General features: G+C 70.2%; 56 protein-coding genes and 1 tRNA gene (1 of these 57 running past the window's edge). 17 read left to right on the top strand and 40 right to left on the bottom strand.

All coding sequences use genetic code 11. The features are described 5' to 3' along the window. Both B7438_RS17515 and B7438_RS17510 read right to left on the bottom strand, forming a co-directional pair. Nucleotides 1-421: the start of an aldo/keto reductase gene (locus B7438_RS17515; RefSeq protein ID WP_085370966.1), read on the bottom strand. Its footprint begins 599 nt before the window's first position; the window shows 421 of its 1,020 coding nt (coding positions 1-421); the start codon lies at nt 419-421; its stop codon lies beyond the left edge, outside the window. Nucleotides 422-471: 50 nt separating this feature from the next. Beyond that, complete coding sequence (locus B7438_RS17510) at nt 472-1,608, bottom strand: zinc-binding dehydrogenase (protein WP_085370965.1); 1,137 nt, start codon at nt 1,606-1,608, stop codon at nt 472-474. 112 nt (nt 1,609-1,720) lie between these two features. Between B7438_RS17510 and B7438_RS17505 the strand changes: the two genes are divergently transcribed. Continuing rightward, nucleotides 1,721-3,151, top strand: a complete 1,431-nt coding sequence (locus tag B7438_RS17505; RefSeq protein WP_085370964.1) for an amidohydrolase — start codon at nt 1,721-1,723, stop codon at nt 3,149-3,151. 633 nt (nt 3,152-3,784) lie between these two features. On the opposite strand, the gene B7438_RS17500 is transcribed toward B7438_RS17505, so the two are convergent. Further along, nucleotides 3,785-4,525: an SDR family NAD(P)-dependent oxidoreductase gene (locus B7438_RS17500; protein ID WP_085370963.1), complete on the bottom strand. Its 741-nt coding sequence runs from the start codon at nt 4,523-4,525 to the stop codon at nt 3,785-3,787. Between the two features lie 101 nt (nt 4,526-4,626). On the opposite strand from B7438_RS17500, the gene B7438_RS17495 reads away from it, so the two are divergent. Then, complete coding sequence (locus B7438_RS17495; RefSeq protein ID WP_218775185.1) at nt 4,627-5,607, top strand: aldo/keto reductase; 981 nt, start codon at nt 4,627-4,629, stop codon at nt 5,605-5,607. Nucleotides 5,608-5,681: 74 nt separating this feature from the next. Here the strand turns inward: B7438_RS17495 and B7438_RS17490 are convergent, their stop codons facing one another. After that, on the bottom strand, nt 5,682-6,506 hold the full coding sequence (locus B7438_RS17490; RefSeq protein WP_085370961.1) for an alpha/beta fold hydrolase: 825 nt from the start codon (nt 6,504-6,506) through the stop codon (nt 5,682-5,684). A gap of 155 nt (nt 6,507-6,661) precedes the next feature. Between B7438_RS17490 and B7438_RS17485 the strand changes: the two genes are divergently transcribed. Together B7438_RS17485 and B7438_RS17480 are read left to right on the top strand one after the other, a co-directional pair. After that, the gene (locus tag B7438_RS17485; RefSeq protein ID WP_256922108.1) at nt 6,662-7,651 is read left to right on the top strand and encodes a methyltransferase dimerization domain-containing protein; all 990 of its coding nucleotides are present in this window, start codon (nt 6,662-6,664) and stop codon (nt 7,649-7,651) included. 94 nt (nt 7,652-7,745) lie between these two features. Further along, nucleotides 7,746-8,732, top strand: coding sequence for an MBL fold metallo-hydrolase (locus B7438_RS17480; protein WP_256922107.1), 987 nt, complete (start codon nt 7,746-7,748; stop codon nt 8,730-8,732). Here B7438_RS17480 and B7438_RS17475 read toward each other — a convergent pair. From B7438_RS17475 to B7438_RS17460, 4 genes are all read right to left on the bottom strand, one after another. Continuing rightward, nucleotides 8,719-9,312 (bottom strand): TetR/AcrR family transcriptional regulator, encoded by a 594-nt coding sequence (locus B7438_RS17475; RefSeq protein WP_085370959.1) that lies wholly within the window; start codon nt 9,310-9,312, stop codon nt 8,719-8,721. The two genes, B7438_RS17480 and B7438_RS17475, sit on opposite strands and share 14 nt — an antisense overlap. A gap of 111 nt (nt 9,313-9,423) precedes the next feature. After that, nucleotides 9,424-11,091: an amidohydrolase gene (locus tag B7438_RS17470; protein WP_085370958.1), complete on the bottom strand. Its 1,668-nt coding sequence runs from the start codon at nt 11,089-11,091 to the stop codon at nt 9,424-9,426. Then, nucleotides 11,088-11,966, bottom strand: coding sequence for a molybdenum cofactor biosynthesis F family protein (locus tag B7438_RS17465; protein ID WP_085370957.1), 879 nt, complete (start codon nt 11,964-11,966; stop codon nt 11,088-11,090). The genes B7438_RS17470 and B7438_RS17465 overlap by 4 nt, the downstream gene beginning before the upstream one ends. Nucleotides 11,967-12,016: 50 nt before the next feature. Continuing rightward, complete coding sequence (locus tag B7438_RS17460; RefSeq protein WP_085370956.1) at nt 12,017-14,020, bottom strand: primary-amine oxidase; 2,004 nt, start codon at nt 14,018-14,020, stop codon at nt 12,017-12,019. A 187-nt stretch (nt 14,021-14,207) separates the two neighbouring features. On the opposite strand from B7438_RS17460, the gene B7438_RS17455 reads away from it, so the two are divergent. Genes B7438_RS17455 through B7438_RS17445 form a run of 3 tightly spaced genes read left to right on the top strand, consistent with a single transcriptional unit; the run spans nt 14,208 to nt 17,376 of the window. Beyond that, nucleotides 14,208-15,743 (top strand): APC family permease, encoded by a 1,536-nt coding sequence (locus B7438_RS17455; RefSeq protein WP_256922105.1) that lies wholly within the window; start codon nt 14,208-14,210, stop codon nt 15,741-15,743. After that, complete coding sequence (locus B7438_RS17450; protein ID WP_085370955.1) at nt 15,743-16,537, top strand: SDR family NAD(P)-dependent oxidoreductase; 795 nt, start codon at nt 15,743-15,745, stop codon at nt 16,535-16,537. The genes B7438_RS17455 and B7438_RS17450 overlap by 1 nt, the downstream gene beginning before the upstream one ends. Nucleotides 16,538-16,572: 35 nt before the next feature. After that, complete coding sequence (locus B7438_RS17445) at nt 16,573-17,376, top strand: SDR family NAD(P)-dependent oxidoreductase (protein ID WP_256922104.1); 804 nt, start codon at nt 16,573-16,575, stop codon at nt 17,374-17,376. Between the two features lie 98 nt (nt 17,377-17,474). Here B7438_RS17445 and B7438_RS17440 read toward each other — a convergent pair whose 3' ends face one another. From B7438_RS17440 to B7438_RS17400, 9 genes are all read right to left on the bottom strand, one after another. Then, nucleotides 17,475-18,176: an ABC transporter ATP-binding protein gene (locus tag B7438_RS17440; RefSeq protein ID WP_085370954.1), complete on the bottom strand. Its 702-nt coding sequence runs from the start codon at nt 18,174-18,176 to the stop codon at nt 17,475-17,477. Further along, nucleotides 18,173-19,936: an ATP-binding cassette domain-containing protein gene (locus tag B7438_RS17435; RefSeq protein WP_085370953.1), complete on the bottom strand. Its 1,764-nt coding sequence runs from the start codon at nt 19,934-19,936 to the stop codon at nt 18,173-18,175. The genes B7438_RS17440 and B7438_RS17435 overlap by 4 nt, the downstream gene beginning before the upstream one ends. Then, nucleotides 19,923-20,783 carry a branched-chain amino acid ABC transporter permease gene (locus B7438_RS17430; RefSeq protein WP_085370952.1) on the bottom strand — a complete coding sequence of 287 codons (861 nt, stop codon included), beginning with the start codon at nt 20,781-20,783 and terminating at the stop codon, nt 19,923-19,925. The genes B7438_RS17435 and B7438_RS17430 overlap by 14 nt, the downstream gene beginning before the upstream one ends. A gap of 68 nt (nt 20,784-20,851) precedes the next feature. Continuing rightward, entirely contained in the window at nt 20,852-22,039 is a 1,188-nt protein-coding gene (locus B7438_RS17425) for an ABC transporter substrate-binding protein (RefSeq protein ID WP_085370951.1), read from the bottom strand. Between the two features lie 130 nt (nt 22,040-22,169). Continuing rightward, the gene (locus B7438_RS17420; protein ID WP_085370950.1) at nt 22,170-22,559 is read right to left on the bottom strand and encodes a nuclear transport factor 2 family protein; all 390 of its coding nucleotides are present in this window, start codon (nt 22,557-22,559) and stop codon (nt 22,170-22,172) included. 61 nt (nt 22,560-22,620) lie between these two features. Next, entirely contained in the window at nt 22,621-23,433 is an 813-nt protein-coding gene (locus B7438_RS17415; protein ID WP_085370949.1) for a MoaF C-terminal domain-containing protein, read from the bottom strand. Nucleotides 23,434-23,457: 24 nt separating this feature from the next. Beyond that, nucleotides 23,458-24,201, bottom strand: a complete 744-nt coding sequence (locus B7438_RS17410) for an SDR family NAD(P)-dependent oxidoreductase (protein ID WP_085370948.1) — start codon at nt 24,199-24,201, stop codon at nt 23,458-23,460. After that, nucleotides 24,198-25,331, bottom strand: coding sequence for a zinc-binding dehydrogenase (locus B7438_RS17405; protein ID WP_085370947.1), 1,134 nt, complete (start codon nt 25,329-25,331; stop codon nt 24,198-24,200). The genes B7438_RS17410 and B7438_RS17405 overlap by 4 nt, the downstream gene beginning before the upstream one ends. A gap of 194 nt (nt 25,332-25,525) precedes the next feature. Beyond that, nucleotides 25,526-26,509, bottom strand: coding sequence for a helix-turn-helix domain-containing protein (locus B7438_RS17400; protein ID WP_085370971.1), 984 nt, complete (start codon nt 26,507-26,509; stop codon nt 25,526-25,528). A 230-nt stretch (nt 26,510-26,739) separates the two neighbouring features. Between B7438_RS17400 and B7438_RS17395 the strand changes: the two genes are divergently transcribed. Further along, entirely contained in the window at nt 26,740-27,261 is a 522-nt protein-coding gene (locus B7438_RS17395) for a hypothetical protein (RefSeq protein WP_085370946.1), read from the top strand. A gap of 17 nt (nt 27,262-27,278) precedes the next feature. Here B7438_RS17395 and B7438_RS17390 read toward each other — a convergent pair whose 3' ends face one another. Continuing rightward, nucleotides 27,279-27,581, bottom strand: a complete 303-nt coding sequence (locus tag B7438_RS17390) for a DUF1905 domain-containing protein (RefSeq protein WP_085370945.1) — start codon at nt 27,579-27,581, stop codon at nt 27,279-27,281. Nucleotides 27,582-27,676: 95 nt separating this feature from the next. Between B7438_RS17390 and B7438_RS17385 the strand changes: the two genes are divergently transcribed. Further along, nucleotides 27,677-28,300, top strand: a complete 624-nt coding sequence (locus B7438_RS17385) for a hypothetical protein (RefSeq protein ID WP_085370944.1) — start codon at nt 27,677-27,679, stop codon at nt 28,298-28,300. Nucleotides 28,301-28,333: 33 nt separating this feature from the next. On the opposite strand, the gene B7438_RS17380 is transcribed toward B7438_RS17385, so the two are convergent. Further along, entirely contained in the window at nt 28,334-29,773 is a 1,440-nt protein-coding gene (locus B7438_RS17380) for a lipase maturation factor family protein (RefSeq protein ID WP_143466030.1), read from the bottom strand. A gap of 66 nt (nt 29,774-29,839) precedes the next feature. Next, nucleotides 29,840-30,511 carry an endonuclease/exonuclease/phosphatase family protein gene (locus B7438_RS17375; protein ID WP_085370970.1) on the bottom strand — a complete coding sequence of 224 codons (672 nt, stop codon included), beginning with the start codon at nt 30,509-30,511 and terminating at the stop codon, nt 29,840-29,842. A gap of 148 nt (nt 30,512-30,659) precedes the next feature. Between B7438_RS17375 and ligD the strand changes: the two genes are divergently transcribed. Then, nucleotides 30,660-31,679 (top strand): non-homologous end-joining DNA ligase, encoded by a 1,020-nt coding sequence (gene ligD, locus B7438_RS17370; RefSeq protein ID WP_179150861.1) that lies wholly within the window; start codon nt 30,660-30,662, stop codon nt 31,677-31,679. 15 nt (nt 31,680-31,694) lie between these two features. Here ligD and B7438_RS17365 read toward each other — a convergent pair whose 3' ends face one another. After that, nucleotides 31,695-32,786: an ATP-dependent DNA ligase gene (locus B7438_RS17365; protein WP_256922101.1), complete on the bottom strand. Its 1,092-nt coding sequence runs from the start codon at nt 32,784-32,786 to the stop codon at nt 31,695-31,697. Between the two features lie 140 nt (nt 32,787-32,926). Between B7438_RS17365 and B7438_RS17360 the strand changes: the two genes are divergently transcribed. Further along, complete coding sequence (locus B7438_RS17360) at nt 32,927-33,373, top strand: SIP domain-containing protein (protein WP_085370942.1); 447 nt, start codon at nt 32,927-32,929, stop codon at nt 33,371-33,373. Nucleotides 33,374-33,428: 55 nt separating this feature from the next. On the opposite strand, the gene B7438_RS17355 is transcribed toward B7438_RS17360, so the two are convergent. The 7 genes from B7438_RS17355 to B7438_RS17325 are packed head-to-tail and all read right to left on the bottom strand — an operon-like array spanning nt 33,429 to nt 40,835. Further along, nucleotides 33,429-34,295, bottom strand: a complete 867-nt coding sequence (locus tag B7438_RS17355; protein ID WP_085370941.1) for an SDR family NAD(P)-dependent oxidoreductase — start codon at nt 34,293-34,295, stop codon at nt 33,429-33,431. Then, the gene (locus B7438_RS17350) at nt 34,292-34,657 is read right to left on the bottom strand and encodes a Fe-S oxidoreductase (protein ID WP_085370940.1); all 366 of its coding nucleotides are present in this window, start codon (nt 34,655-34,657) and stop codon (nt 34,292-34,294) included. The genes B7438_RS17355 and B7438_RS17350 overlap by 4 nt, the downstream gene beginning before the upstream one ends. A 4-nt stretch (nt 34,658-34,661) precedes the next feature. Further along, nucleotides 34,662-36,110 (bottom strand): NAD(P)/FAD-dependent oxidoreductase, encoded by a 1,449-nt coding sequence (locus B7438_RS17345; protein ID WP_085370939.1) that lies wholly within the window; start codon nt 36,108-36,110, stop codon nt 34,662-34,664. A gap of 53 nt (nt 36,111-36,163) precedes the next feature. Beyond that, nucleotides 36,164-36,949, bottom strand: a complete 786-nt coding sequence (locus B7438_RS17340; protein WP_085370938.1) for a crotonase/enoyl-CoA hydratase family protein — start codon at nt 36,947-36,949, stop codon at nt 36,164-36,166. Between the two features lie 22 nt (nt 36,950-36,971). Continuing rightward, complete coding sequence (locus B7438_RS17335) at nt 36,972-37,919, bottom strand: arginase family protein (RefSeq protein WP_085370937.1); 948 nt, start codon at nt 37,917-37,919, stop codon at nt 36,972-36,974. Between the two features lie 26 nt (nt 37,920-37,945). After that, nucleotides 37,946-38,722, bottom strand: coding sequence for a PspA/IM30 family protein (locus tag B7438_RS17330; RefSeq protein ID WP_085370936.1), 777 nt, complete (start codon nt 38,720-38,722; stop codon nt 37,946-37,948). 37 nt (nt 38,723-38,759) lie between these two features. Beyond that, on the bottom strand, nt 38,760-40,835 hold the full coding sequence (locus tag B7438_RS17325) for a TPM domain-containing protein (protein WP_085370935.1): 2,076 nt from the start codon (nt 40,833-40,835) through the stop codon (nt 38,760-38,762). 168 nt (nt 40,836-41,003) lie between these two features. On the opposite strand from B7438_RS17325, the gene B7438_RS17320 reads away from it, so the two are divergent. Next, entirely contained in the window at nt 41,004-41,753 is a 750-nt protein-coding gene (locus tag B7438_RS17320; RefSeq protein ID WP_085370934.1) for a gamma-glutamyl-gamma-aminobutyrate hydrolase family protein, read from the top strand. A 42-nt stretch (nt 41,754-41,795) separates the two neighbouring features. Here B7438_RS17320 and B7438_RS17315 read toward each other — a convergent pair whose 3' ends face one another. The 7 genes from B7438_RS17315 to B7438_RS17285 are packed head-to-tail and all read right to left on the bottom strand — an operon-like array spanning nt 41,796 to nt 49,208. Then, a complete protein-coding gene (locus B7438_RS17315) occupies nt 41,796-42,491 on the bottom strand; it encodes a protein-L-isoaspartate(D-aspartate) O-methyltransferase (RefSeq protein ID WP_256922109.1) in 696 nt (231 codons plus the stop codon). Then, a complete protein-coding gene (locus tag B7438_RS17310; protein ID WP_247597336.1) occupies nt 42,460-43,482 on the bottom strand; it encodes an N-acetylglucosamine kinase in 1,023 nt (340 codons plus the stop codon). The genes B7438_RS17315 and B7438_RS17310 overlap by 32 nt, the downstream gene beginning before the upstream one ends. Further along, nucleotides 43,479-44,750, bottom strand: coding sequence for a 6-phospho-beta-glucosidase (locus B7438_RS17305; protein WP_085370931.1), 1,272 nt, complete (start codon nt 44,748-44,750; stop codon nt 43,479-43,481). The genes B7438_RS17310 and B7438_RS17305 overlap by 4 nt, the downstream gene beginning before the upstream one ends. 2 nt (nt 44,751-44,752) lie before the next feature. Beyond that, nucleotides 44,753-45,655: a carbohydrate ABC transporter permease gene (locus B7438_RS17300; protein WP_085370930.1), complete on the bottom strand. Its 903-nt coding sequence runs from the start codon at nt 45,653-45,655 to the stop codon at nt 44,753-44,755. After that, complete coding sequence (locus B7438_RS17295; RefSeq protein WP_085370929.1) at nt 45,652-46,629, bottom strand: carbohydrate ABC transporter permease; 978 nt, start codon at nt 46,627-46,629, stop codon at nt 45,652-45,654. The genes B7438_RS17300 and B7438_RS17295 overlap by 4 nt, the downstream gene beginning before the upstream one ends. Before the next feature lie 2 nt (nt 46,630-46,631). Next, nucleotides 46,632-47,969 (bottom strand): ABC transporter substrate-binding protein, encoded by a 1,338-nt coding sequence (locus B7438_RS17290; RefSeq protein WP_085370928.1) that lies wholly within the window; start codon nt 47,967-47,969, stop codon nt 46,632-46,634. A gap of 57 nt (nt 47,970-48,026) precedes the next feature. Next, complete coding sequence (locus B7438_RS17285; protein WP_085370927.1) at nt 48,027-49,208, bottom strand: ROK family transcriptional regulator; 1,182 nt, start codon at nt 49,206-49,208, stop codon at nt 48,027-48,029. A 135-nt stretch (nt 49,209-49,343) separates the two neighbouring features. Between B7438_RS17285 and B7438_RS17280 the strand changes: the two genes are divergently transcribed. After that, nucleotides 49,344-49,733, top strand: coding sequence for a RidA family protein (locus tag B7438_RS17280; protein WP_085370926.1), 390 nt, complete (start codon nt 49,344-49,346; stop codon nt 49,731-49,733). Nucleotides 49,734-49,740: 7 nt separating this feature from the next. Here the strand turns inward: B7438_RS17280 and B7438_RS17275 are convergent, their stop codons facing one another. Then, on the bottom strand, nt 49,741-50,736 hold the full coding sequence (locus B7438_RS17275) for an SDR family oxidoreductase (RefSeq protein ID WP_085370925.1): 996 nt from the start codon (nt 50,734-50,736) through the stop codon (nt 49,741-49,743). A gap of 91 nt (nt 50,737-50,827) precedes the next feature. Between B7438_RS17275 and B7438_RS17270 the strand changes: the two genes are divergently transcribed. Then, the gene (locus tag B7438_RS17270; RefSeq protein WP_085370924.1) at nt 50,828-52,030 is read left to right on the top strand and encodes a mechanosensitive ion channel family protein; all 1,203 of its coding nucleotides are present in this window, start codon (nt 50,828-50,830) and stop codon (nt 52,028-52,030) included. 30 nt (nt 52,031-52,060) lie between these two features. Here the strand turns inward: B7438_RS17270 and B7438_RS17265 are convergent, their stop codons facing one another. Together B7438_RS17265 and B7438_RS17260 are read right to left on the bottom strand one after the other, a co-directional pair. Then, nucleotides 52,061-52,789 (bottom strand): alpha/beta fold hydrolase, encoded by a 729-nt coding sequence (locus tag B7438_RS17265; RefSeq protein WP_085370923.1) that lies wholly within the window; start codon nt 52,787-52,789, stop codon nt 52,061-52,063. Nucleotides 52,790-52,914: 125 nt separating this feature from the next. After that, on the bottom strand, nt 52,915-53,418 hold the full coding sequence (locus B7438_RS17260; protein WP_085370922.1) for a MarR family winged helix-turn-helix transcriptional regulator: 504 nt from the start codon (nt 53,416-53,418) through the stop codon (nt 52,915-52,917). Nucleotides 53,419-53,480: 62 nt separating this feature from the next. Here B7438_RS17260 and B7438_RS17255 point away from each other — a divergent pair, with 62 nt between their 5' ends. The 3 genes from B7438_RS17255 to msrA all read left to right on the top strand — a co-directional run bounded on the left by B7438_RS17255 (nt 53,481) and on the right by msrA (nt 54,968). Then, on the top strand, nt 53,481-53,849 hold the full coding sequence (locus B7438_RS17255; protein ID WP_085370921.1) for a VOC family protein: 369 nt from the start codon (nt 53,481-53,483) through the stop codon (nt 53,847-53,849). 115 nt (nt 53,850-53,964) lie between these two features. Beyond that, nucleotides 53,965-54,426 (top strand): peptide-methionine (R)-S-oxide reductase MsrB, encoded by a 462-nt coding sequence (gene msrB / locus B7438_RS17250; protein ID WP_085370920.1) that lies wholly within the window; start codon nt 53,965-53,967, stop codon nt 54,424-54,426. Continuing rightward, nucleotides 54,423-54,968, top strand: a complete 546-nt coding sequence (msrA, locus tag B7438_RS17245; RefSeq protein WP_085370919.1) for a peptide-methionine (S)-S-oxide reductase MsrA — start codon at nt 54,423-54,425, stop codon at nt 54,966-54,968. The genes msrB and msrA overlap by 4 nt, the downstream gene beginning before the upstream one ends. Before the next feature lie 61 nt (nt 54,969-55,029). Here msrA and B7438_RS17240 read toward each other — a convergent pair. After that, a tRNA-Arg gene (locus B7438_RS17240) sits at nt 55,030-55,105 on the bottom strand. A gap of 57 nt (nt 55,106-55,162) precedes the next feature. After that, nucleotides 55,163-55,592: iron ABC transporter ATP-binding protein (locus B7438_RS17235; RefSeq protein ID WP_085370918.1), on the bottom strand; the 430-nt coding region annotated here is incomplete at its 5' end.

Raw genomic sequence — 55,592 nt, 5'->3', positions numbered from 1 at the left:
GGATCACCAGATCGGCGTACTCGCTGCCCACCCGGAACAGCGCGTGCTCCAGCTGCGGCCGGAAGCCGTCGTCGCCGAACCCCTCCAGCCACAGCTTCTCCGACAGCAGGTAGTCCTCGCGCGGGATGCGCGCCGCGCGGACGATCGCGGAGAACAGCACGTCCGTGAACACGGGCGGCTGCATCCCGCGGAACCCGTACACGCCCACGTCGAACAGGGTGATGCCGTGCTCGACGGCGAATGCCACCATGTCGACGGCGTCGGCGAAATCCATCCTGTCGTAGGTGTGCCACGAGCCGAGCGAGAGAACGGACGCCTCGATGCCGGAGGTGCCGATCGGGCGGCGCGGGAGGGCGGTGGATGTGATGGTGGGCGTGGTGCCGGGGGCTGCGGCGGGTGCCCGTGTCGGTGTCGTGGTCATGGCGTCTCCTTCGTCGTCGTGCTCGGGGTGCTGCTGCGCGCATCCATCGGTCAGCCGATGCGCGGGTCGATGACGGCCTTGATCTCGCCGAGCCCGGCCATCGCGGCCACCTTCTCCGACGCCTCGGCCAGGCCGACCGGTGCGCTGAACAGGTCGTCCCAGGGCAGGCGGTCGGCGAAGCTGCGGAAGAACTCGATCGCGCGGTAGTAGTCGGAGATGTCGCCGTTGAGTGAGCCGACCACCGTCAGCTCCTTGCCCATGATCGTGCTGAGCGCGACGGGGTCTCCCGCCGGTCCAGTGCTGCCGACCACGACGAACGTGCCGCGCTGCGCCGCCATCGCGAGCGCCTCCGGCCCGACGCTCGGTGCTCCGGCGACGTCGACGATCAGGTCGGCGCCCTGCCCGTCGGTGAGGTCGAGCACCCGCTGCACGGTGGCGTCGGAGCCGTCCGCGATGTCGACCACGTGATCGGCGCCGAACCTCCGGGCGACGGCCAGCCGCTCGGCGGGCGCGCCGACGGTGATGACCGTCCCCGCTCCGGACAGCTTCGCGACGGCGGTGGCGAAGATGCCGAGAGCGCCAGACCCCTGCACCACCACGCGCGAACCGGGACGCACCCCGCCCGCCCGGTGGAACGCGCGCATCACGGTCTTCGCCGCGCATCCGGCCATCGCCGCCCAGGTGTCCGTGACCTCGTCCGGGATCAGCAGCTTGGCCGCGCCCGGCGTGACATACGCGTAGTCCGCGAGCCCGGCCGTCGCGTACGGAGGAACGTCGGAGCGCTGCAGGAAGCCGTAGCCGCGCTTCGAGCAGGCGACGGGCTCGCGCAGCACCGTGCAGCCGAAGCACTCGCCGCAGGTGGACTCCGACCAGCCGATCCTGTCGCCGACGCTCAGCGCGCGACCGAGCGCATCCCGGGTGTCGGGGCCGAGCGCGACGACCTCGCCCACCATCTCGTGCCCGAGAACCATCGGCAGCATCCCGGGGAAGCTCATCTTCCCCAACCAGATCTCGATGTCGGTGCCGCAGAGAGTCGCACAGTGGATGCGCACGAGCGCCGCGCCGGGCTCGAGGGTCTCGGGGAGGGGGATGTGCTGCAGGGTGAGCGTCTCGCCGTGCGCCGTGAGGACGGCGGCGCGGGTGGAGGTGGGGGTGCCTGTGTCGGTGCTGGTGCCTGGGTTCGCCATCGAAGTCTCCGTTCCGTTCGACGGATTCCGGTGGCTCCGCTGCGCATCCGGTCGTCGATGTGGGTTATTCTACATACGTTGACCAAAATAGCGAGCCTCTCGAGGAGGAGAAGTGCAGCGACGCGACACCCCAGACCCCAGCGCAGATCTCGTACTGCGCGGCGGGACCGTGCACACCCTCGACCAGGACGACACGACGGGCACGGCCATCGCCATCCGCCACGGCCGCATCCTGCGGGTCGGCGGTGACGCCGAGGTCACCGCATCCATCGGCCGCCGCACCCGCGTGATCGACCTCGACGGCCGCACGGTCATCCCGGGCATCAACGACTCCCACCTGCACGCCACCTGGCTGGGGGCGATGTGGCCGAACACGGTGTTCGGGGCGATGGATGCGGGGGCCGCCGCGCCGCCGCCCGTCGACGGCGACCCGCACGACACCTCCCACTCCGCGCCGCTCCTCACCACCCGCGCCGAGCGGCGCGCCGCCATCCTGCGTGCGGGAGAGCTGATCGCCTCCCTCGGGATCACCAGCTACACCGAGCCGGGCATCGGCCCCGGCGAGGACGGCGGCGCGACCGGCTGCTTCGGCCAGGACGTCTTCGATGCGTACGTCGAACTCGAAGCCGAGCGCCGCCTCACCGCCCGCGTGAACGTGCTCGCCCTGTTCGGCGTGCTCGACGGGCCGAGCACCCTCCGCGACGTGACGACCGGCCTCCGGTCCCTCGAACGCGAGACCACCCGTCCCACCTGGCTGCGCGTCGCCGGGGTCAAACTGTTCGCGGACGGCATCCCGCCCATGCACCAGGCCTGGACACGTCACCGCTACCCGGACGGGACCTCCGGCGGCCTCCTCGTCGCCGGCCTCGACGAGGAGGAGCGGGCGGAGAACCTGCGCAGGATGATCGTCGAAGCCAACCGTCTCGGCTACCAGGTGGGCATCCACGCGACAGGCGACCGCACCATCGACACCGCCATCGCCGCCGTCGAGGACGCCCTCCGCGACAGCAGGGCGGAACTGCGCCACTACATCATCCACGGCGACCTCGTCGGCCCGGGCGAGCTCGCCCGCATGGCCACACTCGGGATGGGCCTCAACGTGCAGCCGGGCATCGCCGTGAAGACCGCATCCTGGCTGGCGGCGGTCCTCGGCGACGACGTCGCCGCCTCCGCATGGCCCATCGGCGAGGCGGCACGCGCCGGGGTGTCCGTCTCGCTCAGCTCCGACGCCCCCATCCTCGCCCCCGACTGGCGTCAGGGCATCGCCGACGCCGACGCCTGGCTCGGCGCCCCGCTGAGCGGACCCACCGCGACCGCCGACCGGATGCGCGCCCTCCTCCGCGGATACACCGTCGCCCCCGCCCGCCAAGACGGCGCAGAGCCCTGGAAGGGCACCCTCGAACCCCGCAAGGTCGCCGACCTCTGCGTGCTCGAAACCGACCCGCTGAACGTGGCGGCATCGGAGCTGCCCACGGTGGGGGTGGAGCTGACCGTGGTGGACGGGGAGCTCGTGTACGAGCGGGAGCCGGTGTATATGCGGTGAGGCGGGCTCGGGGGATCGGGTGCGGTGTGCGCGGTCGCCGCGCCGTGCGCGTTTCCGCTCTAGCCGTGTGTGTCCGCCGCGCCGTGTGCGGTTCCGCTTTAGCGGTGTTCGTGTCCGCCGCGCCGCGCGTAGCTCCGCTCGAACGGAGTTCGCGGCGACGGCCGCGGGCTGTTCCGTTCGGACGGAGACGTGCCTATCGCGCTCGACCCGGTCACCACCCGCGCGACTCGCGCGTTCCCTCTCCGCTCGAACGGAGTTCGTGCCAGGAGGCCGCGCGTATCTCCGCTCGAACGGATACACGCGCGGCGTGTCGGCTGCGTTCTCCTGCGTTGCTGATGCGCGAAGGCTCCCTGGCTCGGGTAGTCGCCCGACCCCGCGACCACACGGGAACGCGGCCCGCCCACGGCGAGCGCAGGGGAACGCGGAGCGGCACATTCAGGCCGCCCAGCGCATCCCGCGTACTTGTCGCACAGCAATGCGTGCACAAGAAGGAACCCGCGGCGGTGCACGCACCCCCTCCTCGCGTATCCCGTGTGCTTGTTGCACGCGCAACGCGTGCACGGGGAGGAACCCGTGGGGGCACACACGCCCCACCCCACCGACCCATACATCCCGCGCCGCCGAACTACCGAACTACACCAGCAGCTGCCCGCCGTCGACCGCCAGACTCGTCCCCGTGATGTGCGCCGCCCCCGGCCCTGCCAGGAACAGCACGGCCGGGGCGATGTCCTCCACGTCCGCGAGTCTTCCCAGGGGGATGCGCGACGACCAGGCCGCGCGCTCGGGCGAGCCTTCCGGCATCCCCAGCTGCAGCATCGGCGTGAGCACCGGGCCGGGGGCGACCGCGTTGACGCGGATGCCGTTTGCGGCGAGTTCGATGGCGGCCCAGCGGGTGATCGAGTCGACGGCCGCCTTGCTGGATTCGTATGCTCCCATGCCCGGTGTCGGCTGGCGGCCGCCGATGGAGGAGATGTTGACGATCGCGCCGCGGGTGCCGGTGGCGGTCATCTGGCGGGCGACGGCCTGGGTGACCGCGAAGGTTCCGAGGATGTTGACGCGCACGATCGCGTCGTAGTCGGCGACGCTGAGGTCGGTGAGGCGTCCGTGCACCGACAGGATGCCCGCGTTGTTGACGAGGACGTCGATGGGTCCGTGGTCGGAGGCGATCTCCTCGATGGCCGCGGCGACCGCCGCCTCGTCGGTGATGTCGAGGGCGATCGCGGAGGCGCCGATCTCGCTCGCCACGCGGGCGACCGTGTCGGCGTCCACGTCGGCGAGGACGACACGGTCGCCGTTGTCGATGAAGGTTTCTGCGATGCCGCGGCCGATGCCGCCGCCTCCACCGGTGATGAGCACAGTGCGGGTTTCGGTCACGGATCTCTCCTTGTCAGGCGTCGCGCCACCACGTCATGGCGTCGAATGCAGTTATATTATACAAACGTAGAAAAAAGCGAAGCTGCTTCAGGAGGCCAGTCGTGTCATTCACCGGAACCGTCCCCACCCGCGCGCTCGGCCCAGGCGGCCCCGAGGTGCCGGTCTTCGCCCTCGGATCCTGGAACACCTGGGACAGGATGGAGTTCGACGACGCCGTCTCGCTCATCCGCAGAGCGCACGAGGTCGGCGCGGCGTTCTTCGACGTGGCGCACTACAACATGGGCCCGCACGCCGAGAACGCGAGAACCGACCTGATCTTCGGCGAGGCGGTCCACGCATCCGGGATCGCACGCGACGACTACCTGCTCTGCGGAAAGCTGTGGTTGTGGGAGTACCCGCACACCACCTTCGCCGACCAGATGCGCACCTCCCTCGACCGCATCGGCGTCGACAAGGCCGACCTGGTGGTGGTCGGCGACTACTTCGGTGAGGTGGATGTGCCTGCGATCGTCACCGACGTGGCCGCCGAGATCGCGGACGGCCGCTTCGACGGCTGGGGCGTGAACAACTGGGCGATCGACGACGTGCGCCTCGCCATCGACTTCGCTCGCGACGAGGGCCTCACCCCGCCCACGTTCGCCCAGCTCAAATACGGCCTGGTGCGCCGCACGATGGCGGAAGGCTCCCACTACGGCGACCTGTTCGCCTCCGGTGCGCTCGCGCTGCAGGCCTCCGACGTGTTCGAGGGCGGCATCCTCGCGGGCAAGCTGTCGCCGTCGCGCAAGATCGGCGCGGATGTCGGCGGCATCCGGGATCGCATCGTCGCCGCATACCCGCGCGTCCAGCAGATCGCGCACGGCCTCGACGCCACCCCGACGCAGCTTGGACTCGCGTTCGTGCTCGCCCACCCCGCGACGGCGAACGTGCTCTTCGGTGTCAGCCGCGCGGAGCAGCTGGAGGACAACCTCGGGGCGCTGGCGCTGCTCGACCGGGTCGGTGCGGAGGGGATTCGCGCGGTCACGGCGGACCTGTGGCTCGACCGCGAGGTCAACGCGGATGGGACGTGGGCGATGCAGGCGTGAGGTGGCGGGATGAGGCTGGCGCAGGGTGAACGCGGACGGAATTTGACCGATGCTGGGGTGAGCGCGCGGATGCGTCACTCGCTCAGGAACGCCACCGCCGCCGCCCGGAACTCGGCACTGTCGAGCGCACCCTGGTGATCGCCGGGCACCCGCACGACGGCCGCGCCGGGCACCGCGGCCACCAGCTGGTCGATCCCACCGGACATCGGGTCCTCCGCCCCCGCCACGAACAGGACGGGCACGTGGGGCGCGCCGGACTCCGGCGCGAACGGCTCGGACCCCAGCCCGGCGATCAGTGCGACCAGGGATGCGGTGTCCGCGCCCGGTGCAGACACCATCGCCGCCATCATCCCGGTGAGCGGGTCGGTAGGGGTGGGTGCCGGGTCGGCACCAGTGGCCGCCAGGTTCCCGTCCACATCCACTCCGGTGAGGCGGCGCAGCGCATCCAGGTCGACGGCGGTGAATGGCTCGAACGGGCTCAAGCCGCCCAGCACCATGCGTCGCACGCGGCCGGTCGTTGCGGCGGGCAGCTCCCACGCGAGCCGCGCGCCGAGCGAGTACGCCACCACATCCACCTGGTCGGCGCCGAGGGCTTCGATCGCGGAGACGATCGCGCCGACCACCGACGTGGTGGTTCCAGATGCGGCATCCGCGACGGCGGGGGAGCGGCCGTGGCCGGGCAGGTCGATGACGTGGGTGGTGCGTCCGGCGTCGGCGAAGGTGCGCGGCCAGCCGGTGGCGGTGAAGTCGTCGTCTCCGCTCGACGCGAAGCCGTGGAGGAGGATCACAGGCGGAAGGTGGTCGGCGGAGGCGGCGGCGACGGTCGTACGGACCGCGAGCGGCCCGTCGATCCCTGCGCCCGCGGCGGGCGTCCCTGGCTCATTCTGCGGTGTCGGCATCCTGGTCTCCTTCGACGGTGAGGTGTTTTTCTATGCTAGTAGAAAATAAACGTCAACGTATGTAGAGTCGTGGCATCTCCACTCAGACATCGCCGTCCGGAGAGGCTCATTCCGGAGCAGACTGCGGCGGCGCCACGACAGAAAGAGCGTGACAAGTGACCTCAACCCGTGCAGCAACGCCCGAGGCGATCGTCGACATCGCGATCGGTTTCATGGGAGCGAAGCAGCTGTTCGCCGCCAGCCGTGTCGGACTGTTCTCCGCCCTCGCGGACGGGCCGCTCGACGTGGCCGGGCTCGCGGCGGCGACCGGCGTCTCCGAGCAGCAGATCCGCATCCTGGCCGACAGCATGGCCGCCCAGGCACTCCTCACCAGGGCAGCCGGACGGTACGCGCTCACCCCCGACGCCGCCGCCTACCTCACCGGCGAGCGCGCCGAGCTGGACCTTGCGCCGTTCCTCGCCTTCCTCAACGCCACCAGCTACAGCCAGTGGCTCGGCTACGACTCGACCGTCGACACCAACGACGCGGGAACGCTCGACCTCGACGACGCCGGCTGGGGTGCGTTCCTCGACGGCGTGATGACGTACAACGAACTGCACGCGGCGATGCTGGTGCAGAACTTCGACTTCACGCCGTACCGCAACGCGCTCGACCTCGGCGGCCTGAGCCCCGCGTTCGCGGCGAAGGCGATGGCGGCGAACCCCGAGCTGCGCACGCGGTTCGTGTTCGACCCGCAGTCCGTGCCGTCCGTGCAGGCGGCGGTCGAGGCGGCCGGGCTGGCCGACCGGTCGGTCGTGGAGGGGGCGGAGACCGCGACGGCGGAGCCGGGCGGGGAGCACGACCTCATCCTCGTCAACCACGTCATCCACCGTTTCGACAACGCCCAGAACCGCGGCATCTTCGAGCACGCCCGTGCCGCCGCCGCGCCGGACGCGACGCTGCTCGTGCTCGACTTCTTCCTCGACGACGACGCGGAGCAGCGCAAGATCGACGCCCTGCACGCGGGGGAGTACTACAACATCGACGGAACGGTGGTCTACCCGGAGAGCGTCGTCCGCGACTGGCTCACGGCCGCCGGATGGACCCCGCGCGGCACGGTCGCGCTGCCGGGCAGCCCGCGCATCCTGATCGCCGACGCCGCCTGACCAGGCGAGCGGACAGTGGATGCGCGGGTGGCGCGGCCGGGCACGTTCCGGCCGCGCCACCCGCGCGCACACCACACCCCGATACCCTGAAGCGGTGACCGGGCAGCTGCGAGAACTCCACGCCGGCGTGCACGCCCTGCGCGTCCCGATGCACCCCGGCGGGCTGCCGTACAGCCTCTGCTACCTCATCGAGGACGCCGACGGCCGCATCCACATCGTCGACCCCGGCACGGCTGGCAGCGACAACCTCGCCGCCCTCGACGCCGCCCTGCGCAGCATCGGGCACGGGATGCACTCTGTCGCGTCCGTCATCGCCACGCACCTGCATCCCGACCACCTCGGGCTCGCGTTCGAGGTGAGTGCGGTGTCAGGCGCGCCCATCGTGCTGCACGAGCGGGAACGGGATGCGCTGCTCGCGCCACCCGCGCCCGCTCCCGACCCCGCCGCGCAACTTGAGGCGTGGGGCGTGCCGGAGCAGCGGCGTCCCGAACTGCTCGCCGCGGCGGGCAGACCCGCAGCGGCGACGACGCTTCCCGACGGGGCCGCGGACCGGATCGCCGGGGTGCGGGACGGCGACATCCTCGCGATCCCCGGCAGGAACATCCGGGTGCTGTGGACGCCCGGCCACACCGCAGGCCACCTCTGCCTCGACGACGCCGGGCTCGGGATGGTCTACACCGGCGACCACGTGCTGCCGACGGTCAACCCGGGGATCGGGCTCGGCCCGGGCTTCACCGGGAACCCGATCGCCGACTACCTGGATTCGCTGGAACGCGTCGCGGCGCTGGGCGAACGCGAGGTGGCGCCAGGACACGAGGACGTGTTCACCGGGCTGGCGGAGCGCTGCGCGGAACTGTCGCGGCACCAGCTGCGGCGCACCCAGGAGGTCGCCGCAGGGCTCGCATCCGGAACCGCCGCCGCGGAGGAGCAGACCGTGTGGGAGCTGGCGCGCACGCTCACCTGGACGAGCGGCTGGGACGGCCTCTCCGGCTTCACCCTGCTGTCCGCTCTCACCCAGACCGGGATGCACGCCGCGTTCGCGCGATCACCGGAAGGGCGCGACCACCTCAGGCGGTGGTGATCCGTTCGAAGAACGCGTCCAGCTGCGCCTCCAGCAGTGCCGGGGTGGAGAGGTGCGGGGCGATCAGGCTCATCACGTTGGCTCCGACGTTGATCAGGACGATCTCGTCGACGAGCTGCTCGTCGGGGGTGGAGGTGACGATGTCGCCGGCCGCCCTGCCCTGCTCGATGTACGTGCGCAGGCCGCCGCGCCAGCTGGTGAGGTGGGAGAGGTACGCCTGGTGGAGGTCGTCGTTCGACATCGCCCGCTCCCAGAAGCTGAGCAGGACGCGGCCGGCGACGATGGCCTCTTCGGTGAGCGGGGCGGAGGCGTAGACGATCGCGCGGAGGGCTTCGAGGCCGGTCGCGTCGCCGACAGCGCTGGCCACGCCCTCGCTCATCATGCCGAGGGCGCGGTCGTACGTGCCTTGAATGATCTCGTCCTTGCCGGGGAAGTAGTGCTTCAATGCCCCGTTGGCGAAGCCGGCCTCGCTGGCGATCTCCCGCATCGTCGCAGCTTCCAGTCCGCCTTTGACGATCAGCGCCCAGGTGACGTCGATGATGTCAGAGCGCCGCTGATCGTGGTCGATCACCTTGGGCATACGTCTCCCCTCGAAACGCGCTGGGACTCGGCCACGATGGTGTGGCCGGCATCGACAGCCGCGTAGTCAACAAGTGTAGGGTAACCGCTCCGCCCGGCACCGGAGGACGCGTCACTCCCGCGAGAACACCTGCTCACCCTCGAAAAACGTCTGCAGCACCCTGATGCTGTGCAGCTCGTGCTCCTGCACCGCGAACGGGTCGCGGTCGAGCACGACGAAGTCGGCGGACTTTCCGGGTTCGAGGGAGCCCGTCACGTCCCCGAGGCCCATCGCCGTCGCGCCGTTCACGGTGAACACTTCGATGGCCTCCGGCAGCGTGATGGCCTGTTCGATCCCGAGCACGCCGCTGCGCTGCCCGGACGGATCCGCCCTCGTGATCAGCCCCTCGATGCCCTCCCAGGCGTTCGGGGTCTCGCTCACCGGCCAGTCGGACCCTCCGGCGACCAGGGCGCCCGAGTCGATCAGGGACCGGTTCGGCTGCAGCCCGGCGACCTCCTCGGCCGGCCGCACGGTGCTGAGGGCGTCGGCGATCACGCCGGGGAACCACAGGAACGGCGAGATGTCCGCCGACACCCCCAGCTGCGCGAAGCGCGGCAGGTCGCTCTCGGCGATGAACTGCCCGTGGGCGATCTGGTAGAGCGGAGCGGTGTGGCCTTCCGCGCGGACCGTCTCGACCGCATCCAGGACCATCCGGACGGCGGCGTCTCCCGAGCAGTGGATCTTGGCCGAGATGCCCTGGGCGGCGGTGCGTCGCAGCCATCCGAGCAGCTCGTCGGCGGGCATCGTGGTGGTGCCGTGGAAGTGGGCGCCGTGGGCGTCGGACGGAAGATACGGTTCGAGGAACGCGCCGCTGTGCGCAGGCGGCGTTCCGTCGAGGAAGATCTTGATGAAGTCGGGGCGGTGGTGCTCGCCCGTCAGTTCCGCGCGGTGTGCGATGAGCGCGTCTCCCAGCTCGGCGTATCCGAAGATCTGGTCGTTGACGGTCATCGAGGAGACGACCCACGCGCTCAGCGCGCCACGGTCGTCGAGCGCCTTGAGCGCCCGCATCTGGTCGAGCGAGATCGCCGCATCCTGGAACGCGGTGATGCCGTAGGAGTGCACGATCTCGATGGCGCGCGCGGACGCCTGCTCCTGCTGGGCGGCGTTGAGCGCGACGGCGGGCTGCGCCACCTCTTCGACGAGCAGGCCGGCCGCTTCGAGCAGCACGCCGCTCGGCTCTCCGGTCTCCGGGTCGCGCACGATCACGCCGCGATCCGGATCCGGCGTGGATGCGTCGATCCCGGCCAGCTCCAGGGCCCGCGAGCTCACCCACCTGTTGTGATGGCTGTCGTCGGTGAGGAGCACGGGACGGCCCCCTGCCGCGTCGTCGAGCCCGCGCCGCGCCCGGGCGTGCCCGAGCTGGTCGAGGAGTCCCGTGCCCCAGCTGCTGCCCACGATCCACTCGTCCGGACCGCGGGTCGCGGCGTATGCCCGCACCGCGTCGAGGATCTGGTCGTAGCTCGCGCCGTTCGAGAAGGTGAGCTCGAACAGTTCCGCCCGTCCGGCGTGGGCGTGGTGGTTGTGCACGTCGACGAGGCCGGGCATCACGAACGCGTCTGCCGCATCGAACACCCGCGTCTCCGGCCCGCGCAGGCCGGACAGCTCCGCCGCCGAACCGACGGCGACGATCCGGCCGCCGCGCACGGCGAACGCCTCCGCCCGCGAGCGATCGGCGTCCACGGTGTACACGGTGGCGTTCGTGACCAGGAGGTCGGCCGCGCCCTCGCCGACGGTGCTCATCGCGCGGTGTCCGCTCCGGCATCCTGAGCGGGAGCGGTCGCCGCGGGAGCAGCCACCGCGGGATCGTACGGGTCCGGATGCACGGTGTTGCTCAACAGCCGCCCGTACGCCCCGAACGTGAAGTGCGTCGGCACGGTGCCGGACTCGTCCAGCCCGAACAGCACGCCGTGCGACCGGATGGCGCGCACGTTGCGGTGGTCGGCGATGGTCACCGACGCGCACGGGATGACCTTCTCGCGCCAGGTGAACACGTAGATGCCGGGGCGGATCTCCCAGACCGAGTTCTCGTCGGTGTCGGCGAGACCCTTCTCCGGTCCGGCCAGGCACTGCCACGAGTACCACTGCGGGCTCAGGTAGACGTGCTCGTACGCGTGCTCGCTGCTGTACACCCACATCACGCGGCGGCCGATCAGCGCGGTGGTCGGCGCCGGTTCCGCTCCGGCGGTCTCGACACTCTCGATGAGCGACGGCACGAACAGCTGACGCACCGCGGTGTTCCCGGGGAACTGGTCTCCGATGGCCTGGATGATCGACAGCGCCCGGCCGTTCGTCAGGTCGATGACGAGCGACACGGCCTCGTCGGGCTTGTGCTGGTGGTGGAACTGCGCGAAGTACAGCCCGGTGTCGACCCCGAACGCCTCGTACGGGTCCGTGCCGGAGGACGCGGCGATCGGATCCCCGTCTCCCGGCTGGTACGCCCACTCGACGCTGTCCGCGCCGAAGCGGTGCACGATCCTGGTGCCGCGCTCGTCGACGAGCGCGACGGTGCGCCCGGCGAGGTCGGCGGTCGGCTCCGCCTTGTTCGCGTCGAAGCCGGGGGCCAGCCCGTCCAGCGGGAGCCAGGTGGAGGTGTCAGACAGGGTGGAAGCGCTCATGTGATGTCTCCGTTCGGTGAGGGGTGGTGCAGAGGGATGCCGTCAGGTGGTCAGTGCTCGCAGCGGCACTCGCCGCCGCCGTGTTCGCCGCTGTCGCCGCCCGCGCAGCAGGACGACGCGGCAGCGCCATCCGGCAGGTCGAGCGCCGGGTTGCGGTCGAGGAAGCCGTACGGCTTGAACAGGAAGCCGGAGTAGTCGACCGGCATGATCGGCCAGTCCTCCGGGCGCGGGATGTGCGTCGGACCGAAGACGTGCCAGAGCACGATGTCCGTGTCTTCGAGCGAGCGGTCGGCGGCGGTCCAGGCGGGGAGGCCCGCCCCTCCGGCGTGCGCGTTGGGGTAGTCGCCGGCCGGGAAGCGCTCCGCCGGATCGAACGCCGTCGCCCACAGGTGCTTGGTGGCGAACGTCGCGCGCCCGAACACGGTCGATTCCGGCTGCGCCATCAGCGTCGCCCCCGGCTGCGGCACGAGGTGGTACGCCGTCGGCTTGCCGACCAGGTTGCGCCTGTCGGAGCTGGTGACCTCCCACACCCGCGACGATGCGGTGTTTGCCAGGCGTCCTGCCTCCCGTTCGCTGCGGATGGGCGTGGTGGTCCAGGTGAACGCGTTGCCGTACGGGTTGTCCTCGCCGATCGGGATGCCGACCACGTCGACCTCCGCGAGCGAGTTGCGCTCCCCGTCGATCGCCACGTCGAGCCGCGCGCAGAACAGGTGCTGGTGCACGGGAGCGAACAGTCCTGGCGCGATCTCGGTCGCGTGCGGGTCGTCGGAGCCCGGGATGCCGGCTCCCGCGAAGACGATGCCCGTCGCCTTCGCCTCCACCTGGATGGTGCCGTCGAGGTAGAAGTACCAGAAGAAGCCGTAGTCGTAGTTGCCGATGGTGGAGAAGTACGACACGACCAGGCGGCGGGAGCGCCGCACCTCCGCTTTGCCGGTGAGGTCGGTGTGCTTCCAGAGCACGCCGTAGTCCTCCTCGTGCATACACACCACCTGGGGGATGGTGACCGGGTTTCCGTGGTCGTCGGCGACCACGCCGTCGAAGTAGTGGATGACGCCGAGGCAGTCGCAGCCGAGGGTCAGGCTGTTGGCGTTCTTGCCGAGCAGGTACTCGCCGGCGTCGAAGTAGCTGATCCAGAACCGGGTGGGCGTCGTGTCGCCGTACGGCACGACCATCTCGGGAACGGACGCACGAGAGAGCACCGGCCGGTCTTCGTCGCCGTCGCGGAACGTGACCTGGTTCAGCACCAGGCCCTCGCGCGCGTTGAAGCCGACCCGGAACTTCCAGTTCTCCCACTCGACCGCCTGGCCGTCCACGTGGAAGCTCGGCCCTTCCGGCTGCGTGATCTCGATCGGCTTCAGCGAGGTGCGGGCCGGTCCGACCGTCGCTGCGTCGTAGTTGCCGTCCATCGCGGGCACGGGGACGTCGCCCTCGTCCTCGACCCGGATCACCGTGCCGGCAGTGAGGTCGATGTGCACGATCAGCCCCTCCACCGGATGCGACCACGGCGAGTCGTCGATGCTCGATCGCAGGAACGTCAGCGACCGGATGGCGCGCCTGCCCACTTCGTCCGCCCGGTTGAAGTGCCCGGGCGCGAGAGGAGCGCAGAACGCCAGCTCCATGCGGTCGGCCAGCCCGCGACGCGTCATGGCCGCCTGCCACTCCGGAGACGCCTTGGCGATCCGCTCGGCCGCCTCGTACTCCTCGAAGAGGTATTGCGGCTGCCCGTACGGCGCGGCGCCCGTCGACAGCGGGGTGTGGCTCACGAGTTCCGAAGTGGTGAGGGAGACGACAGCCTCCGCCGACTGCCCGGTGGCGGTGTCCAGCAGCACGAACAGGATGCGCCGCTCGATCGCATCCCCTGGCCGGAAGGAGGCGACGGCTTCCTTGGCGGGCTCGACGGGGAGCACGGAGGGGAACCGCGTGCCGGGCCCGATGAGCCCCGCTGCGTCGAGGATGTCGCGACCGCGCGCGAGCTCGGCGGCCGTCAGCGAATCGAGGGGATGCGCGACCGTGGTCGGGGCGGTCGTTGTGCTGGTGTGGTGGTGCGCGGACATGGACATCCTTCTGCTGGTGGTCTGTTCAGTATCGAAGCCGTACTCCATCCTGGGGAATGCGCATCGGCGCGATGTGCCTGTTGAGTCAAGTTGTGTGCAGTTGGAGCCAAGCCCGATCTGTGGAGGAAGCGGCAGCATCGCTGATAGCCGTGGCGAATCCTGTGCCGCGCCGACCGAGGAGTACCCCGTGACTTCCACAGATCAGGCAGACAACGCCGTCGCCGCCACCACGCCGTCCGCGCACCGGCGGCGCCTCGGCGTCCCCGCCGTCACGTTGATGATCATCGCGGCGTCCGCGCCGCTCACCGTGCTCGCCGGCGGCGTCACCACCACGTTCGCGGTCACCGGCGTCACGGGGGTGCCGCTCTCGTTCCTCATCCTGGGCGTGACGCTCGCGATCTTCGCGGTCGGCTACGCGGCGATGAGCCGCTTCGTCACCAACGCAGGCGCCTTCTACTCCTACGTCGCCCGCGGCATCTCCCGCCCGGCCGGCGTCGGCGTCTCGATCGTCGCGCTGGTCTCGTACAACGCCATGCAGATCGGCGTGTACGGCCTGTTCGGCTTCCAGGTCTCCTCCCTCCTGAACGCGAAGTTCGGCTGGGACGTGCCGTGGTGGGTGCCGATCCTCGTCTGCATCGCACTCATCGCCGTCCTCGGCGTCAACAGGGTGGACCTGTCCGCGAAGGTGCTCGGCGTGCTGGTCGCCCTCGAGTTCGTGGTGGTCATCGTCTACGACGTCGCAGCGTTCATCGTCGCCCCGGAGGGCGTCAGCGCCGAGGCGCTCAGCCCGTCGAGCCTGTTCGTCACCGGCATCGGCGCCGTGTTCGCCTTCGGCATCGCAGCATTCATGGGCTTCGAGTCCGCCGCCATCTACGGCGAGGAGTCGAAGGACCCGAAGCGCACGGTCGCGCGGGCCACTTATACCGCCGTCGGCATCATCGCGCTGTTCTACGCCCTCTCGTCCTGGGCGATGACGGTCGGCTCCGGCCCGAGCAAGGTCATCGCGGACGCCACCAAGCAGGGCCCCGACCTCATCTTCACCTTCCTCTCCACCAACGTCGGCGTCGTGGTCAGCGACATCGCCCAGCTGCTCTTCGTCACCAGCCTGTTCGCCTCCCTGGTCAGCTTCCACAACGCCGTCGCGCGCTACTTCTTCTCGCTCGGCCGCGAGGGCGTCCTGCCCCGCTGGCTGTCCAGGGTGCGCGCCAGCAGCGGAGCCCCGTGGGCAGGCTCGGTGACGCAGACGGCGCTCGCCGTGGTGGTGATCGCCGTGTTCGCCATCGCGAGCGTCGGCTGGGTGCCGCCGGAGGGTGCTCCGGCCGCGCTGTTCCCGGTGTTGACGCTGTTCTCCTGGCTGACCAACAGCGGGGCGATGGGCCTCGTGCTGTTGATGGCGGTGGTGTCGGTGGCCGTGATCGGCTTCTTCCGCCGCGACCAGCACGGCGTCGGGGTCTGGCAGCGGCTGGTCGCCCCCGTGGTCTCCGGCGTCGCCCTGCTCGTGGTGTTCGTGCTCATCCTGGTCAACTTCAATGTGCTGCTCACCAGCAACCCGACCGCCCCGGCCACCGCGACCACGTTCATCCTGCCCGCCGTGGTGATCGTGCCCGGCATCCTCGGGATCGTCTGGGGAGCGATCCTGAAGCGACGCAACCCACGCGTATACGCGCAGATCGGCCACGGCACAGAGGAGACGGGCGCTCCCGAACTGGTGCCGGAGGACTGATGGAGCTGGCACTCGCCGGCCGCGGCGTCATCGTGACGGGCTCGGCCAGCGGCATCGGCCGGGCGTGCGCGCTGGCGTTCGCCGCCGAGGGCGCGCGGGTGGCGCTGCTGGACCGGGATGCGCGGGGGCTGGCCGCCGTCGGCGACGAGCTGCGCGCATCCGGAGCGGTCGGCGCTGTCGGAGCGGTCGGCGCCGTCGAGGCAGTCGAGTTCGTGGTGGACGTCACCGACGAGTCCTCCGTGGCCTCGGCCGTCGCGGCCGCGGCGGATGCCCTCGGCACCGTGGATGCGGTGGTCGCCTGCGCGGGGATCTCCGGCCCGTTCGGTACCCGAGTCGACGACATCGCACTGGCGGACTGGAACGCGGTGCTCGCCGTCAACGTCACCGGACCGTTCCTCGTGGTCAAACACGCGCTCCCGTGGTTGCGGCTCTCCGACACGCCGTCCGTGGTGCTGCTCGCGTCGGACTCCAGCTTCGTCGCGGCTCCCGGGATGGTGCCGTACAACGCGTCGAAAGGCGCCGTGCTGCAGTTGATGCGTGCGCTGTCCATCGACCTCGCCGCCGATGGCGTGCGGGTCAACGCCGTCTGTCCGTCGATCGTGGACACTCCGATGGCGCGCGCCGATCTGGGCGTCGAGCCCGGGGGCTTCGCGGAGGCGGATTTCCCCGTGCAGAGCCCGGACGAGGTCGCCAGACACGTGCTGTACCTCGCGTCGCCGGCATCGAGGCCGGTCAACGGGCACGCCCTGGTCTCCGACTTCGGCTACCTGGCGCGATCGTCCTTCCCGGCGTGATCGCCGACGTCACCCACAAAAGAAAGCAGGCAGCCGTGCCCGTGAGCCGAGCATCCATCGACGGCAAGGTCGTCGTCATCACCGGGGGAGGCACCGGCATCGGCGCCGCGACCGCCCGCCGCTATGCGGCCGAGGGTGCGCACGTCGTGCTGGTCGGCCGCCGTCGCGGGCCGCTCGATGCCGTCGCCGCGGAGACCGGTGGGCTCGCGATCGTCGCGGACGCCAGCGTGCGCGAGGAGGCGGAGGCCGCCGTGCGCCAGGTCGTCACCGAGCTGGGACGCATCGACGTGGTCGTGGCCAACGCCGGAGGGCACGGGCTCGGCACCGTGGACGAGACGGACGACGCCGCGTGGGAGCTGTCCTTCCGCACCAACGTGACGACGGCGTTCGTGCTCGCCCGGGCGGCCTTGCCGCAGCTGGTCGAGTCGCACGGGCAGATCGTGGTGGTGTCGTCGCTCGCCGGGCTCTTCGCAGGCCCTGGCGTTGCCGGATACACGGTCGGCAAGCACGCGCTGATCGGGCTGACCCGGTCTCTCGCCCGCGACTACGGCCGGTTCGGGGTGCGCGTGAACGCGGTCTGCCCCGGCTGGGTGCAGACGCCGATGGCCGACGAGGAGATGGACGACTTCGCCCGCGCATCCGGACTGGCGAGCCGCGAGGAGGGCTACCGCATCGTGACGGCCGCCGTCCCGCTCGCGCGCCCGGCCCAGCCGGAGGAGATCGCCTCCGTCATCCGCTTCCTCGGCTCCGCCGAATCCTCGTACATCACGGGCGCCACCATCGTCGCCGACGGCGGCGCCCACATCGTCGACGTCCCCACCATCCCCCTCGACGCCTGACCCTGGGCCGCCCCCAAAAAACCGAGTCCGGACTTATTCACGCGACACGCCGGGTGGAGGCGTGAATAAGTTCGGACTCGATTATCTGGGAGCGCGGGTCAGCCGCCGAGGTAGGCGCGGTGGAGGATCTCGGGGGAGGCCTGCAGGGTGCCGGCATCGCCCGCGTACGTGACGCGGCCGCCGGCGACGACGAGCGCGTCGGTCGCGACGCCCAGCGCCAGGTGCGTGAACTGCTCGACGAGCAGCACACCCACCCCGGATTCGCTGAACTGCTTGATCATCGGCAGCAGCCGCATGAACACCACGGGCGCGAGCCCGAGCGACATCTCATCGATCAGCAGGAACCGCGGCTTCGACGCGAACGCCCGCGCCAGCACCACCATCTGCTGCTCGCCGCCGGACAGCAGCCCGGATGCGCTCGTCCGCCGCTTCTCCAGCTCGGGGAACTGCGCGAGCGCCTCGTCGACGCCCTCCTGCGTGCCTGCGGTGAGCCGGATGTTCTCCTGCACCGTCAGCGACGGGAAGATGGCGCGCCCCTGCTCGATGTGCACGATGCCGCGCCGGGCGCGCTGCACCCGGGAGAGTCGCGCGATCGAGTCGCCGTCGACGCTGATCGTGCCGCCGCTCGGAGACACGATCCCCGAGATGGCTTCGAGCAGGCTCGTCTTCCCGGCGCCGTTCGGCCCGACCAGCGCCGTGATCCTGCCTGGCTCGACGCGCAGGCTCACCTCGCTGATCACCGGTCCTGCTCCGCGGCTGACCGTGACCGCATCCAGCACCAGCTCGTTGTCCGCGTTCACAGCATCTCCGTTTCACCCATGTACGCCTTCACGACGGCGGGGTCGGCGAGCACCTCCGCCTGCGGACCGCTGGCGAGCACCTCGCCGAAGTCGAGCACCGTGAGGCTCGAGCAGACGGAGCGCACCAGGTCGAGGTCGTGCTCGATCAGCACGATGGACATCCCGAACCGGGCGGGCGCCTGCAGCAGGCGTGCTCCGAGTTCGAGGTGCTCCTCGTGCGACAGTCCGGCCGCCGGCTCGTCCAGGATCAGGATGCGCGGACGGGCGAGCACGTTGGCCGCCACCTCCACGAGCCGCCTGGTGCCCACATCCACGTTCTGCAGGCGGGTGCGGGCGGTGGGGCAGCCGAAGAACGCGAGCGTCTCGTCGAGCTCGGCCGTGCTGAGGCGGCGGCGGGCGACGAAGCGGACGTACGCGTCGACCGTGAGCGTCGGCGGAACCCTGTCCTGCTGGAAGGTGCGGCGGAGGCCGAGCCGGGCGCGCGCCGTGGCGGACAGCCCGCGCAGGTCGCGGCCGTCGAGGCTGACCCGTCCGGTGTGCTGCGGCAGGAAGCCGGTCACGGCATCCACGAACGTGGACTTGCCCGCGCCGTTCGGGCCGATGAGTCCCATGATCGTGTTCTCCGGCACCACCAGGCTCACGCCGTTCAGCGCCTTCACCTGCCCGAAGGCCACGCCGAGGTCCTCGACCACCAGCACGGGCGCTGCGGCCGGGTCCGGCGCGGGCGGCTGGGCGGGGGAGGGCACAGCATCCCGCACCGCGTCCGCGTCCGACAGTGGGGCGGCCACCTCCAGAGGACGCCGCGCCGCCTGCCGCTTCCACCAGGCGTTCCGGATGCTCTGCCCCAGGTTCGACCCGCTGGTCAGCGCCTGCACGCCGAGCACACCGAAGATCACGAAGCCCCAGTCCTGCGGGATGCCCCAGCGCTTCAGCAGCTCCGGCACGGCGATCCAGACGATGCCGCCGAAGATCGCCATGTCGATCAGGTACGCGCCGGACATGATCGCCAGCACGTACAGCGCGAGCGACTGGATGGGCGTGAAGCTGCTCGCGAACGGCAGCCCCACCTGCCCGGCGATCAGGCCGCCGCTCACCCCGCCGAGGGTGGCGCTCACGGCGAAGGCGGTGAGCTTGGAGCTGCGCACGCTCGCTCCGACAGAGGCCGTGCCCCGCTCGGAGAACGCGACGGACTTCCAGCTGGACCCCCAGCGGCCGTTCTGCAGGAAGTACACCGCGATGCCGCAGACCACCAGCACGAGCACGCTGAAGAAGAAGTACGAGCGGTCGTCGCTGAACGCGTCGGGCCGGAGCACCGAGATGCCGTCCGTCGAGCCGGGGAACTGGATCTGCACCAGCGTCACGTCGGCCGCTGCGGCGAAGCCGAGCGTGACCACCGCGAGGTTGACCCCGCGCAGCCGGAGGGCCGGCAGGCCGACGAGCACGCCGACCACCCCGGCGGCCAGGCCGCCGACGATGAGCCAGACGATGAACCCGCCCGGGGCGTTCAGCACGTTGAGCAGCGAGACGATCCACGCTCCCACCGCGGCGAACGTCAGCTGGCAGAGCGCGATCATCCCGGCGCTGCCGGTGACGATGCCGAGCCCGAGGATCGCGATGGCGGCGACGACGGCGCTCACCGCGAGGAAGACGAAGTAGCCGGAGAGCGAGACGCTGAGCGCGTATCCGGCGCCCAGGCCGACGGCTCCGACGATGAACGGCAGGGCGATCCGTGCCGCGGGGGTGCCGCTAACGCGCCGCATCCCACACCTCCTTGCGCTGCGTCCACAGCAGGAATCCGATGATGAACAGGAACGGCAGGAAGTTCCGGATGAACGACACCTCGTCGATCTGCGCCACCAGGCCGCTGAGCAGCCCGAGCACGAGGCCGCCGATCACGGCGAGGTCGAGCCGTTTGAACGCGCCGAGCAGCGCGGCCGCCGACGCCGGCACGATGAGCATCGACAGGCTGGTCGCGTCGTTCGACTGCGACGGGGCGACGATGATGATGACCAGGGCGGAGATGAGGCCGGTGACCGCCCACACTGCGACACTCAACGGCTTGGCCGGGATGCCGATCAGCTCGGCCGTCGTCGGCCGTTCAGACAGGGCGCGCAGCTTGGTGCCGATCGAGGTGCGCGTGAGCACCAGCCGGCAGGCCACGGCGACGACGACGGCGAGCACGACGGTCGCGACCGTCACCTGGCTGACGACCACGCCGCCGATCGAGAACGCCGGGCCGGAGAGGATCGGGCTGAACGGCTGCGGCTTGTTGCCGAACAGGATGAACGACAGCGAGATGAGCAGCAGCAGCGGCCCCACCGTCACCGCCGAGCGCGTCGTGGTGTCCGCCTCCGGCAGCCAGGTGGCGATGATCAGTCCGATCAGCGCGCTGAGCGCCCCGCCGATGAGCACACCCACCAGCGAGCCGAGCCAGATCGGCCAGCCGCCGTGACTCACCAGCCACACGGCGACGAATCCGCCGAACATCCCGGTCGCGGCCTGGGAGAAGTTGACCACCCGCACCAGGCGGGACATCAGGGTGAGGCACACCGCGAGCACGGCGTACAGTCCACCGGCGGCGAGGCCGGCGAGGGCGCCCTGCAGCATCCGGGGCTCCTTTCCGAAACAGTGGATGCGGGGCTCGCCTCCGCCAGGGAGGCGAGCCCCGCAGATGGTCACTTCTTGGGGATCGTGATCCAGTCGTCGCCGTTCAGCTCCCAGGCGTTCTTGCCGGTGACGAGCTTGATCGGCCAGCCTGCGGTGTTCCCGTCGTGCACCTTGGCGGTGCCGAACGTGTACGGCGTTCCGACCATCGGGTTCTCGATCGGCTTCATGTCGTGCAGAGCCTTCGTGACCGAGTCCCTGGTCACGTCGCCCTTGATGCCCTTCGCGACCTCGATGAAGTACTTGGCCGCGAGGTATCCACCCTGCGAGAACGAGGTGAGCGGGATGTCGTTCTTGGTCATCAGGTCGCGCCAGTCCTTGTTGATGTCACTGGATGCGTCGGTGAACGGGTAGAACTCGGCGGGGACGTAGATCCCGGCTCCCGCGTCGCTGACCGCCTTGGCGAAGTTGTCGCTGTACACGCTGGTCAGGTAGAGCCAGTTCACGTCCTTCCAGCCCTGCGCGTTCGCCGCCTTGACCTGGGCGATGGCGTCCGGCTCGACCGGGTTGATCGCGAGAGCCTTGCAGCCGGCGTCCTTCGCCTTCACGATGTACGGGGTGTAGTCGCTGGCCCCGTACGGCACTGTGTCGTCGACGTAGAGCGGCTTCTTGCCGGTGATCTCGGTCCATTTGTCGATGGCCTTCTGGTAGGCGGGGCGGGTGCTTCCCGCGATCTCCAGCAGCACGCAGATGTTGTCGAGCTTGGCGACCTCGGAGCCCCAGTACAGGGTGAGGGTCATGTCGTTGAACGGCCCGACGTTGGCCGGCGAGATGTTGGGGCTGTCGAAGCAGCCGGTGTCCACCCCGACGCCCGGGATGGAGAGGATCTTCTGCTGCTCGTAGTACTTGGCGTTGATCTCGCACTCGATCAGGCTCGCGGAGCCGACCATCGCCACGGCCTCGTCGCTGCCGACGATCTCGCGGGCGTTGGCGGATGCGGTGGCAGGGTCGCCCTTGTCGTCGAGCGCCTTGTAGTCGATCGGGTGACCGTTGATGCCGCCCTTGGCGTTCTGGTCCTTGAAGACCGCAGCGGCGGCGAGCGATGCCTCGGGGAACGTGGCTGCTCCGCTCTTGGTGTTGACCGATCCGACCACGATCGGGGACTTGCCGTCGCCGCTGCCTCCGCCGCTGCAGCCGCTCAGCACGAGTGCTGTTGATGCCGCGAGCGCCGCCGCCGCGTAGATCAGGTGTTTCCTCATGCGCTTCCCTGCCTCTCGGGTTGCGCCACGACCACTTCGTCGTGGCATCTCGACTGAAACCTATGGCCGGGTGTGTCTCCGGGTGTTGCCTGTGGCTGCACCCTTCTTGCCCGTCCGCGCTCTCCCGTCGCTACTGCACCGCATCCCGGACCAGCGCGGTGTCCGTGAACTGCTCGAACGCGACGACCTTGCCGTCCGCGAGCCGCCAGACGTGGGCGACGCGGGCTTCGAAGGAGCGGCCGGTGGCCCTGTTGGTGCCGCTGTACGTGCCGAGGCCGACGATGGTGTCCCCGCCGTCGACGAGCTCGGTGATGGCGGCCGTGTAGCCGTCCCACTCGGCGCCGATGCGCTCGAAGACGCCCGCGCGCACCTGTTCCGGTCCGATGTACGTGCCCGCGTATGGGAACCCGGCCATCTCGGTCCAGCGGGCGTCCGGAGCGAGCGGGGTGAGCATCCCGTCGATGTCTCCGCGGTCGGAGGCGGCGTAGTGCGCCGCGATGATGTCGTGATTGCGTGTCATGCTGCTGCTCCAGTCAGTGGATGCGGTCAGTGGATGCGGTCGATGCGTGCAGTGGATGCGGTCAGACCGGCTGCGCGTCCGGGTACGAGACGGAGCCGAGCGGGTAGATGTGGCCGCCCGCGCGGGAGTGCTCGGACTCGCCCGCGCCGTTCAGCCCGAGGAAGATGCCCGTGGTGCGCAGGTCGTAGCCGAGGTCGTGCAGCCACACGCTGGCGACGGCGATCCGGAACTCGCGGAAGCAGAACAGGTACAGTCCGTCGGCGAACTTCCACACGGTGGAGAGGTCCATGTCGCCGTGCCCGCGCTGCACGCCTTCCAGGCACTGCCAGGCGTAGCGCTGCGACGACACGTAGACGTGCTCGTAGAGGTGCTGCGGGCTGTAGCGGTAGATGTTCCTCTTGCCGATCAGGTCGCGGGACGGAGCTGGCGCCTCCCCGGTGGGATCGCCGGCATCGGTCACCGCCGCGTGGAATGTCTGCCGCACCCGCGGGGTGCCGTCGACGTCCTCCTCGCCGATCACCGAGTGCGCCACCAGCGCGCGGTGCGTCCGTGTCGAGTAGACCACCGTGATCGTCTCCCGCTCCACGCTCGTCAGCGGCAGGTTGACGAAGACGACGTCGTCGCGCACCGCGACCGCGTCGTACGGGTCCGTCCCTCCGGAGCCGATGGCGCCGGAGGCGGTCCAGGTCGCCGCGTCCGCGTCGAACGCCAGCGACAGTGTCGAGCCGTCGTCGAGCGTCAGCGTGAGCGCGGTGCCCGCCAGGTCGGTGTTCGGCAGCCGGTAGGTGTCGATGCCCGCGGCGAACTCGTCGTAGGTGCGCCACTCGTCGGTTGCCGGGTCGTGGGTCGCCTGGTCGTGCTGGATGTCCGTCATCGCATTCCTTTCGTGGTGCGCGTCTCAGCGCAGGGAGTATCCGCCGTCGATCAGCAGGTCGGTGCCGTAGCAGTACCCAGCGTCGTCGGACAGGAGGTAGAGGGTGCCTGCCGCGATCTCCTCGATGGTCGCGAAGCGCCCGGGCACCGTGTTCGGCAGCCACTGCGCGTGCAGGGCGCTGTCTCCGTCGAGGAAGGGTGTGGAGACGTAGCCGGGGGAGACCGTGTTGACCCGCACCCCGCGCGCGCCCCACTCGACCGCGAGCGTGCGCACCATCGCCGTCACTCCCGCCTTCGCCGTGTTGTAGTGAACGGTGCGCTGCGGCACGTTCACCACCCGGTTGCCCGACATGGATGCGACGGCCACCATGCTGCCCCGCCCCGCCGCGAGCATGGCGGGCGCGAACGCCTGCAGCGTCAGGAACACCCCGCGCAGGTTCACCGCGAGCACCGCGTCGAACTCCGCGATCGGCAGCTCCTCGGCGGCCGTGTCGGACCCGCGGATGCCCGCGTTGGCGACCACGTGGTCGATCCGCCCTCCGCTGAGCGCGAGCAGGTCGGCCGCCGCATTGGCGACGCTGTCCGCGTCGGAGACGTCGCAGGGGATGTGCTCGCCGATCCCTCCCGGTTCGACGTCGAGCCCGAACACCGTCGCGCCCTCGGCGGCCAGCGTGGAGGCGATGCCCCTCCCGATGCCGCTCGTGGTGCCGCTGACGGCGACAACGCGCCCGCCGAACCGCCCGGCCCGTCCTGCCCGCTCGCCGGTCATCGCGCGACCACGCTCACGCCCGGGTCGATCACGGCTTTCAGCACTCCGCCGTCACGCCGCTCGATCACGTCGTACGCCGCACGCACCTCACCGAGCCCGAACCGGTGGGTCACCAGGGACTCGTATTCGAAGTCGCCGCGTTCGAGCATCCGGATGGCCGGCTCGAAGCCTCCGGCGGACAGGAACGACGGCAGCAGGTCGATCTCGCGGGTCAGCAGCTCCTCGTCGGCGAGGAAGGTCACCGGAGCGTTCGCGCCGCACGCACCGGCGAGCACCACGCGCCCTCCGCGCCGCACCAGCCGCACGGCCTGCTGCTGCGCAGCCGTGGCTCCCGCGATCTCGATGACCACGTCGGCCAGGCGTCCGCCGAGTGCGGAGGAGACCGCAGCCACCGGGTCGGTCTCGCGGGAGTTCACCACGGCGTCCGCTCCGAACCGCATCGCGAGCTCCAGCCGGTTCGCGCGGGTGCCGATGACGATCACGCGTCCAGCGCCCGCCGACCGGGCGGCAGCGGCGGCGAGGATGCCGACAGGGCCCGGCCCGATCACCACGACCGACTCGCCGGGCGCCACCCGCCCCCGCGCGATGGCGCGGCAGGCGACGGCGAGCGGTTCGGTCAGCACGGCGCGCTGCCAGGGAAGCGCATCCGGAAGCCGGTGCACCACCGCCTCGCGCGGCACGAACAGGTGCTCGGCGTATCCGCCCCACAGGCCGGGGGCGACCGTGCGCGGGATGTTCACCCCCAGCTGGCGGCCGTGCGGCAGCCCGGAGGCCGGGTCGTCCGCCTCGCACAGGTTGTAGCGGCCTTCGCGGCAGCGCGCGCAGACCTGGCACGGCAGCAGCATCTCGACGGCGACGTGGTCGCCGACCGCCAGCCCGCGCGCCTCGGCGGCCGCGTCGCCGATGCCCGCGACCTCCCCGACGAACTCGTGACCCGGCACGAGCGGGAACGGGTCGCCGATGTGTCCGGCGAGCAGGTGCAGGTCCGTCGCGCACACGCCGACGAGGGCGACGCGCAGGATGAGGTCATCCGGCCCCGGCGTAGGCAGCGGCTGCTCGGCGGTCTCGATCACGCCAGCGGACGGGAAGACCACCTGTCTGCTGGTCGGGGGAAGGGCGGTGCCTGGCATGCGGGTTCCGTTTCCGCCCGCGCTGCGTCGCGCGGGTCGCACCCATCGTGCTCACGCGCATCCATCGGCCTCAACCGCCCAGCCGCGATCATGCCCCGACCGTCAAGCCCCGTTCCCTCCCCGACAAAGAATCGAGTCCGAACTTATTCACGCGACACGCCGGGGCGGGGCGTGAACAACTTCGGACTCGATCGTCAGGCGGCGCGGCCGGAGGCGCGCAGTTCGCTCGGCGACTCGGCGTAGGTCGCCTTGAACACCCGGGAGAAGTGTGCGGCGTCCACGAACCCCCAGCGGGCGGCGATCGCGGCCACGGGGCGGTCGCCGTAGAGCGGGTTCAGCAGGTCGCGCCGGCAACGTTCGAGCCGCCGGGTGCGGATCCATGACGACACCGTCGTGCCCTGCTCGCGGAACAGCCCGTGCAGGTGCCGCGTGGAGATGAAGTGCGCGGCGGCGATCTGCGTCGGACCGAGGTCGGTGGACGCCAGGTTCGCGTCGATGTAGCCCCGGATGCGCTGCATCAGCGCCTGGTGCGGGTTGCCGGGCCCGCTGGTCACGTCGAGCTCGTTGGCGAACATCGTCGTCACCAGGTCGAGCGCGCTGTGGGCGAGCCTGGCGCCCGTCGCGCCGTTGAGCTGCTCGAGGTTGCCGACCAGTTGCGCCAGGAACGGGACGATGATGCTGCCCACGCCGGACTTGCCGCTCATCTTCACCGCGGTGAGCTGGGCCACCACGTCGGCGGGCAGGTCGATGAGGTGCTTCGGGAACATGACGACCATCGTGCGGAAGTCGTCGTCGAACACCAGCGAGTACGGCCGGTGGGTGTCGTAGACGGCCAGATCGCCCGGCTGCAGCACGGCTTCCCGGTTGTCCTGGATGAGCAGACCGGTGCCGGACAGCTGCAGGCTCAGCTTGAAGTAGTGCCGATCGGAGCGCGCGATCAGCTCCGGCGTGCGCTCGACGACGTGCTCGGCGGCGCTGACCTCGGAGACGTGCACCTCGTCGGCGCCCGCCGACCGGATGCGCCCCCAGAACGGGTCGGGACGCGAACTGGTCACGTGCAGCGGCACGAACGACTCGGACACCGCGGTGCGGAATTCGCTGAAGTTCCTGGCGATGGAGGTGGTCACGCGGTTGGCACGCGGCTGACCGGCGGCCTGCGTGGCCGGGCCGGGCTGCATGATCTGGCCAGGCTGCATAGTCGGGCCGGGCTGCGTTGTCTGGTTGACGGCCTGCGTTGTCGGGTTGAGCACGGGGTTACCTCACCTGATCGGGACGACACTGTATACGATCCGTGATACGGATCGTAGCACGCGAACCCCCGCGCGCTCCGGCCGGACCGTGCGGGCGCGGGCAACAGGGATGCGCGGGCGGCACACCGGGAGAACGGCGGCCTTCGTAGCCTGACGGTATGACCAGCGCCACCGTCTCGCCGCGCCCGGCCGCGCGCCGCATCCCGAGCGTTCCGCTGATCGTGCTGCCGGTGCTCTCGCTGCTCGCGACGGCGGCGATGGCGGCGGACATGGCGGGTTCTGCGATCGCCGTCCCCCTGGTTCCCGGAGCCGTCTGGGCCGCTGGGTTGTTCGTCATCGCCGCGGTGGTCGCTGCCACGGGACGCAGGCGCGGCCAGGCGCGGTTCGCGGTCGAGCCGTTCACGATGGCGCTCATGGTCGTGCTCGTGGCGCTCCACCGTCACGACGGCGCCGCGTCGGCCGCTGCATCCACTGGCGCGGCATCCGGCGATCCGCACGCCGCTCACCTCGGCGGCTCCTGGCTGCTGCTCGTCATCGCCGTCGCGGTCGCCGTGCTCACGGTCGTCTGCCTCGCCTGCGCCGTGCGCCTCGCAGCGACGCACGGCATCGTCGCGGCCCTGCTCCCCGTCGCCTCCGCCGTCGCGATGTGCGCGATGACGACCTGGATGCTCGTCGCCTGACCTCGCGCGCCTGACCCCTACAGCAGCGTCTCGATCCCCAGCCTCACCACGTCGCCGAGCCCGACGCCCTCCTTCTGCCGCACGGAACCCTTGATCGCGACGATGTACGACCCGTCCGCCGACTCGGGGAACACCGACGTCGACCACCGCGAGCCGCCGAGCGTCACCATCACCTTCACCGAGCCGAACCCGGCGGGTGGATGCGGTTGCAGCCGGATGTCCTCCGACACGTCGAGCGGCAGCCGGGCGAACACCCACAGGTCCCGCCTGGCCTCCCACCGCCACAGTTCCGCTTCGAATTCGTATCGCACACCGGCCATGCCACCACTCTGCCTCACCGGGGCGGTTTTCCGACAGAATGGAAGGGCAGGGCGGCGCCGCTCCTTTCCGCGCCGCCTGCGATCCGAGGAGAGGGATGCGCTGGCCGAACTGGTTCCGCAAGCGCGCGGTCACGCCGCGCACCCGGCCGTTCGACGAGGACGCGCTCGAGGAAGCGGCTCCGCCGACCCTCGAACAGTCCGTGGAGGAGGGGATGCTCCTCGCCGACTACGCCACGAGGATGGCGGTGAAGAACCACATCGTGGTCGACACCATCCAGCAGGACAACCCGTTCGACCCCGCCAGGCACACGGCCCAGGCCGCCGACATGCTGCGGGAGCTCGCCGACGAGCAGGACCAGGCCGCCGAGCGGGCGGCCGAGGCGCGGCTCGCGGTGGCGGGGCTGGGCGGCGACGCGACGCACCCGCACGACTACCGCGACGTCGATGCGGGCAACCTGGCGCTGCGCGAGGAGGCGGCCAGGGCGCTGGCGACGGCACTGCGCGCGAAGGCGGACTCCGAGGAGGAGCTGCTGAGGATCGTGGAGCGCGCCAGGCAGGACGCCTGGGACGAGGTGGGCCGCGCCATCCAGGCCGGACTCGACGCGTTCTCCGGCGCGGAGGCGCTCAAGGCCAACTACGAGGAGGAGCGCCCCGCTCGGCTGCGGCTGCTGATCTGGCGCGACCTGGCCAAGCTCGAGGAGGAGCGCGGCGGATACTGAGCCGGTCGCGCTGGCGCGCAGCTGCGCTGCCGCTCAGCCACGCAGCGACACCGGTGGGACGAGGTCGGCGATCTCCTCGCGCATCCACCGGTTCCCGGATGCGCGTTTCTCCTCCCGCGTCGTGAACCGGTAGAGGAACATCCTGGCCCGCACGGCCCGCGGCGGCATTCCGCCGAACGGGTCGGTGCGTAACAGGCGCAGGGTCGGCCCATCCGCCTCCAGCAGCCGCAGCAGGAACATCTCGAACCACTCCGTGTCCCTCGACCCGAGCGCGAGGAACCACATCAGCCAGTCGAGTCGCAGATGGTACGGCGCGAACTGTCGCGGGAGCCGCTTCACGTCGCCCGGCTTTCCTTTGAACGCGTACTCCCGCCAGCGCGCATCCGGATCGTTGGGGTCGTCCTCGGTCCCTTCGACGATCACCTCGAACCGCTCCTGCGTGACCGTGCCGAACGCCCCGTACGCGTTGACGAGATGCCACCGGTTGAAGCTCGCGTTCATCAGCTGCCTGCGCGCGAACAGGTTCCGCAGCGGCTGCCAGCTGAGGCCGACGATCAGGATGCTCGCCACCAGCACCACGACCGCGTACCAGCCGGGCACGCCGTCCGCTCCGATGCCGCCCAGCCGCGCGCCGCCGAACAGCCACGAGAACGACGCGTCGTCCACCGCCGAGAACGCGAGCACGATGGTGATGACGTTCAGCCAGGCGAAGTTGCCCGTCGCCACCAGCCACAGCTGGGTGAGGATCACGACCGCCGCCGCGATGCTGGCCACCGGCTGCGGCGCGAACAGCAGCCACGGCACGATCAGCTGCGCGAAATGGTTGCCGAGCACCTCCAGCCGGTGCCACCACTTCGGCAGCAGGTGGGCGGTGCGGCTCAGCGGGTTCGGCATCGGCTGGGTCTCGTGGTGGTAGTACAGCGCGGTGAGGTCGCGCCACGACCGGTCGCCGCGCATCTTGATCATCCCCGCTCCGAACTCGAGCCGGAAGACCAGCCAGCGCAGCAGGAACACGACCGTCACCGGGGGAGCGGTGTCGAGAGCGCCGAGCAGCGCGACGGTGAACCCCGCCTCGCAGAGCAGGCTCTCCCAGCCGAACCCGTAGAACGTCTGCCCGATGTTCACGATCGAGAGGTAGAGGAACCAGACGAGCAGGAAGACGGGCAGGAACACCCAGGTCGGCGCGAGCTGCGGAACGCCGGCGACGATCAGCGCCGAGAGCGCTGCGCCGGTCCAGGCGACGGCGAGGAGCATCCGGTCGGAGTATCGGCGGCGGAAGATGGTGGGCTGGCTGCGCGCGTATGCGCTTCGCAGGAAGCGCGGGGCGGGGAGCAGCCCGTGCTCACCGAGCAGCGCGGGGAACTGGTTGACCGCGGAGACGAACGCGATCAGGTAGATGGCGGCGACGCCCCGCTCGAGGATCTCGCGCGCGATCGTGTAGTCGGTAGCGGCCAGCCACCCGAGAACGTCCACGCGCACCACCTCGCCAGGAAACGCGCTTCACGATACGCCGCGCCCGGCGGGCGGTCCAGGTGCGGGTCAGGCGGCGAGTTCGGCGTCCAGGCTGATCGCCCGGTGGTCGGAGGCTCCACGCGGCAGCACATCCACCCGCTGGATCTCGAACCCGGTGGACGTGACGAAGTCGAAGTATCCGGTGAAGAACTTGTAGCGCAGGTAGGTCGGCTCGGTACTACGGCTGAGGGCGTAGCCCGCCGTGGTCAGGTGCCGCTCCAGCCCGCGGATGAACCAGGGGTAGTTGAAGTCGCCGACCATCACCGACGGGATGTCGGCGGCCAGGGAGCGCATCCCGGCGTGGGCGGCGGCGATCTGCTTGCGCCGCAACGAGTTGGATGCGGTCAGCGGCGCCGCGTGGAACGACCCGACGAGCACGTCCTCCTCGGTCTCCCTGTCGTGCAGGCGCACCGCGAGCAGCCGCTCGTTGGCCGGGGCGAGCACGCGGTCGTGCACCGACTTCTGCACGGCGAACACCTTGGTGTCGAGGATGTCGTAGCGGTCTTCGCGCACGTAGACGGCGAGGCCGAGACGGTTGGTCCTCGTCGCGTCGGCGAGGATCAGGTGGTGAAGGCGTTCGGGAAGCGCCTCACTGTCGCACTCCTGCAGGCACAGCGCGTCGACGTCGTAGGTTGCAGCGATGTCCGCGAGCTCGTGGCCTGCCGCGTGCTTGCGCAGGTTGTAGCTGACGATCTTCAGGGGAACTCCTCGTGTCTCGCACCCCGTCTTCGGGGACGCCTCATCATTCTCACCCACAACGGTGCCGAGACGCGCTCGCGCGCCGCTTCGCACACGGAATTCACACGAGTGTCATCGGCTTCGACGACCGGACGGGTACGGTGTGAGCATGGCAGGCGACGCAGTTGTCCTCACGGTCCCCGGTCCGCACGGCGAACGCGAGGTGCGGATCTCGAGCCCCGGCCGCGTGCTGTGGCCGGAGCTCGGCATCACGAAGCTCGACCTCGCGAACTACTTCGTCGCGGTCGGCGACGCGTTCGTCCGAGCAAACGGCGACCGGCCGGTGTCGCTGCAGCGTTTCCCGGAGGGCATCGACGGCGAGCAGTTCTTCTCGAAGAACCCGCCGAGGGGCGCGCCGGACTACGTGCGCTCGGTGATGGTGGTCTACCCGAGCGCCCGCTCGCATCCCCAGCTCGTCATCGACGAACCGGCCGCCGCGGTGTGGGCGGTGCAGATGAACACGGTGGTCTTCCACCCGTGGCCGTCGCGCGCGGAGAACTCGGACAACCCCGACCAGCTCCGCATCGACCTCGACCCGCAGCCCGGCACCGACTTCGGCGACGCGATCCCCGCGGCCATCGAGCTGCGCGCCGTGCTGCGCGAGGCCGGCCTGGATACGTTCATCAAGACCTCCGGCAACCGCGGCCTGCACGTGTTCGCCCCGATCGAGCCGACCCACGAGTTCCTGGATGTGCGGCACGCGGTGATCGCCGCCGCCCGCGAACTGGAGCGCAGGATGCCCGACAAGGTCACGACGGCGTGGTGGAAGGAGGAGCGCGGCGAGCGCATCTTCGTCGACTTCAACCAGGCCAACAGGGACAGGACGATGGCGGGCGCATACAGTCCGCGCGCTCTCGCCCACGCCCCGGTGGCCACGCCGATCACTTGGGACGAGCTGGAGTCGACGGACCCGCGCTCGCACACCATCCTGACCATCCCGGAACGGCTGGCGACGGTCGGCGACCCGTGGGAGACGTTCGGCGACAAGCCGGGCCGCATCGACGAGCTGCTCGGCTGGTGGCAGCGCGACCTCGACGACGGCCTCGGCGAACTACCGTTCCCTCCCGACTACCCGAAGATGCCCGGCGAGCCGCCGCGCGTGCAGCCGAGCCGCGCCAAGAAGCCCTAGCCGCGCGCCGCGACGTCAGCTGAGGACGTCTCCGAGGTCGTAGGCGATCGGGCGGTCGAGCTGCTCGTAGGTGCAGGAGCGCGCGTCGCGGTCTGGACGCCAGCGCTCGAACTGGGCGGTGTGGCGGAACCGCATCCCCTCCATCTGGTCGTAGCGCACTTCGAGCACGCGCTCCGGCCGCAGCCGCACGAACGACACGTCTTTGCCGGACGAGAACCTGCTGCGCTCCGTCTCGCCGGTGACGGTCTGCCCGTCGTCGTCCCGGAGCACGAGCGGGTCGAGTTCGTCCACCAGTTCCAGTCTGCGCTTGTCGGTGAACGCGGAGACGCCCCCGATGTTGCGCAGCTCGCCGTCGGAGTCGTACAGGCCGACGAGCAGGGACCCCACCCCTCGCCCGCTGGTGTGGATGCGGTAGCCGAGCGCCACGACGTCGGCGGTGCGGTGGTGCTTGACCTTCAGCATGGTGCGCTTGTTCTGCGCGTACGGCGCCGCCAGCGGTTTGGCGACGACCCCGTCGAGCCCGGCGCCTTCGAACTCGACCAGCCAGCGGCGGGCGAGGTCGACGTCGGTGGTGGTCCTGGTGAGTTCGATGGGAGCGGGGAGGTCGCCCGCGAACGCTTCGAGCGCGGCACGGCGCTCCGAGAACGGCCGGTCGAGGTACGACTCGTCGCCGAGCGCGAGCAGGTCGAACGCGACGAAGGTGGCCGGGGTCTGCTCGGCCAGCAGCTTCACCCGGCTCGCGGCGGGGTGGATGCGCTGCGACAGCGCCTCCCAGTCGAGCCGCTGCGCGCCGGGCTCGCCGGTCGGCACGACGATCTCGCCGTCGAGCACGCACGGCCCGGGCAGGATGCGCGCGAACGCCTCGACGAGTTCGGGGAAGTACCGCGTGAGCATCTTGGAGCCTCTGCTGCCGATCTCGACGCTCTCGATGGTGCCGGTGCCGTCTGGGTTGCTGGTGCCGGTCGCGTAGACGATGGCGCGGAACCCGTCCCATTTGGGTTCGTAGCTGAGCCCGCCGTCGACCTTGTCCGGATCCGGCACGGTGGGGACGGCTTTCGCCAGCATGGGGGCGACCGGTTGGGCGGGCGACGGGTGCGTTGGCTCCATGCGTCGATCATCCCGCGTCGGCAGGCCGGGCGGAACCCTTGCGTTCGGCACCGTGCGCTCGGCGACCCTGCTGGCCGGTCGCTGGGCATCCGCTCGGAGCCCTTCGGTGTTAGGTAAGGCTCGCCTATACTGAAACCACGATGTACCGACCCGATCACGCGAACCACACCGCGACCACCGCCCACCACGACGACCGTGTGCAGTTCCTCGTCGTCGGTGACGAGTCGTCGCTGACCGAGCTGGAAGCCGAGCTCGCGCTGCTTCCGCTGTGCGCTCGCGGCCGGGTGTTCGTGGAGGTCGGCGACGCGGACGACATCGTCCGGCTGGCCACCCCGATGCGCATGACGGTCACCTGGCTCACCCGCCACACCCGCAGCGGCCGCCCGGGCACCGGCGAACGCTGCGCCAGGGGAGAGGCCGCCACCCGCGCGGTCCGCGCCTGGACCACCGAGATGCTCTGCGACGGACCGGGCGAGACCCGCGTCATCCTGACCGGCGGCTTCGCCCTGGTCTCCGAGGTGCGCGACCACCTCGAATCGGTGGTCGGCATGCCCGCCGACGCCATCGTCGCCCCCGCCTACCACTGACGGCGCCCCGCGCACCCTCACGGCGCTCCCCTGACCTCACGGCGTCACCGCGGCGTCACACGCGGGTGTCCACCCCCACGAGCTGTTCGGTGATCGTCCACAGGTCGCGGCCGAGCTGCGCGTCTTTCGCCTGCGCGGCGGTGGGACCGTTGGCGTTGAGGCGGTCGAAGTACGTTCCGCTCGGCGCACCGACCGGAGCCTCCGCTGCGAGGCGGACGAGCGGAGCCGCCCCGGCCTCGACGGGGACGCCGTAGCCGTTGCGGGTGACGAACGCCCCGAACCGGATCAGCGGCGACGTGCGGCCGAAGTTGGTCGCGATCGTGCCCGGATGGAACGAGAACGCGTCGACGCCCGTGCCGGTGAGACGCTCCGCCAGCTCCCTGATGAACAGGATGGTCGCCAGCTTGGCCGTGCCGTATGCCCGCCAGCCGCCCAGCCAGGCGCGCTTCTCCCAGTCGAGGTCGTCGAGGCGGAGATGACCGAAACGGTTGGCGAGACTGGCCGTGGACACGACCCGCACATCCCGGCCCAGCGCCGCCGTCTGTTCCAGCCGGGGCCGCAGCAGGTGGGTGAGCAGGAACGGCGCCAGATGGTTGGCCTGGATGGTGCGCTCGTGGCCGTCGACCGTGAGCTCGCGCTTGGCGTTCAGGCCGCCGGCGTTGTTGGCGAGGACGTCGATGGTGTCGTAGCGGTCGAGCAGCGCGCTGGCGAGCGCCCGCACCTCGTCGAGCTTCTCGAAGTCGGCGAGGAACGGCGTCGCCCCGATCTTCTCCGCGATGCCCCTGGTGCGCTCCGGGTTGCGCCCGACCACCGCCACCTCGTTGCCCTGCTCGGAGAGCCGCTGGGCGGCGACCAGCCCGATCCCGGAACTCGCACCGGTCAGGACGATCGTGCGCCGGGAACCCTCGGACGCTGCGGTCATCGGTAGCCACCTTTCTCGAGGCCGGCCTCGATTTCGAAACGGTTCTTCAGCGGATCCCGTCCGGAGACGAGGTAGAGCAGAGGGAACACCATGCCGTAACGCTGCCACTGACGCTTGTGAATCGCCTCGTGCTCCAGGATGTCGTCCGACACGTTCTGTGCGGTGAGGTAGCAGCCTCCGACGCACGAACCGCCCCTGCCGAACGTGCGCTCCGGCATCCCGCGGAACACGAACAGCCCGGCGCGGCGTTCGACGCGCCCCGTGCTCCAGATGAAGCCCCAGACCAGGCCGACGGCCGTGGCGTAGAGGTAGCCGAGCGTGCTGATCGGGGAGTCGAACAGCACGCGGGTGATCACGCGCATCCCGTTATTCCTTCGGCCGGCCGTACGCTTCGAGCAGCCGCAGCCAGACCTCGCTCAGCGTCGGGTACGACGGCACCGCGTGCCAGAGGCGGGAGAGGGGGACCTCGCCGACCACCGCGATGGTGGCCGAGTGCAGCAGCTCGCCGACGTCCTGCCCGACGAAGGTGACCCCGAGGACGACCTGACGGTCCTCGTCGACGACCATCCTCGCCTTCCCCACGTAGTTGTCCGCGGCGATGCTCGCCCCGGAGACCCCGCTGATCTCGTAGTCGACCACCCTGGTGCGGTATCCGGCCTTCTCGGCCGCTGCGGCCGTGAGGCCGACGGACGCGACCTCCGGGTCGGTGAACGTGACCTGCGGCACCGACTGGTGATCGGCCGTCGCCACGTAGGTGCCCCACGGCTCGAGGGAGACTTTCGCGCCCTTCGCCCTGGCCGCGATCGCGTCTCCGGCGGCCCGCGCCTGGTACTTGCCCTGGTGGGTGAGCAGCGCGCGGTGGTTGACGTCGCCGACGCCGTAGAGCCATCCACCGTCGACCGGCTCTCCGTCGGCGCCGAGGACGCGCATCGAGTCGTCGACGTTCAGCCACGCCCCGCCTTCGAGACCGAAGGCCTCCAGGCCGAGGCCAGCGGTGTGCGGGATGCGTCCCGTCGCCACGAGGAGTTCGTCGGTGCGGATGGTGGTGCCGTCGTCGAGCGTGAGCTGGAAGCCGTCGTCGTCCGTGCGCTCGACGGCGGTCGGGGACACGTCGAGGTGCAGGTTCGCGCCGAGTTCGCGCAGCGAGTCCGCGACGAGTTCCCCGGCGAACGGCTCGTTCGCGCCGAGCAGGCCGCTGCGGGAGATGAGGTGCACCTCCGTGCCGAACCCGGCGTACGCCGTGGCCATCTCGACCCCGACGACACCGCCGCCGAGGATCGCGAGCGACACCGGGACGCGCTGGACGCTCGTGGCGTCCCTGCTCGTCCACGGCTCGCTCTCGCGGAGGCCCGGGATGTCGGGAAGGAGCGAGGCGGAGCCGGTGCAGACGGCGACGGCGTGCTTTGCCGTGAGCACCGTTTCTGTGCCGTCCTCGGCCGTCACGGTCACCTCGCGGACACCGGTGATGACGGCGTGGCCCCTGACGAGGTCGATGCCCGCTCCGTTCAGCCACTCCACCTGCCCGTCGTCTTTCCAGTCGCTCGTCATGACGTCGCGGCGCCGGAGCACCGCCTCCACGTCGAGCGGACCGGTGACGGCCTCGCGCGTCCCGCCGACCCGTTGCGCCGCGCGCAGCAGCGCTCCGGAACGGAGCAGCGCCTTCGACGGCATGCAGGCCCAGTACGAGCACTCGCCTCCGACCAGCTCGGCCTCCACGATGACGGTGCGCATCCCGCCCTGCACCGCCCGGTCGGCGACGTTCTCGCCCACCGCTCCCGCTCCGATCACGATCACGTCGTATTCGTTGCTGCTCATGCTCTCTCCTGTCGATTCGTTGTCGTGCGGGGTGGTCGGGGAGGGGGACGCCGCTAGCGGCCCACGAACTCCGCTTGGGTCCTGGTGAGGAAGGCCTGCATGCCGATCGCGGCATCTTCGCTGGTGGCCAGCCGGACGAGCGCCGGCTGCAACTGGGCCTCCGCCGCCGCGTCGCCTTCTCGCACCGCCAGCTTGGCGTTGGCGAGCGCGGCCTGGACGGCGAGGGGAGCCTGCGCCGCGATCCGCTCCGCGATGGCGAGCGCCCTGTCGAACTGCTCTCCGTCGTCGACCAGCTCTTGCACCAGGCCGATGCGATGGGCCTCTGCCGCATCGAAGGAGTCGCCGGTGAGGATGTAGCGCATGGCGTTGCCCCAGCCGACGGCGCGGGGGAACCGGATGGTGGCCCCGCCGAACGGCAGGATGCCCCTGGATACCTCGATCTGGCCGAACGTGGTGGACCGTGCCGCAACGGCGATGTCGCTCGCCAGGATCAGCTCGATGCCGAGGGTGAGGCAGGTGCCGTGCACGGCGATCACCACGGGCTTGCTGAGACGCTGCCCGGACACCTGCCACGGGTTGATGCCGTCGTCGCTCTCGATGGTGAGGCCGTCCGCTCCGATGCGCGGCCCGATGTCTGCGAGGTCGAGGCCTGCGGTGAAGTGGTCGCCGACGGCGTAGACGAGGCCGACGCGCAACTCGGGGTCGCGTTCGAGCTCTCCGTATGCGTCGGAGAGCAGCCGGAGGAGTTCGAAGTCTGCGGCGTTGCGCTTCTCCGGTCTGTTGAAGCCGATGAGCAGGACGTGGCCCCGCCGCTCGGTGATGATCTTGGGTTCGGTCATGTCTCCCAAGCTACCTCCGCCGTCAGGACGCGTCATCGGCAGGGCGCGGATCTGTGGAGAGATGGCGTGCGGCGCCGCCTGTGGAGGAACCGCCGCCCGCGCCAGCCGCGCCGCCCGCGCCACCGCCCAGCCGCCCGGTCAGCGCGCCCAGGATCCGCAGGATCACGGCCATGTCGCGCCCCGCCGCATCCGGGGACTCCGGCGCGAACTCCGTGATCGCAGCACCGGCCAGCTCGAACCGCCCCCGCAGCGCCCGCACCGCGTCGCACAGCGCTTCCGGCTGCACCCCGAACGGCTCCGGGTACCCGATGCCGCTGATGGTGGCGGGGTCGAGCACATCCAGGTCGATGTGCACGTACACAGACGTCGCTCCCGTCGCCTCGACGGCCGCGACCAGGACGGCCGGGTCGTCGAGTTCGGCCGGGCCGAGCATCCGGATGCCCGTCTCGTCGATGTACGCCGACTCGCCGTCGTCCAGTGCTCGCGTCCCCGCCAGGATCACCTGCGCGGGGGACAGGAGGGATGGTCCGGTAGACGCGAGCCCGTCCGGTGCGTCGCCGAGGAGGGCGCGCACGACCATCCCGTGGAAGGCGCTCGACGGGGAGGATCCCACGTCGTTGATGTCGGCGTGCGCGTCGAACCAGACCAGGGCGACCGACCCCGGCTCTGCGACGGCGACTGCGTGCTGGACACTGGCGAGGTCGGCGGCGCAGTCCCCGCCGATCGTGACCACCGGAGCGTCGAGCAGCATGAGCTCGGCCGTCGCAGCGTCGCGCACGGTCGTGAGCGCGGAGAACCGGTGCACGCCGGTGCCGAGGGATTCGCCCGCAGCGGCGGGGACGGGCACCACGGTGGTCGCGGCGGCGGGCAGGTCGCCCCTGATCGCCTCCGCGCCGTCGATCAGCCGCATGGCCCGCGACGATCCGGACCCCTGCCACTGCGGCACCACCAGGAAGGACGCGCCGCTCATCCGTCTCCCGCCTCCGCCGCCACCCGTCACTGACCGGGGGTGTACGGCGCCGACGACGCCGGGTCGGCCGTCACGGCGGGCTGCGCGGGTGCTCCGCCGGTCTTGAGGGCGGCGAGGCGCGCCTCGACCTCCGTCATCTCGCCGAGGTCGTCGAGCTGGTTGAACTGCGCGTCCAGGCTGGAGGCCGCGAGCTCCGACGCTCCGCGGACCCTCGCCTCCTCGCGGCGGATCTTCTCCTCGAAGCGGCTGACCTCGCTGGTGGGGTCGAGGATGTCGACGCTCTTGACCGCATCCATCACCTGCGACTGCGCCTGGGCGCTCTTGGCCCTGGCGATCAGCTCGGAGCGCTTGCTCTTGAGCTGTTCGAGCTTGGTCTTCATGCCGTTGAGGCCGGACTTCAACTTCTCGACCACCTCGGTCTGCGCCGCGATCTGCGGCTCAGCGGCCTTCGCCTCGTTCTCCGAGGAGATCTGGCGCTGCAGGGCGACCTTCGCGAGGTTGTCGAACTTGTCGGCGTTCGCGGTGTCGCCGCCGGAGCGGTACGTGTCGGCCTGCTTGCTCGCCGCGAGGGCCTTCTGGCCCCACGACGATGCCGCTTCGACGTCTTCCGCGTGGTCGTCTTCGAGCAGGCGGAGGTTGCCGATCGTCTCCGCGATGGCGCTCTCCGCGTCGGCGATGCTGTTGGTGAAGTCGCGGACCATCTGGTCGAGCATCTTCTCCGGGTCTTCCGCCTGGTCGATGAGCGCGTTCACGTTCGCTCTCAGCAGCTGTGAGATCCGACCGAAAATGGACTGTTTTGCCATCGTGTTTTCCTTTCGCTGAGGCCCCCGGTCAGGCGCCTTAGAACCGTCCGCCTCCGCGGCGCGAGCGGGTTCCGCCCCCGCCGAAGCTTCCCGAGCTGAACCCGCCGCCGCCGCTGCGACTGCGGCTTCCTCCGCCACCGCCGCCTCCGCCGAAGAGTCCGCCGCCTCCACCGCCGCCGCCGAGCACGGAGTTGATCAGGATGCCGCCGAGGATCGCCCCCATCGCTCCGTTCCCTCCGCCGCGATTGCCGCCGCCGGAGCCGCCTCCGCTGAACCCGCCGCCTCCGAACAGGCCGCCGAGGTCGCCGAGGCCGCCGGAATCCGGCTGGAACCCGCCAACGTCGCGCTGGGCGAGCTGCGTCGCCTCCTCGGCCAGCTGGGCGGCGCGCTGCGCCTGGGCGAGTGCGGTCACCGGGTCGGCCGTTGCCGTCGCCTCGGCCTGCACGACCAGCCGTCCTGCCTCGGCCAGCCGGGTGCGTGCCTCCGGTCCGACGGCTCCGCGGCGAGCGGTGATGAAGTCTTCGCACGCGGACACCCGGGAGCGCGCGGCGAGGAGCGTCTGCTGCAGCGACGCCTGGGCGCGCTGGGTCTGCTGTCGCGCATCCCGCACGTTCTGCAGCACGCCGTCGATGTTCTGATTGGCGGCTGCAAGTCGCTGGGCGATCTCCAGCGGGTTGATCGGGCCGGCTGCGATCTTCGATCTGACGTCGGCGACCGTCTGCTCCGTGGCGGCGACGACCCCGGCGACGGCCCCTGTCGCGTCGTCGGTCGCCGCGATAGTGCGCGCCTCCGCGAGGTCGCTCTCCAGCTCGGAGATGGTGGAGTCGATGGTCTGCTGCGCCGTCCCGAGGTCTGCGCCGACCCTGTCGACCGCGTCGAGCAGAAGCTTGGCCTGGTCGACGGACTCTTCGGCCGCCCGCACGCCGATCGCCGCAGCGCTGGTGTCCCCGGCGTCGCTCTTCTGCTTCGCGGCCGTCAGCGCCGTGGTCACGAACGCGAGCCGTTCCGTCGCCTGGTGGATGTTGTCCTGCACCGTCGCGAGGGACGCCGCAGTGTACGTCGAGGACAGGGTGGCGAAGGTGGCGGCCGTCTGGTCGAGCCTTCCGTGGACCGTGTCCGCTGCTGTCTGCACCTCCGCCGTCGCCTGCGGGATGCGCTTCTCCAGCGCGCGCAGTTCGTCGAACGCGTCCGCCTGCTTGTCCAGGGCGTCGTTGGCCGCCGCGCAGAGCTGCACGATCTGGGCGTTCCACTCGCGCTTCTGCTGGTCGGTGTCCGGTTCGGCGTCGTCGAGCCTCTGCTTGAGGGTGAAGGCGTCTCTCAGCTGCGCTTTCGCCGCATCCAGTGCCGCCTGGAACGGCACGACGGAGTCTGCTCCGTACTGCGCCGTCGCGAAGCCCAGCTCCTCCTCGCTGGTGCGGATGGCGTCGTCCGTCTGCACCAGGGCGGACCCCGCGCGACGTTCGAGATCGACGAGCGGAATGGTCTGCAGCTCGCTCTGCGGGGTCTGCGGCTGCCCGCCGGCGGCGACCTTCTTCCGCGAACGCGAGCGGACCACGAAGAAGATGATGACGCCGATGACCACGACGGCGATGATGAACACCCAGAAGAACCCTGCGCCGCCCCCTCCGCCTCCGACGGCGTCTCCGAGCCCGGTGGCAGCCGCGACGGCGGCGCCCGACCAGTCGCCTGCGCGCAGTTTCGGCTCGATGTCGTTCTGCTCGATCTGCGTGAGCTGGTCGGCGGACACCGGCCCTGCGTCGTCCCCGGACAGGTAGTACGCACGCCCGTCCGTGGCGACGGCCAGCAGGTAGTCGGACGGACCGAGGTTGTTCTGCGCCGCGGTCTCGTTGGCCCAGTCCGCCGCATCCGTCGGGTTGGTGAACCGGTCGACGTAGACCACGAACAGGTCGATCTTGTGGTCGGTGTACAGCTTGTCGGTCGCCGCCTCGATGGTCGACACCTGCGACGTGACCACCCCGGCCTGATCGACAACGTGGCCGGAGCCGAGGTCGACCGGGTCGACAGCGCTCGCCATCGACGCTGTGCCGAGGGCAGAGCCGAACACCAGTCCGATCGCCAGCAGGAATCCGCCACGTACGCGTCGTCGGTGCATCTACTCACTCTCTCGAGTCGGTGGTACCAGCCGAGTCTATTGGGGGCTCGGGAAGACGCGCCAGGGCTCCGCCGCCGCCGTGTGTTTCACCCTGTTACACGCGGGATGCGTCCTCCTCCGCCTCCGAACAGAATGGACGGGACGCACACCAATGGGAGAGGAGCAGGCATGGGCATCCAGGGTCGCTCCCTCGCCGTGGTCGAGGCCACCCGTTTCCGCGGTGACGACCCGGAGTACCACGGCTACGTGCAGCTGCTCGTCGGCGCCGTGATCGCCGAAGCCCAGTCGCAGGGCTGGACCGTGTCGAGGCTCGCCGCCGACGACGGCGTGGATGCGCTCCTCGCCCGCACAGAGACGGCCGACGCCATCGTGGTGATGGGCGGCGAGGACATCGCGCCCCGCTTCTACGGCGGAAGCACCGGATATCCGGGGGAGAGCCGCCACCTCGAGACGGCGGACGAGGCACAGCTCGCGCTGGTGCGCCGCGCCGTCGAGCGGGAGACGCCGCTGCTCGGAATCTGCCGCGGCCTGCAGATCCTCAACGTCGCCTTCGGCGGCACCATCGTGCAGCACCTCGGCGACGACAGCACGCACAGGAACCACGGCGTCCCGATCCGCAAGATCATGGCGTCGCATCCGGTCGCCATCGCCGAGGACAGCCTCACGGCCGACCTGCTCGGCGCGACGTCGGTGGACGTGCAGAGCGCCCACCACCAGGCAGTGGATGCCGTGGGCTCGGGCCTCCGCGTCACCGGCCGCGCGCCCGACGGCCACGTCGAGGCGCTCGAACACGAGACGGCGCCGGTCATCGCGGTGCAGTGGCACCCGGAGGACCCGGGAGCGCCCGCCGGCCAGCTGGCCGCGCTGATCGCGCACCTGTCCGGCGTCCAGTCGGCCGCCGTCGCCGCCGTCGCCTGACCCGGCCCAACCGGCCGGACCAGCCCCAACCGGCCCGAGCCGTCACCCGCCGTCCGGCCCCCACCCCGCCTCGCCGACCAGCGGCACGAACGCCACGGCGCCCAGGTTCGTCGACACGAGCCCGCCGTCGTCGGCCCGCGTGAACGCCGCGAGGTGCTGCGCCCCGCCCGCTCGCCCGATCGGCATCACGATCCTGCCGCCCCGCGCGAGCTGGTCGACCCACGCCCGCGGCACATCCGGGCCGGTCGCCGCCGCGACGATCACGTCGTACGGAGCACCCTCCGGCCAGCCGAGCGTGCCGTCGCCCGTGACCACGTTCACCCGATAGCCCAGAGCTTCGAGGGTCGCCGCCGCGGTGACCGCGAGATCGGGATGCCGTTCGACGCTGACCACGCGGTGCCCGAGCTCCGCCGCGACGGCCGCCGCGTACCCGGAGCCCGTCCCGATGTCGAGCACGGCGTCCTCCGGACCGATCCGCGCTGCTTCCAGCATGAGCGCCACGATGTACGGCTGCGAGATGGTCTGTCCGTCTCCGATCGGCAGGGGATGGTCGTCGTATGCGTATCGCGCCTGCTCGTCCGGCACGAACAGGTGCCGTGGCACACGCCGCATCGCGTCGAGGACCCGCTGGTCCTCGATCCCGCGGGGGACGAGCTGCTGCTCGACCATCCGCCTGCGTTCGTCGGCGAATTCGGTGTTCGTACCGCTATTGAACCACCGCGGGAGCGGCCGCGACAGGCAGTCCGGCCGCCGCCTGACGCGACGCCAGCTGTTCGCGCGCCTTCGCGAGCGCCGCGGCGTCCGCCCCTGCGGCTTCGAGGGCGAGCAGCCCCGCCCCGAGGATCGGCGCCGCCGTCACCAGCCGGATGCGCGCGAGCGGCGCGGTCTCGGAGAGCCCGGTCTCGATCGCGGACAGCAGCCGCGCATCCCGGGCGCCGATCACGCCGCCGCCGAGCACCACCGGCACCGGCCGGTCGAGCAGTTCCAGCCGCCGGAGCGTCGTCGCGGCGAACACCACGATCTCCTCCGCCTGCCGGTCGACGAGCGAGCCTGCCACCGCATCCCCAGCCCGCGCGGCGTCGAACACCGACGGCGCGATCCGGGAGAGGTCGCTGTTCGGGATGCGCTGGAAGTGCAGCGCCTCGATCACGTCGGTGACGCTGTCCAGCCCGTAGACCGCAGGGATGTCCGTGACGAGCCTCGTCGCAGGCCCTCGCCCGTCCACCGCGCGCGCCGCGTGCCAGAGCGCCTGCTCGCCGAGGTGCCAGCCGCCTCCCCAGTCTCCGGACATGATCCCGAGCGACGGGTAGCGCACAACGCGGCCGTCTCCGCGCACGCCGACGCAGTTGATGCCGGTGCCGCAGACCACGGCCACCGCATCCGGTTCGCTCGTGCCCGCGCGCAGCAGCGCGAACAGGTCGTTGTCGACCACCGCGTCCGCCCAGGCGTACCCGGCGATCCCGTCGCGGAACGCGGCGACCTCCGCCGGCAGGTCGAGCCCGGACAGATAGATGTTGGCCGCGGCGATCTGCCGCTGCCCGGTCTGCGCGAGCAGTTCCTCGATCAGGCCGTCGACCAGCGCGGCCGCCTCCGCCATCCCGATGATGTGCGGGCTGGAGGTGGTGCTGCGCGCGCTGGCGATCACGGTTCCGTCGAGGTCGATGGCCACGGCGTCCGTTTTCGACCCTCCGCCGTCGACCGCGATGGCGATCGGCCGCGCGTCGCTCACTTCGCCCACGAGAGGTGGTCCCTGTTCCCGGCGATGAGCAGGTCGGTGAGCTTCTCCGCCTTCTCGTACTGCCCGACGAGGGGATGCGCGAGCATCGCCCGCACCACCCGCTCGCGTCCTCCGTGCACCGCGGCGTCCAGTGCCAGCCGCTCGTAGCCGGCGACATGCGAGACGAGCCCGCGGATGTCGTCCGGCAGCGGCTCGATCGGCAGCGCGGTCACCCCGTTCGCGCCGACCGTGGCCGGCACCTCGATCACGTGGTCGTCCGGCAGGAACGGCAGGGAGCCGTCGTTGCGCAGGTTGACCACCTGGGTGTCGCCGCGGTCGCTCGTGAGCGAGGCGATCAGGTCGACGGCCGCCTCCGAGTAGAAGGCGCCTCCGCGCTTCGCCAGCTGGTCCGGCTTGGTGTCGACGGCCGGGTCGGCGTAGAGCGCGAGCAGTGCGCGCTCGACCTCCTGCACGGCCTCGGCGCGGGTGGGGGAGCCGAGCTGTTCGCGCAGCACCTCGTCGTGCGCGTAGTAGTAGCGGAGGTAGTAGCTGGGGACGTTCCCGAGCATCCGGATGAGGGATGCGGGGAGTTCGATCTCCTCGGACAGCTCGGCCAGGTGCGTGGAGAGGAGGGCGGGGAGCGCATCCCTCGTCCCGGCTTCGTCCGTCACGTATGCCGCGCGCTCCCAGGTGAGGTGGTTCAGCCCGACGTGACCGAGCGTCACCTGCGTGTGGTCGACGCCGAGCAGGTTCGCGAAGCGCCGCTGGAAGCCGATGGCCACGTTGCAGAGCCCGACGGCGCGGTGACCCTCCTGCAGCAGGGCGCGGGTGACGATGCCGACCGGGTTGGTGAAGTCGACGATCCAGGCGTCCGGCTTGGCGTGCGCGCGCACGACGTCGGCGACGCGCAGCACCACCGGCACCGTGCGGAGGGCCTTCGCGAAGCCGCCGGGACCGGTCGTCTCCTGCCCGATGCAGCCGCACTCGTGCGGGAAGGTCTCGTCTCCGTGCCGGGCGTTCTGGCCTCCGACGCGCAACTGGATCAGCACGGCGTCCGCATCGGAGACCCCGGCGACGAGGTCGCTCGTCGGCACGATGCGGCCGGTGTGGCCCGCGGCGCGGAACATCCGTTCGCTCATCCCGCCGACCAGCCGCAGGCGGTCAGGGTCGGTGTCGACGAGCCACAGCTCCTCGATGGGGAGGAGGTCGCGCATCCTGGCGAATCCGTCGATGAGTTCGGGGGTGTAGGTGGAGCCTCCACCGACGACTGCGAGTTTCACTGCTATCCCTTCACGCCTGTGAGTGTGATGCCCTCGACGAAGACGCGTTGGGCGAAGAAGAAGATGAGGACGACGGGGATCGTGACGAGCATCGTCATCGCCATCGTGAGTCCCCAGTCGGTGCCGTGCACCCCGCGGAACGACGCCAGCCCGTATGCCACCGGCCACGCGGCCGGGTTCTCCGACGTGTAGAGCAGCGGGCCGTAGTAGTCGTTCCACGAGTTGAAGAACATGAAGATCGCTGTCGCGGCGATGCCCGGCTTCGCCATCGGAAGCACCACGCGCCAGAGCACGCCGAACTCGCCGTTGCCGTCGATCCTCGCCGCGTCGGCGTACTCGCTCGGGATGGTGAGGAAGAACTGCCGGAGCAGGAAGATCGAGAACGCGTCGCCGAGCAGGTTCGGCAGGATCAACGGCCAGAGCGTGCCGGTCAGGTTGAGCTGCGACCACATCACGTAGATCGGGATGGCCGTGACCTGCGGGGGGAGCAGCATCGCGATGATGATCACCGTGAACAGCGCACCGGAGCCGCGGAACTTGATCTTGGCGAGCGCGTACGCGGCCGGGACGCTCGACACGAGCATGAAGGCCGTGGCGAGGATCGCGTACAGCGCCGAGTTGCCGAACCACTGCAGCAGCGGCACGGTCGTGAACACCTTCACGTAGTTGTCCCACTGGAACGGCTGCGGCCAGAGCGACGCGGTCAGCGTCTGCTCGCTCGACATCAGCGACGTGAGGAACACGAACACGATCGGTGCGGCGAACAGGATGCCGAGCGCGACGAGCACGATGTGCTCGGCGATCCAGGCCAGCACGCGCCTGCTGCGGAGCGACCGCGGGGTCGGGATGCGTCCCTGCCGCTGGGCGGGGGGAGCCTGTGGCTTGGTCAGGGTTGCGGAGGTCATTGTGCGCCTTCCGGGGTGAACGCCTTGAAGCGGCGCAGCAGGAGGATGAGGATGACGGCGGCGACGACGAACAGCAGCACGGCGAGCGCGGACGCGTATCCGAGCTGGTATGTGCCGAAGCCGCGCACGTAGAGCCACTGCGTGTACGTCAGCAGCGAGCCGTCCGGATAGCCGAGGTTGTTGCTGATGCCCTCGCCGATCACCGCTTTGCCGGAGGCGACCCCGGAGGCGACGGCCGCCTCCGTGAAGTACTGGATGGCCGCGATCACACCGGTGACCACCGAGAACAGCAGCACGGGGGCGATGCTCGGCAGCGTGACGTATCGCACCTTCTGCACGCCGTTCGCGCCGTCGAGGGATGCTGCTTCGTACTGCTCCTTGGAGACGTCGAGCAGGGCGGCGAGGAAGATGATCATGATGTCGCCCATCACCCACACGCCGAGGAGCACGAGCGACGGCTTCGACCACGCGGGGTCGTTGAACCAGAGCGGTCCCTGGATGCCGAAGAACTTGAGCACCTGGTTCACCGGTCCCGTTCCCGGGTTGAACAGGAACACGAACGCCACGACGCTCGCCACCGGCGGCACGAGCGCCGGCAGGTAGAACAGCGTCCGCCAGAATCCGGATGCGCGCTTCGCCCGGGCGAGCAGCCCGGCGATCAGCAGCGCGAACGCCACCTTCACCGGCACCCAGATCACGACGAACCAGAGCGTGTTGAGGGTGGCCTGCCAGACGTTCGGGTCCTGGGTGAACAGGTACTGGTAGTTGCGCAGGCCGATCCACTGCGGTGACGACACGAGGTCGAACCGGGTGAACGAGTAGTAGACGGATGCGATCAGCGGGTACACGAAGAAGATCGCGAGGCCGAGCAGGGCCGGCGCGAGCAGCGCCAGCGTGACGAGCTTCCGCTTGGTGCGGGCCCGCGAGGGGCGGACGCGTGCCGCCCGCCCCTCCCGGAGTGCCGTTGTCGTCATCGTTACGGACCGGTCGTCAGCGCGAGCGCGTCGTCGATCTGCTTGTCGACGTTCGTGAGCCCTGCCTGCAGGTCTCCGCCCTGGCTCTGGTACTTGTTCCAGAAGTCCTGGAACGACTGCTGGTATCCGGCGCCGAGCGGGCTGGCCGGGGTGGTGGCGACATTCTTGTCGGACGCGATGTCGAGGAAGGTCTTGTACTGCTCGGAGACCTCGAGCTTCGGCGAGTTCAGCGCGTCCGTGGTGGTCGGCACGTTCTTGAGCCCGTTGGCGAGCTTGACGACGGCATCCGTGTCCGTGGTCAGGTACTTCAGCAGCGCCCAGGCGAGCTCCGGGTTCTTGGAGCCCTTCGAGATGCCGATGATGTTGCCTGTCATGTATCCGCCGCCGTACAGCTCGGTGTGGTCGTCCGCCGTCGGGAACGGCGCTGTGCCGTAGTCGAGGTTCTTCGCCTGGTCGGCGATGAAGGCGGTGCGGTACTCGCCGTCCATGTTCATGGCGACCTGGCCGGTCTGGAACGCGTTGTCGGCGGAGAACTCCTGGCCGAGGCCGGAGGTGTACGTGTTCAGCTTGTCCCAGCCGATCTTGTCGACGTAGGCCTTCTGCCACTCCATCAGCTCGGTCCAGCCCTGGCTCGACGAGATCGCGCTCTTTCCGTCCGGCTTCAGCCACTCGGCTCCTGCAGCTGGACCGTAGTGCGCCGCCGCGTTCTCGTACCAGCCCATCGTCGGGTTGAACCCGAGGGTCTTGATCGAGCCGTCCGGGTTGAACGTGGTCAGCTTCTCCGCCATCGACTCCAGCTCGGACAGCGTCTTGGGCGGTGCGGTGAACCCGGCCGCGGACAGCAGTGCCTTGTTGTAGTAGAGGCCGTAGACGTCGGCCAGCATGGGCATCGCGCAGCGGGTGCCCTTGAACTCGGTGTACGACTTCACGGTGGGGGAGAACTGGCTCATGTCCACCCCGTCGCGCTTGATCACCGTGTTGAGGCTGCGGAACGCGCCGTTGGAGCAGAAGTTGCCGACGATGTCGGTGGAGTACGAGAGCCCGACGTCCACCTTGCTTCCGGTGGCGATGGCCTTCTGCAGCTTCTCGTCGTCCTGGCCGGAGTGCACCTCGACCTTGACCTTCGGGTTCTTCTTCTCGAAGTCGTCGACCACCGACTGGATGACCTTCGCCTCCCTGTCGGAGAAGAAGTGCCAGAACGAGACGGTGCCGGACAGTTGTTTCGGGGTGCTCGCGTCGAAGGAGGCGCTGCTGCCGCCGCCGGAGCATCCGGCGAGGGTCAGAGCCGCCGCCGCGGCGACCGCGACGGTGGCGATGATGTGACGTTGACGGTGTTTCACGGGTGGTTCCTCACTGATTCCAGTTCGTGATGCGTGCAATGGACGGGTGGTGCTGTGTTACGCGGAGATCCTCGAGACTTCGGCGAAGAGGGCGTTGCGCACCTCGGCGAGCAGGTGCTCTCGTGCGCCTCTGAGCACGGGATGGGCGGGGACGCCGGTTGCGACGACGGCGGACGACCCCCAGGATGCGCGGAGCTCCGCGCTCACGAGCTCGGCGAGCCTGTCGCCGCCCGCGCGTCCTGTCGGCCCTCCGAGCACGACGAGTTCCGGGTCGAGCAGGGCGAGGACGGGGACGACCCCGACGGCGATGCGCGGCGCGAGTTCGGCGAGCAGCGCATCCCGGGCCGGCGAGCCGGGGATGGCCTCGACGGCGGCGGTGTAGTCGGCGGCGTGGATGCCGTGGCGCTCGGCCAGACGCGCGACGGTCGGGCCGCCGATCAGGTCTTGCAGGTCGTGGGCGTCCTGGTCGAGTTCGGCGGCGCTGCGGGGGATCGGCAGATAGCCGATCTCGCCAGCGCCTCCCGACGCACCCCGGTGGACAGAGCCGCCCTGGTCGACGGAGAGGCCGAGGCCGTCTCCCATCCAGAGCAGCGCGAAGCCGCCGGTGTCACGCCCGACGCCGTCCGTGCGCTCGGCGATGGCGGCGAGGTTGACGTCGTTGTCGATGTGCACGGAGATGCCGAGAGCGTCTTCGAGGTGCGCGGTGATGCCCTGCATCGGCCAGCCGGGGAGCGTTTCGATGAACGTGAGCTCGTCGGTGCGGGGGTCGAGGGCGCCCTGCACGCCGACGCAGACGGCGCTGACCCTGTCGCTCGCGACGCCCGCCGCCTCGCACGCGCCGTCGATTGCGGCGCGCACGTCGGACTCCGGCGTGCGGTCAGGATCGGTCACCCGCAGGGGAGTGGCGGCGATGGGATGCTCCGTGCCGCTCGCGTCGACGACGGTGGAGCGGATCGTGGTCGCGTCGATGTCGACGGCGACGCCGAGCACCCGGTCGGTGCGTACGGCGTAGCTGGCCGCGTTCGGGCCGCGGCCACCTGACACCTCGCCCACCGCGTGGATGAGCCCGGCGGTTTCGAGCCGGGAGACCATCTGGGCCGCAGTCGGCTTGGAGAGGCCGGAGAGCTCGCCGATCCTGTTGCGGGTGAGCACCCCGTGCTCGAGCAGCAGGGACAGGGCTGTGCGGTCATTGGTCTCGCGGAGCCAGGAGGGGGTTCCCGGTACTGGTCTGGTGGCCATCGCGCACATCCCTTCGTTGGAACAATCGTGCGTGGTGAATGTATCAGGAAAGTTTCTTAATAGTAAAGAGGCTGTTTCGATGTCGGGGGATGCGGGCACAATCGGACGCACGTATCGCGACGAGGGGAGCACGCCATGACCGCACGACCGACGCCCGTCGACCCGCCGGGCCTGCACGCCAGTCCGGCGTTCGCCCAGGGGATGCTCGTGGAGCAGGGGCGCACGCTCTACGTCGGCGGGCAGAACGGCACGGACGCAGAGGGAGCACTGCTCGACGGCCTGCAGGCGCAGACCGAGCAGGCGCTACGGAACGTCCTCGCCGTGCTCGCCGAGGCAGGCAGCGGCCCCGAGTACGTGGCCAAGCTCACCATCTATCTCGCGGTGGGCGTCGACCCCGGCGAGGCGTACGCGGCCACCGGCGCCGTGTGGGGAGCGCACCGCACAGCGGTGACAGTGCTCTCCGTCACCCCGGCACGCGCGGGCGCGCTCGTCGAGATCGAAGCGGTGGCCGCCGTTCCCGACTGATCCTGCTCTACCCGAAGGCGCGCGCGTGCTCAACCAGCCGGTCGAACGCGGTGTCGAGGTCCGGATCGAGACGCTGACGGGACGGATCGGCGAGGAACCACTCGACGATCTCGCCTGCACCCTTCGCGAACGGCACCGTCGCGCGGAACTCGGGCACGAGCGCCTTCACCTTGCTGTTGTCGAACACCATCGAGTTGGCCTTGTCGCCGATCAGACCGGGGCCGAGCTCCGGCACCACGGCCGCGATGGACTCGCTGGCGACGTGCACCAGCTCCGCCTCGACCCCCAGGCCCTCCGCGAGGTAGGAGTAGATCTCGTTCCAGGTCGGCGCCTCGTCCGAGGTGATGTGGAACGCCTCTCCGACCGCTTCCGGGCGACCGAGCAGGCCGACGTACGCGACGGCGAAGTCGGTGTTGTGCGTGATGGTCCAGAGGCTCGACCCGTCGCCGTGCACCACGACGGGGGCGCCGCGGCGCATCCTGGCCAGGTCGGTCCAGTGCCCGCTCGTCGGGATCATCGTGCGGTCGTAGGTGTGCGACGGGCGCACGATCGTGATCGGGAACGCCCGCTCGCGGTACGCCTCGACGAGCAGGTCCTCGCAGGCGATCTTGTCGCGGGAGTACTGCCAGAACGGGTTGCGCAGGGGTGTCGACTCCGTCACCGGAAGGCGGGACGGCGGCGTCTGGTACGCCGAGGCCGAGCTGATGAACACGTACTGCCCGACCCGGCCCTCGAACAGCCGGAAATCGGTCTGGATGTGCTCAGGCGTGAAGGCCAGGAACTCCGACACCACGTCGAAGCTGCGCTCGCCGAGCACCGCGTGCACGCTCTCCGGCTCCCGGATGTCCGCGTGCAGCACCTCCACCCCGTCCGGGAGCGGCCGGATGCTCGAATTGCCGCGATTGATGACGGTCACCTCGTGTCCCGCCTCGAGAGATCTGGCGACGCAGGCCGAGCTGATGACCCCCGTGCCGCCGATGAAAAGTGACCGTGTCGCTGCCATGCGTACTCCTTCGTCGTCGACTTCCCCCGATGCATCAGCGTAGCCCGCGCGTACACTCCGGGGCACACCCGATCCCCGATAAGGAGCCCCCGTGTTCGTCCTGCGTTCCTGGCCAGGTCTCGCCGTCGCCTGCGTGGTGGCCGTCCTGGCCGCCATCGTGATCACCGCCATCGTCGGCGCCGTCTTCCGCACCATCGCGCGGCGCAGGGCGTGGGCGGCCCTGCTGATCACGCGGGCGCGCATCCCGTTCCGGATCCTCCTGATGGTGATCGTGCTCTGGATCGCCGTCGCCATCACCCTGCCGCGGGACGTGCCGGCCGGATGGCGTGACGCCGTCCAGCACACCTTCCTCATCCTCACCATCGCCGCCGGCGTCTGGTTCGCAGCCGCCCTCGCCGTCTATGTGGAGGATCTCGGCCTCGCCCGCTACCGGCTGGATGTGCCGGACAACCGCTACGCGCGCAAGGTGCGCACCCAGGTGCTCATCGTGCGGCGGCTGACCATCGTCGCGGCGGTCGTGATCGGCCTCGGCGCGATCCTGCTGACCTTCCCCGCCCTGCAGGCGGCCGGCGCGAGCATCCTGGCCTCCGCCGGTGTCATCGGCATCATCGCCGGTGTCGCGGCCCAGTCGACGCTCGGCAATCTGTTCGCCGGGCTCCAGCTGGCGTTCAGCGACGCCATCCGGATCGACGACGTGGTGGTGGTCGAACAGCAGTGGGGCACGATCGAGGAGATCACCCTCACCTACGTGGTCGTGCACATCTGGGACGACCGCCGCCTCGTGCTTCCGTCCAGCTACTTCACCACCAAGCCGTTCGAGAACTGGACGAGGCAGCACAGCGAACTGCTCGGCTCCGTCGAGTTCGACCTCGACTGGCGGGTCTCGCCGGGAGGGATGCGCTCGGAGCTCAACCGCGTGCTCGCCTCGACGGACCTCTGGGACGGCCGCACCGGCGTGCTGCAGGTGACGGATGCGGTCTCCGGCTGGGTGCGCGTGCGCGTGTTGGTGACGGCACGGGATGCCCCCACCCTGTTCGACCTGCGCTGCCTGGTGCGCGAACGCCTGATCGACTGGATGCAGCGGTACAGCACCGCATCCCTCCCGCGCACGCGGGTGGAGATGGTGGAGGCGCCCGACCAGCTCACGCCGCCTCCGCGCGCCAGGGCGCAGCAGGAGGCCGGCCTGTTCAGCGGCACCCCGGAGGGTGAGCAGAGGGCCGCGCAGTTCACCGAGTCCATCCCGATCGTCCGTGACGACGAACCGGATGGGGTCGACGAGCCCGACCCCCGGTGACGGCGCGGCCCCGCCGCGCGACTTCGCTGCTCAGCTCACCGCATCCACTGCCGCCAGGATCGCGTCGATCGCGGCCTGGGGATGCGACACCATCGAGACGTGCGAGGCCGCAACCTCGGTGATCGTGGAGCCCGCCCGCTCCGCCATGCTGCGCTGCGTCGCGGGCGGGATCACCTTGTCCTCCGTGCCGATGACCGTCCAGGAGGGCAGGGTGCGCCAGGCGGGGGCGCCCATCGGCGTGGTGTTCGCCGCGAACGTGATCGGGCGCTGGCCGGCGGCGATGAGCAGCCGGTCGGCCTCCGGGAGGTCCTGCGCGAACGCCGTGTGCACGGTCGCCGGCTTCAGGAACGCCTCCGCGTCGCCCTCCGGCGCTCCCGGGTAGCCGGCGACGTCGAACACCGTCGACGGGTCCGGAACGTCGAACGCCGATCCGGAGCCGCCCAGGATCGAGAACACCGTCTCGCCCTCCTCCGGGATGAAGGCGTCCACGTAGACGAGCGCCTTGACGTCCCCGCCGCCGAGCCCGGCCCCGCTGATCACGGCGCCTCCGTACGAGTGGCCGACGAGCACGACGGGACCGCTGGTGCGCTGCGCGACGAACGAGGCGACGTACGCCGAATCGCTGATGGGGTTGCGGAGCAGGTTGGTGGGGGCGAGCACCTCGAAGCCCTGCTGCTGCAGGGCACCGGCGACGGCGTTCCAGCTGGAGGCGTCTGCCCAGGCTCCGTGGACGAGGACGATGGTGGGTTTCGCGGACATGGAAGTTCCTTCGTTCGTGCCGGTCCGCGGCCGCTCCCATCGGGGTACCGCGTGCTCAGCGGTGGGTGTGGTGGTGATGGAACGTGCACAGACTAGACCGGCCGGGTGAACGAGCGGAAGGGGCGTCAGCGGGGGAGAGACGCCTGGTCAGGCTCTGGGTCAGGCCCTGGGTCGCCCTCCACGTCGCCGCCGCGCAGGGAGGCGATCATGCTCTGCAGGCTGCGGAACGCGTCAGCCTGCTCCGTCGCCGTCATGCCGCCCAGCATCCTGAGCTCGACGGAGCGGACGGCCGCCGTCGCCTTCTCCAGCTCGCGCCGCCCGCGCGCCGTGAGCCGCGCGGGGAGGGCCTTGCCGACGGGCGCCTCGGCGGGCCGGGTGACGACGCCGTCGCGTTCCAGGGACTGGAGCAGCACGTTCATCGTCTGCCTGGTGACGAACGCGCCGCGGGCGAGTTCGGAGTTCGACAGTCCCGGCCGCTGCGCGAGCAGTTCCAGGCAGGAGTAGTGCGTCACGCTCATCCCGAGGGGACGAAGCACGTCCTCCATCGCGGATCGCAGCGCGCTCGACGCCTCTTTCAGCAGATAGCCCAGTGACGTCTCCAGGTCGACGCCGACACCGTCTTGACTCATGTCAGTAGTCTGACATAGAGTCAGCCATGTCAGAAAACTGACACGAAAAGAAGGAACACACCATGCCAGCCATCGGCCCAGACTTCATCTCCATCCAGGTGCGCGACCTCGACGCATCCCAGGCGTTCTACGAGCAGTACCTCGGGCTCGTCCGCTCCCCGGCCGGCCCTCCGCACGCCGTCGTCTTCGACACGAAGCCGATCGCGTTCGCGCTCAGGGACATCGTGGAAGGCACCGACCTGGCGTCCGTCTCGCAGCCGGGCATCGGCGTCGCGCTCTGGCTCCACGCCACCGACGTCCAGGACATCCACGACGCCCTGGTCGCAGACGGCCGCACGATCGTCTCCGCGCCCATCGACGGCCCGTTCGGCCGCACCTTCACCTTCGCCGACCCGGACGGCTACCAGGTCACCCTGCACGACCGCGCCTGATCGGTCATTGCCAGGGAACACACAGTTTCAGCGGGACCAACCGTCCGCCTCGCCGTGTTCTATCCACTGACGGCCCAGCAGCCAGCTGCGCCGGAATCCCGTCGAGGAGGATCACGTGTCACACGATTACCGCAAGACCCAGGATGCAGTCTCCCGCCTGACCCCCGAGCAGTACGCCGTCACGCAGCGCGAGGCCACGGAGCCGGCGTTCCGTAACGAGTTCTGGGACAACAAGGAGGCGGGTCTCTACGTCGACATCGTCTCCGGAGAGCCGCTGTTCGCCTCGGTGAACAAGTACGACAGCCGGTCGGGCTGGCCGAGCTTCACCGTGCCCGTCGACCCGGCCAACATCGTCGAGAAGCGCGACAGGACGTTCGGGATGGTGCGCACCGAGGTCCGTTCGGCCCACGGGGACAGCCACCTCGGCCACCTGTTCGACGACGGCCCCGCCGAGGCGGGAGGGATGCGATACTGCATCAACTCCGCCGCCCTCCGTTTCATCCCGCTCGCCGACCTCGACACCGAGGGCTACGGCGACTATCGTCACCTGTTCGAGAATGAGGAGGTCACCCGATGACCGACGCAACACCCACCACCCCCGCCACTCCCGCCACGGAGAAGGCCATCCTCGCCGGTGGCTGTTTCTGGGGCATGGAGGACCTGATCCGCAAGCGCCCCGGCGTGCTCGACACCCGTGTCGGCTACACAGGAGGCGACGTGCCGAACGCCACATACCGCAACCACGGCAGCCACGCCGAGGCGATCGAGATCGTCTTCGACCCGTCGAAGGTCAGCTACCGCGACCTGCTGGAGTTCTTCTTCCAGATCCACGACCCGTCGACCAAGAACCGCCAGGGCAACGACGTGGGCACCAGCTACCGCTCCGCGATCTTCTACGAGACCGACGAGCAGCGCCGCGTGGCGGAGGACACCATCGCCGACGTCGACGCCTCGGGACTCTGGCCGGGCCCCGTGGTCACCGAGCTGTCGCCCGCCGGCCCGTTCTGGGAGGCGGAGCCCGAGCACCAGGACTACCTGGAGCGCATCCCGTGGGGCTACACCTGCCACTACGTGCGCCCCGGCTGGAAGCTCCCGCGCCGCGAGGAGGTCGCTTCGTAGCGGCACCCGTTCCGGAAACACACGAGAGGCCGTCCCGTTTGGGGCGGCCTCTCGTCGTATCTGGTGCCCCCAGTAGGATTTGAACCTACGGCCTTCTGCTCCGGAGGCAGACGCTCTATCCCCTGAGCTATGGGGGCCAGGGTGCATCCAGGCTAGCATCCCGCGGGACGCACCTTTCGCACGTCCGGTGTGGGCTACTTCGGCAGGTTGGCGAGCACCGATTCCATCAGGGGGGCTGCGTCGCCCGGCTCGAAGAAGGCTGCGGAGTCGGAGACGATCCAGTATGCGCCGCGGAAGACCTGCACCTGACCAGGGGTTTCCTGCTTGAAGTATCCCTCGACCTCCGGGGGAACGCCGTAGGTGGGCACCGGGGTCGCTGCGGTGACCGCCGCGTTCTTCAGGCCTTCGAGGGCGCTCGCCGGCGGCTGGGCGACCGCGATCTCGATCACGTCGCCGCTGGTCTGGTTGAGCCAGGCGCAGGTGACGCCCTTCCAGTCGGCGACCTGCTTCTCCAGGCTGCCGTCCTTGGGCTGGTAGCCGGGGTCCGTGCCGAAGTTGGGGTTGTATGCGTACGCCTGGTCCGGTGTGACGATCTGGTCGCAGGTGAGGGTGACGGGGGTGGGC

Origin of the sequence: Leifsonia sp. NCR5 (genome assembly GCF_002105485.1) — a bacterium.
Lineage (GTDB): Bacteria > Actinomycetota > Actinomycetes > Actinomycetales > Microbacteriaceae > Leifsonia.
This window is presented reverse-complemented; position numbering and strand designations above follow the sequence as displayed.

Coding starts and splice junctions, on each gene's coding strand:
- B7438_RS17510 (WP_085370965.1), bottom strand. CDS start 1,608: ATGGCGAACCCAGGCACCAGCACCGACACAGGCACCCCCACCTCCACC.
- B7438_RS17490 (WP_085370961.1), bottom strand. CDS start 6,506: ATGCCGACACCGCAGAATGAGCCAGGGACGCCCGCCGCGGGCGCAGGG.
- B7438_RS17475 (WP_085370959.1), bottom strand. CDS start 9,312: ATGCCCAAGGTGATCGACCACGATCAGCGGCGCTCTGACATCATCGAC.
- B7438_RS17470 (WP_085370958.1), bottom strand. CDS start 11,091: ATGAGCACCGTCGGCGAGGGCGCGGCCGACCTCCTGGTCACGAACGCC.
- B7438_RS17465 (WP_085370957.1), bottom strand. CDS start 11,966: ATGAGCGCTTCCACCCTGTCTGACACCTCCACCTGGCTCCCGCTGGAC.
- B7438_RS17460 (WP_085370956.1), bottom strand. CDS start 14,020: ATGTCCGCGCACCACCACACCAGCACAACGACCGCCCCGACCACGGTC.
- B7438_RS17450 (WP_085370955.1), top strand. CDS start 15,743: ATGGAGCTGGCACTCGCCGGCCGCGGCGTCATCGTGACGGGCTCGGCC.
- B7438_RS17435 (WP_085370953.1), bottom strand. CDS start 19,936: ATGCGGCGCGTTAGCGGCACCCCCGCGGCACGGATCGCCCTGCCGTTC.
- B7438_RS17430 (WP_085370952.1), bottom strand. CDS start 20,783: ATGCTGCAGGGCGCCCTCGCCGGCCTCGCCGCCGGTGGACTGTACGCC.
- B7438_RS17425 (WP_085370951.1), bottom strand. CDS start 22,039: ATGAGGAAACACCTGATCTACGCGGCGGCGGCGCTCGCGGCATCAACA.
- B7438_RS17420 (WP_085370950.1), bottom strand. CDS start 22,559: ATGACACGCAATCACGACATCATCGCGGCGCACTACGCCGCCTCCGAC.
- B7438_RS17415 (WP_085370949.1), bottom strand. CDS start 23,433: ATGACGGACATCCAGCACGACCAGGCGACCCACGACCCGGCAACCGAC.
- B7438_RS17410 (WP_085370948.1), bottom strand. CDS start 24,201: ATGACCGGCGAGCGGGCAGGACGGGCCGGGCGGTTCGGCGGGCGCGTT.
- B7438_RS17405 (WP_085370947.1), bottom strand. CDS start 25,331: ATGCCAGGCACCGCCCTTCCCCCGACCAGCAGACAGGTGGTCTTCCCG.
- B7438_RS17400 (WP_085370971.1), bottom strand. CDS start 26,509: ATGCAGCCCGGCCCGGCCACGCAGGCCGCCGGTCAGCCGCGTGCCAAC.
- B7438_RS17395 (WP_085370946.1), top strand. CDS start 26,740: ATGACCAGCGCCACCGTCTCGCCGCGCCCGGCCGCGCGCCGCATCCCG.
- B7438_RS17390 (WP_085370945.1), bottom strand. CDS start 27,581: ATGGCCGGTGTGCGATACGAATTCGAAGCGGAACTGTGGCGGTGGGAG.
- B7438_RS17385 (WP_085370944.1), top strand. CDS start 27,677: ATGCGCTGGCCGAACTGGTTCCGCAAGCGCGCGGTCACGCCGCGCACC.
- ligD (WP_179150861.1), top strand. CDS start 30,660: ATGGCAGGCGACGCAGTTGTCCTCACGGTCCCCGGTCCGCACGGCGAA.
- B7438_RS17365 (WP_256922101.1), bottom strand. CDS start 32,786: ATGGAGCCAACGCACCCGTCGCCCGCCCAACCGGTCGCCCCCATGCTG.
- B7438_RS17360 (WP_085370942.1), top strand. CDS start 32,927: ATGTACCGACCCGATCACGCGAACCACACCGCGACCACCGCCCACCAC.
- B7438_RS17355 (WP_085370941.1), bottom strand. CDS start 34,295: ATGACCGCAGCGTCCGAGGGTTCCCGGCGCACGATCGTCCTGACCGGT.
- B7438_RS17350 (WP_085370940.1), bottom strand. CDS start 34,657: ATGCGCGTGATCACCCGCGTGCTGTTCGACTCCCCGATCAGCACGCTC.
- B7438_RS17345 (WP_085370939.1), bottom strand. CDS start 36,110: ATGAGCAGCAACGAATACGACGTGATCGTGATCGGAGCGGGAGCGGTG.
- B7438_RS17340 (WP_085370938.1), bottom strand. CDS start 36,949: ATGACCGAACCCAAGATCATCACCGAGCGGCGGGGCCACGTCCTGCTC.
- B7438_RS17335 (WP_085370937.1), bottom strand. CDS start 37,919: ATGAGCGGCGCGTCCTTCCTGGTGGTGCCGCAGTGGCAGGGGTCCGGA.
- B7438_RS17330 (WP_085370936.1), bottom strand. CDS start 38,722: ATGGCAAAACAGTCCATTTTCGGTCGGATCTCACAGCTGCTGAGAGCG.
- B7438_RS17325 (WP_085370935.1), bottom strand. CDS start 40,835: ATGCACCGACGACGCGTACGTGGCGGATTCCTGCTGGCGATCGGACTG.
- B7438_RS17320 (WP_085370934.1), top strand. CDS start 41,004: ATGGGCATCCAGGGTCGCTCCCTCGCCGTGGTCGAGGCCACCCGTTTC.
- B7438_RS17300 (WP_085370930.1), bottom strand. CDS start 45,655: ATGACCTCCGCAACCCTGACCAAGCCACAGGCTCCCCCCGCCCAGCGG.
- B7438_RS17295 (WP_085370929.1), bottom strand. CDS start 46,629: ATGACGACAACGGCACTCCGGGAGGGGCGGGCGGCACGCGTCCGCCCC.
- B7438_RS17285 (WP_085370927.1), bottom strand. CDS start 49,208: ATGGCCACCAGACCAGTACCGGGAACCCCCTCCTGGCTCCGCGAGACC.
- B7438_RS17280 (WP_085370926.1), top strand. CDS start 49,344: ATGACCGCACGACCGACGCCCGTCGACCCGCCGGGCCTGCACGCCAGT.
- B7438_RS17275 (WP_085370925.1), bottom strand. CDS start 50,736: ATGGCAGCGACACGGTCACTTTTCATCGGCGGCACGGGGGTCATCAGC.
- B7438_RS17265 (WP_085370923.1), bottom strand. CDS start 52,789: ATGTCCGCGAAACCCACCATCGTCCTCGTCCACGGAGCCTGGGCAGAC.
- B7438_RS17260 (WP_085370922.1), bottom strand. CDS start 53,418: ATGAGTCAAGACGGTGTCGGCGTCGACCTGGAGACGTCACTGGGCTAT.
- B7438_RS17255 (WP_085370921.1), top strand. CDS start 53,481: ATGCCAGCCATCGGCCCAGACTTCATCTCCATCCAGGTGCGCGACCTC.
- msrA (WP_085370919.1), top strand. CDS start 54,423: ATGACCGACGCAACACCCACCACCCCCGCCACTCCCGCCACGGAGAAG.